The organism is Pararhizobium capsulatum DSM 1112 (genome assembly GCF_030814475.1).
Classification (GTDB): Bacteria; Pseudomonadota; Alphaproteobacteria; order Rhizobiales; family Rhizobiaceae; genus Pararhizobium; species Pararhizobium capsulatum.
Genome location: NZ_JAUSVF010000005.1, coordinates 57,672 through 99,690, shown reverse-complemented (window position 1 = coordinate 99,690; position 42,019 = coordinate 57,672). Strand labels below are relative to the sequence as shown.

Annotated in this window: 40 protein-coding genes and 4 pseudogenes (1 of these 44 running past the window's edge); 20 read left to right on the top strand and 24 right to left on the bottom strand. The window is 58.1% G+C overall.

Translation table 11 applies throughout. The features are described 5' to 3' along the window. Positions 1-401: hypothetical protein (locus tag QO002_RS29640; protein WP_307236935.1), on the top strand; the 401-nt coding region annotated here is incomplete at its 5' end. Positions 402-645: 244 nt separating this feature from the next. Here QO002_RS29640 and QO002_RS29635 read toward each other — a convergent pair. The 4 genes and pseudogenes from QO002_RS29635 to istA all read right to left on the bottom strand — a co-directional run bounded on the left by QO002_RS29635 (position 646) and on the right by istA (position 3,917). Then, positions 646-876 (bottom strand): hypothetical protein, encoded by a 231-nt coding sequence (locus QO002_RS29635; RefSeq protein ID WP_307236931.1) that lies wholly within the window; start codon positions 874-876, stop codon positions 646-648. Then, positions 873-1,544 (bottom strand): annotated as a pseudogene (locus QO002_RS29630) (IS91 family transposase); the annotation flags it as partial. The gene QO002_RS29635 and the pseudogene QO002_RS29630, both read right to left, overlap by 4 nt. Positions 1,545-1,612: 68 nt before the next feature. Further along, a complete protein-coding gene (gene istB / locus QO002_RS29625) occupies positions 1,613-2,407 on the bottom strand; it encodes an IS21-like element helper ATPase IstB (RefSeq protein ID WP_307226847.1) in 795 nt (264 codons plus the stop codon). Further along, positions 2,397-3,917 carry an IS21 family transposase gene (gene istA, locus QO002_RS29620; protein WP_307226926.1) on the bottom strand — a complete coding sequence of 507 codons (1,521 nt, stop codon included), beginning with the start codon at positions 3,915-3,917 and terminating at the stop codon, positions 2,397-2,399. The genes istB (QO002_RS29625) and istA overlap by 11 nt, the downstream gene beginning before the upstream one ends. Positions 3,918-3,969: 52 nt before the next feature. Between istA and QO002_RS29615 the strand changes: the two genes are divergently transcribed. The 4 genes from QO002_RS29615 to hutU all read left to right on the top strand — a co-directional run bounded on the left by QO002_RS29615 (position 3,970) and on the right by hutU (position 10,005). After that, complete coding sequence (locus tag QO002_RS29615) at positions 3,970-5,052, top strand: Ldh family oxidoreductase (RefSeq protein WP_307236928.1); 1,083 nt, start codon at positions 3,970-3,972, stop codon at positions 5,050-5,052. Positions 5,053-5,674: 622 nt separating this feature from the next. Continuing rightward, complete coding sequence (ertD, locus tag QO002_RS29610; protein WP_307236925.1) at positions 5,675-7,018, top strand: hydantoin-5-propionate amidohydrolase; 1,344 nt, start codon at positions 5,675-5,677, stop codon at positions 7,016-7,018. A 7-nt stretch (positions 7,019-7,025) separates the two neighbouring features. Then, on the top strand, positions 7,026-8,288 hold the full coding sequence (gene ertE / locus QO002_RS29605; protein ID WP_307236922.1) for an N-carbamyl-l-glutamate amidohydrolase ErtE: 1,263 nt from the start codon (positions 7,026-7,028) through the stop codon (positions 8,286-8,288). A gap of 16 nt (positions 8,289-8,304) precedes the next feature. Then, positions 8,305-10,005, top strand: coding sequence for a urocanate hydratase (gene hutU, locus QO002_RS29600; RefSeq protein WP_307236919.1), 1,701 nt, complete (start codon positions 8,305-8,307; stop codon positions 10,003-10,005). Between the two features lie 32 nt (positions 10,006-10,037). Here hutU and QO002_RS29595 read toward each other — a convergent pair whose 3' ends face one another. Then, on the bottom strand, positions 10,038-10,976 hold the full coding sequence (locus tag QO002_RS29595) for a LysR family transcriptional regulator (protein ID WP_307236916.1): 939 nt from the start codon (positions 10,974-10,976) through the stop codon (positions 10,038-10,040). A 158-nt stretch (positions 10,977-11,134) separates the two neighbouring features. On the opposite strand from QO002_RS29595, the gene hutH reads away from it, so the two are divergent. Together hutH and QO002_RS29585 are read left to right on the top strand one after the other, a co-directional pair. Then, entirely contained in the window at positions 11,135-12,655 is a 1,521-nt protein-coding gene (gene hutH, locus QO002_RS29590) for a histidine ammonia-lyase (RefSeq protein ID WP_307236912.1), read from the top strand. Between the two features lie 27 nt (positions 12,656-12,682). Then, positions 12,683-14,176: an amidohydrolase family protein gene (locus tag QO002_RS29585; protein ID WP_307236909.1), complete on the top strand. Its 1,494-nt coding sequence runs from the start codon at positions 12,683-12,685 to the stop codon at positions 14,174-14,176. Positions 14,177-14,482: 306 nt separating this feature from the next. On the opposite strand, the gene QO002_RS29580 is transcribed toward QO002_RS29585, so the two are convergent. From QO002_RS29580 to QO002_RS29570, 3 genes are all read right to left on the bottom strand, one after another. Then, on the bottom strand, positions 14,483-15,256 hold the full coding sequence (locus QO002_RS29580; RefSeq protein ID WP_307236904.1) for an amino acid ABC transporter ATP-binding protein: 774 nt from the start codon (positions 15,254-15,256) through the stop codon (positions 14,483-14,485). Positions 15,257-15,391: 135 nt separating this feature from the next. Beyond that, the gene (locus QO002_RS29575) at positions 15,392-16,060 is read right to left on the bottom strand and encodes an amino acid ABC transporter permease (RefSeq protein WP_307236900.1); all 669 of its coding nucleotides are present in this window, start codon (positions 16,058-16,060) and stop codon (positions 15,392-15,394) included. 94 nt (positions 16,061-16,154) lie between these two features. Beyond that, entirely contained in the window at positions 16,155-16,934 is a 780-nt protein-coding gene (locus tag QO002_RS29570) for a basic amino acid ABC transporter substrate-binding protein (RefSeq protein ID WP_307236897.1), read from the bottom strand. 381 nt (positions 16,935-17,315) lie between these two features. Here QO002_RS29570 and QO002_RS29565 point away from each other — a divergent pair, with 381 nt between their 5' ends. The 11 genes from QO002_RS29565 (at position 17,316) to moaA (ending at position 28,218) form a co-directional block, all read left to right on the top strand. Then, positions 17,316-18,011: a hypothetical protein gene (locus QO002_RS29565; RefSeq protein WP_307236894.1), complete on the top strand. Its 696-nt coding sequence runs from the start codon at positions 17,316-17,318 to the stop codon at positions 18,009-18,011. 500 nt (positions 18,012-18,511) lie between these two features. Next, complete coding sequence (locus tag QO002_RS29560; protein WP_307236891.1) at positions 18,512-19,360, top strand: transporter substrate-binding domain-containing protein; 849 nt, start codon at positions 18,512-18,514, stop codon at positions 19,358-19,360. A 54-nt stretch (positions 19,361-19,414) separates the two neighbouring features. Further along, complete coding sequence (locus QO002_RS29555) at positions 19,415-20,065, top strand: amino acid ABC transporter permease (RefSeq protein WP_307236887.1); 651 nt, start codon at positions 19,415-19,417, stop codon at positions 20,063-20,065. A 4-nt stretch (positions 20,066-20,069) separates the two neighbouring features. Then, a complete protein-coding gene (locus QO002_RS29550; RefSeq protein ID WP_307236884.1) occupies positions 20,070-20,852 on the top strand; it encodes an amino acid ABC transporter ATP-binding protein in 783 nt (260 codons plus the stop codon). Positions 20,853-20,870: 18 nt separating this feature from the next. Beyond that, the gene (locus tag QO002_RS29545) at positions 20,871-21,344 is read left to right on the top strand and encodes a RidA family protein (RefSeq protein ID WP_307236881.1); all 474 of its coding nucleotides are present in this window, start codon (positions 20,871-20,873) and stop codon (positions 21,342-21,344) included. Further along, positions 21,344-22,885 (top strand): amidohydrolase family protein, encoded by a 1,542-nt coding sequence (locus tag QO002_RS29540; RefSeq protein ID WP_307236878.1) that lies wholly within the window; start codon positions 21,344-21,346, stop codon positions 22,883-22,885. The genes QO002_RS29545 and QO002_RS29540 overlap by 1 nt, the downstream gene beginning before the upstream one ends. A gap of 31 nt (positions 22,886-22,916) precedes the next feature. Continuing rightward, positions 22,917-23,669, top strand: a complete 753-nt coding sequence (locus QO002_RS29535) for a maleate cis-trans isomerase family protein (RefSeq protein WP_503128906.1) — start codon at positions 22,917-22,919, stop codon at positions 23,667-23,669. A gap of 4 nt (positions 23,670-23,673) precedes the next feature. Beyond that, positions 23,674-25,194: an amidohydrolase family protein gene (locus tag QO002_RS29530; RefSeq protein WP_307236872.1), complete on the top strand. Its 1,521-nt coding sequence runs from the start codon at positions 23,674-23,676 to the stop codon at positions 25,192-25,194. A 42-nt stretch (positions 25,195-25,236) separates the two neighbouring features. Then, positions 25,237-25,974 (top strand): GntR family transcriptional regulator, encoded by a 738-nt coding sequence (locus tag QO002_RS29525; RefSeq protein ID WP_307236869.1) that lies wholly within the window; start codon positions 25,237-25,239, stop codon positions 25,972-25,974. A 23-nt stretch (positions 25,975-25,997) separates the two neighbouring features. After that, complete coding sequence (locus QO002_RS29520) at positions 25,998-26,405, top strand: DUF3830 family protein (RefSeq protein ID WP_307236867.1); 408 nt, start codon at positions 25,998-26,000, stop codon at positions 26,403-26,405. A gap of 766 nt (positions 26,406-27,171) precedes the next feature. Continuing rightward, positions 27,172-28,218 carry a GTP 3',8-cyclase MoaA gene (gene moaA, locus QO002_RS29515; RefSeq protein ID WP_307236864.1) on the top strand — a complete coding sequence of 349 codons (1,047 nt, stop codon included), beginning with the start codon at positions 27,172-27,174 and terminating at the stop codon, positions 28,216-28,218. Between the two features lie 175 nt (positions 28,219-28,393). On the opposite strand, the gene QO002_RS29510 is transcribed toward moaA, so the two are convergent. The 6 genes and pseudogenes from QO002_RS29510 to napE form a co-directional block, all read right to left on the bottom strand. Continuing rightward, positions 28,394-29,107 carry a NapC/NirT family cytochrome c gene (locus QO002_RS29510; RefSeq protein WP_370878628.1) on the bottom strand — a complete coding sequence of 238 codons (714 nt, stop codon included), beginning with the start codon at positions 29,105-29,107 and terminating at the stop codon, positions 28,394-28,396. Positions 29,108-29,111: 4 nt separating this feature from the next. Next, positions 29,112-29,615 (bottom strand): nitrate reductase cytochrome c-type subunit, encoded by a 504-nt coding sequence (locus QO002_RS29505; protein WP_307236862.1) that lies wholly within the window; start codon positions 29,613-29,615, stop codon positions 29,112-29,114. Continuing rightward, positions 29,582-32,089: a periplasmic nitrate reductase subunit alpha gene (napA, locus tag QO002_RS29500; RefSeq protein ID WP_307236859.1), complete on the bottom strand. Its 2,508-nt coding sequence runs from the start codon at positions 32,087-32,089 to the stop codon at positions 29,582-29,584. The genes QO002_RS29505 and napA overlap by 34 nt, the downstream gene beginning before the upstream one ends. Next, positions 32,067-32,352, bottom strand: a pseudogene (locus tag QO002_RS29495) (chaperone NapD); the annotation flags it as partial. The pseudogene QO002_RS29495 and the gene napA, both read right to left, overlap by 23 nt. Beyond that, on the bottom strand, positions 32,345-32,845 hold the full coding sequence (gene napF, locus QO002_RS29490; protein ID WP_307236853.1) for a ferredoxin-type protein NapF: 501 nt from the start codon (positions 32,843-32,845) through the stop codon (positions 32,345-32,347). The gene napF and the pseudogene QO002_RS29495, both read right to left, overlap by 8 nt. A gap of 3 nt (positions 32,846-32,848) precedes the next feature. Further along, positions 32,849-33,040, bottom strand: coding sequence for a periplasmic nitrate reductase, NapE protein (gene napE / locus QO002_RS29485; RefSeq protein WP_307236850.1), 192 nt, complete (start codon positions 33,038-33,040; stop codon positions 32,849-32,851). A 795-nt stretch (positions 33,041-33,835) separates the two neighbouring features. Here napE and QO002_RS29480 point away from each other — a divergent pair. Next, positions 33,836-34,114 (top strand): hypothetical protein, encoded by a 279-nt coding sequence (locus QO002_RS29480; protein ID WP_307236848.1) that lies wholly within the window; start codon positions 33,836-33,838, stop codon positions 34,112-34,114. A 129-nt stretch (positions 34,115-34,243) separates the two neighbouring features. Continuing rightward, a pseudogene (locus QO002_RS29475) lies at positions 34,244-34,862 on the top strand (recombinase family protein). Here the strand turns inward: QO002_RS29475 and QO002_RS29470 are convergent. The 10 genes and pseudogenes from QO002_RS29470 to QO002_RS29425 form a co-directional block, all read right to left on the bottom strand. Then, positions 34,839-35,297: an EVE domain-containing protein gene (locus tag QO002_RS29470; RefSeq protein ID WP_307236845.1), complete on the bottom strand. Its 459-nt coding sequence runs from the start codon at positions 35,295-35,297 to the stop codon at positions 34,839-34,841. The pseudogene QO002_RS29475 and the gene QO002_RS29470 sit on opposite strands and share 24 nt — an antisense overlap. Next, complete coding sequence (locus QO002_RS29465) at positions 35,297-35,668, bottom strand: VOC family protein (protein ID WP_307236841.1); 372 nt, start codon at positions 35,666-35,668, stop codon at positions 35,297-35,299. The genes QO002_RS29470 and QO002_RS29465 overlap by 1 nt, the downstream gene beginning before the upstream one ends. A gap of 77 nt (positions 35,669-35,745) precedes the next feature. After that, positions 35,746-36,441: a helix-turn-helix transcriptional regulator gene (locus QO002_RS29460; protein ID WP_307236838.1), complete on the bottom strand. Its 696-nt coding sequence runs from the start codon at positions 36,439-36,441 to the stop codon at positions 35,746-35,748. A 96-nt stretch (positions 36,442-36,537) separates the two neighbouring features. Beyond that, positions 36,538-37,287: an IS21-like element helper ATPase IstB gene (gene istB / locus QO002_RS29455; protein ID WP_307236835.1), complete on the bottom strand. Its 750-nt coding sequence runs from the start codon at positions 37,285-37,287 to the stop codon at positions 36,538-36,540. Then, positions 37,277-37,540 (bottom strand): annotated as a pseudogene (locus QO002_RS29450) (IS21 family transposase); the annotation flags it as partial. The pseudogene QO002_RS29450 and the gene istB (QO002_RS29455), both read right to left, overlap by 11 nt. Positions 37,541-38,041: 501 nt before the next feature. After that, positions 38,042-38,404 (bottom strand): hypothetical protein, encoded by a 363-nt coding sequence (locus QO002_RS29445; protein WP_307236832.1) that lies wholly within the window; start codon positions 38,402-38,404, stop codon positions 38,042-38,044. Positions 38,405-38,681: 277 nt separating this feature from the next. Continuing rightward, positions 38,682-38,837, bottom strand: coding sequence for a hypothetical protein (locus QO002_RS29440; RefSeq protein WP_307236947.1), 156 nt, complete (start codon positions 38,835-38,837; stop codon positions 38,682-38,684). A 457-nt stretch (positions 38,838-39,294) separates the two neighbouring features. Then, on the bottom strand, positions 39,295-39,462 hold the full coding sequence (ccoS, locus tag QO002_RS29435) for a cbb3-type cytochrome oxidase assembly protein CcoS (RefSeq protein WP_307236827.1): 168 nt from the start codon (positions 39,460-39,462) through the stop codon (positions 39,295-39,297). Next, on the bottom strand, positions 39,459-41,729 hold the full coding sequence (locus tag QO002_RS29430; protein ID WP_307236824.1) for a heavy metal translocating P-type ATPase: 2,271 nt from the start codon (positions 41,727-41,729) through the stop codon (positions 39,459-39,461). Before QO002_RS29430 ends, ccoS begins: the two co-directional genes overlap by 4 nt. Before the next feature lie 6 nt (positions 41,730-41,735). Beyond that, a protein-coding gene (locus QO002_RS29425) for a DUF2189 domain-containing protein (RefSeq protein WP_307236821.1) crosses the window boundary here: on the bottom strand, positions 41,736-42,019 show its 3' portion. Its footprint extends 523 nt past the window's final position; 284 of the gene's 807 nt are visible here — the last part of the coding sequence; its start codon lies beyond the right edge, outside the window; the stop codon is at positions 41,736-41,738.

Genomic DNA, 42,019 nt, shown 5'->3' with positions numbered 1-42,019 from the left:
GTTGCCCGGAGCTTGCGGACTACATCGGAAAAGTGCTGTTGTCGTGGACAATCAAAGCAGGCCGATACCAAACCGGTTGCGCGATTCTGGAACGGGGGGTCTACGGGCTCGTGACGCTCGCGCTTCTCGCTGGCGACGCCGTTTCGGAGATTCGACTGAAGGAAGAAATAAGCGCGCGGATGACGGCAGGAGGTTTGCCTGACAAAGAGCTTCGTGACCGCGCGGCCTTGGAGATTCGCGCGCACGCCGCCTCACCGTGCCAAAACGATCATTGGTCGTCGGTGATCGAACATGGCATGGCGCAAGCCGACCATGAGAAATTGCAGCCCCTCCTTGAAGAAATCGCGGACCTGATCTCGCCCGAGACAAAAGGCAGAGCCGCAAGCCGCCGACCTTTCTGAAGGTGTCTTCAAGCCAATCGCCCGGAGCTCACTATCACACCGAATGTCCGCTTGTGGGAACCCCCTGTTGTTTCTTTGACGTCTGCAGTGGTGTCGGAGCGGTCATGGAACGCCCCCCGCTCTATGGCGGCTATGTCATCCCCGGTTTCCAGGACCAGACCGTCTGCTCGCGTGAAGAGTTTCGGGCGCCGCGAGGCGTACGAAAGTCCCCGAGGAAGGAACCCGCGGACCCCAGTCGAGAAGGCTATGGAGATTTCAATCTGCGGCTCATGCGCGCGGTAGCAAGATCGCAGTCAGGGAGTGGAATGATGGATGGCGGGCAGATCGCTTCTTTGCGCACCCGTGCGGCTTTCCGGGCCTGGCCCAGCCTCGCCGCGACCCTGTCGGCGGCAATGATCGCCACGGACGCATGCGGGTCGGTTGCCGGAGGCGTGACGCCTGCGACTGAAGTCTTGACCATGCCATGCCGGGTCATGAAGCCGTCTCCCGGTTCGTCGCCGTCGCATCCGGCGGTCCGCGCGGCTGCTTCCAGCGTTCGAACATCTCTATGACGATCATTCTTCCGCCGCAGCAGGGGCATGGCGGGCGGAAGTCATCCTTTTCGCCTGGCACGCCGTCATCGACCGGTGCGGCGGCGTGGAGGAGTACGCGCGCGAGCGCGAGGCTGGTCTTGCGGGCTGAGCCGGAGAGCAGGCCGTAGTGCCGGATGCGGTGGAAGCCGCGCGGCAAGACATGGAGCAGAAAGCGGCGGATGAACTCATCGACCGCGAGCGTCATGACCTGCTGCCGGTCGCAGCCGTCACGACGATAGTCCTTGTAGCGGAAGGTAACGCCACATTCGTTGAAGGTGATCAGGCGGCTGTTGGAGATCGCGACCCGATGGGTGTAGCGCGACAGATAGGCAAGAACCGCCTCAGGACCCGCGAACGGCGCCTTCGCATAGACCACCCAGCGTTTCTTTCGGACCGGCGACAGATGCCGCAAGAATGCCCGCCGCTCGGCGAGGTGAGCAAGTGCGCCAAAAAAGCTGAGCCGCGCGGCGTCGTGCAGAGCGACCAGCCGGGTGAGGAATAGTCGTCGAAACAGTTTGCTGAGTACGCGTACTGGAAGCAGGAAGGCCGGGCGCGATGATATCCATCTGTTGGTTTTCACGCGGAACTGAGCCGGTTTTTCCACCGAGAAGTGAGCCACCTCTAAGTATGGTTTTCTGATCAGGGTTTGGTCAAGAGATTGGCTTTTTCTCCTTTCTTCTGGGCTGCGGCGGCCGAGCTGGCTTTGAAGCGGAAGCTGTCATTTCCAGTTTCCAGGATATGACAACGGTGGGTCAGACGATCGAGCAGAGCGGTCGTCATCTTGGCGTCGCCGAAGACGGTTGCCCACTCGCTGAAGCTGAGATTGGTTGTGATGATGACGCTGGTGCGCTCGTAGAGCTTGCTCAGAAGGTGGAAGAGTAGTGCGCCGCCTGAGGCGCTGAACGGCAGGTATCCCAACTCGTCTAGGATGAGCAGATCGAGGCGCACCAAGGTCTCCGCGATCTGGCCCGCCTTGCCCTTGGCCTTCTCCTGCTCGAGAGCATTGACCAGTTCGATGGTCGAGAAGAAGCGGACCTTTCGGCGATGATGCTCGATGGCTTGGATTCCAAGAGCGGTCGCGACATGCGTTTTTCCAGTGCCAGGGCCACCGATTAGGACAACGTTCTGCGCCCCATCCATAAACTCGCATCGGTGCAGTTGGCGCACGGTAGCCTCGTTGATTTCGCTGTCAGCGAAGTCGAAGCCGGAGATGTCTTTGTACGCAGGAAAGCGAGCGGCCTTCATGTGATAGGCGATGGAGCGGACCTCGCGCTCGGCCATCTCGGCCTTCAGCAACTGTGACAGGATGGGCACGGCCGCATCAAAGGCAGGAGCCCCTTGCTCGATCAGGTCTGTGACGGCTTGGGCCATGCCATACATCTTCAGGCTACGCAGCATGATGACGACGGCGGCACTGGCAGGATCATGACGCATGGCGACCTCCTGCGATCCGGGCGCGTAGGCCATCATAGCGTTCGACGTTGGCCTTGGGTTCACGCAGCAAGGTCAGCGCCTGTGGCGTATCGATGTCGGGACCATCGATTGTCTTGCCGTCGATCAGCCGATGCAGCAGGTTCAGCACATGCGTCTTGGTCGCCACCCCCGCATCCAAAGCCAGTTCCACAGCCCTGAGGACGACCTGTTCGTCGTGATGAAGGACAAGAGCGAGTATGTCCGCCATCTCACGATCACCGCCGGGGCGGCGAAGCATCTGGTCTTGCAGTTGTCGAAAGGCCAACGGCAATTCCAGGAAGGGCGCACCATTGCGCAGGGCACCGGGTTTGCGCTGGATGACGGCAAGGTAATGTCGCCAGTCATAAATCGTCCTCGGCGGTTTGTCGTGGCTGCGTTCAATGACCCGCTCATGCTCGCATAGGACATTGCCCTCGGCCGCAACGACCAGTCGCTCGGGATAAATCCGCAGGCTGACGGGCCGGTTCGCAAACGATGCTGGCACGCTGTAACGATTACGCTCAAAGGTGATCAGGCATGTCGGCGAGACGCGCTTGCTCTGCTCGACGAAGCCGTCAAACATGGCGGGGAGCGACATCAATGCTGCCCGCTCATCAGCCCAGACATCCGCGATCGTGCCGGACAAGGTGCCATGCGCAGTCTCCCTCCATAGGTCCTGGCAATGCTGTTCCAGCCAGGCATTCAACGCCGCCAAATCTGGAAAGTCCGGCATCTGTTGCCACAAGCGTGGTCGGGCATCCTGGACGTTCTTCTCGACCTGACCTTTCTCCCAACCTGCCGCTGGATTGCAGAACTCGGGCGCAAAGACATAATGGTTCGTCATCGCCAGGAAGCGGATGTTGACCTGCCGCTCCTTGCCCCGGCCTACGCGATCGACCGCCGTCTTCATGTTATCGTAGATGCCACGGCCAGGTACGCCGCCGAACACACGGAAGCCGTGCCAATGGGCATCGAACAGCATCTCGTGCGTTTGCAGCAGGTAGGCCCTGACCAGAAAAGCCCGACTGTGCGACAGCTTGATATGTGCGACCTGCAGCTTCGTGCGCTCGCCGCCTACCACGGCATAATCTTCACTCCAATCGAATTGGAATGCTTCGCCTGGGCGAAAGGATAGCGGAACGAATATGCCGCGGCCCGCTTTCTGCTGCTCAGCCCGCCAGTCACGGGCGAATGCGGCGACCCGACCATAGGAGCCGGTAAAGCCGAGAACCACCAAGTCCGCATGAAGCTGCTTCAGCGTTCGGCGCTGCTTGCGCGACCTCCCGGCCTCGGTCTTCAACCAGCCAGAGAGCTTATCGGCGAAAGGATCAAGCTTGCTCGGTCGCTCCGGTACCGCGAACGTCGGCTCGATCGTACCAGCGCTCAAATACTTCGCGATCGTGTTGCGTGACAGCCCCGTGCGCCGACTGATCTCCCGGATCGACTGCTTCTCGCGCAGCGCCATCCGGCGGATGATGTTTAAAAGTCCCATGTGGATCACTCCGTTGCCCCCGTCGCTCACCGCGTTGGGGGGAAAGGTTCACATGGCTCAATTCTCAATGGAAATTATGCGCCTAACCGGCTCAGTTCTGCGTGAAAACCAACAGATAACCAAAAACGAAAAAAACCGCTTTTGCCCGCCTGACGACATGCAATTGTTCATATCGAGCGCGTTCACCCACATAGGCATGCCGACGGGTGATGCCGACTTCATGGCGGACGTCATTATCGCTTCGGAACTCTCTGGTCACGAGTGTCATGGCGTTAGGCGGTTTCCGGAATACATTTCCCGAGCGAAAGAGGGTTTCTGTAATCCCTCGGCCAAGTTGAAAATAGAAAAGGACAGTGGAGTAATCATCGTCGCGGACGGACAAAGAGCGTACGGTAACATCGTCATGCGGGATGCCACCGACATTGCAATCGCACGCGCGAAACAGCATGGCGTAGCTATTATCGCGGTTAAAGGGTGCGATTCTGGCGGCCGTCTCGCTGACTATTGCGAGCGTGCTGCCGACGTGGGAGTGGTGACCATGTTCTTCGCTAACGAGTCCGGCGGTGGACAGCAGGTATCCCCGCCTGGAGGCATCGAGGCGCGGATGTCAACCAATCCGCTTGCTTTTGGTATTCCCCGGGCGGCGAAGCCCCATCTGGTTCTCGACATGTCGACCAGCACGGTGGCGTTTGGTCGGCTAAGTGAAACCATAGACCGTGGCGAGCAGCCCCCTGCGGAGTGGGTGAATAGCGTCGGCGTCTTGCGCCATTTCGGGGGTCATAAGGGTTTTGGCCTGGCCATCGTTGTAGAGGCGCTTGCCGGAGCACTGACGGGCGGCGGAACAGCCAACGAAAACCCTGAAACAGAAGACCAGGCCTTTCTGCTGATTTCGTTCGACGTAGAACACTTCCGGGGCTTGAACGAGTTCACGGCAGAACTTGAACGCTTCCTTTGTCACGTCAAAGACGTGACGCTCGAAGAAGGCGCTAAAAATATCCGTATACCTGGAGAGGGAAGTCTGGACGGCAATAATCGGATGGACCCGAGAGGCATTCTACTTCGTCCCATTGTTTTTCAACGCATCCGGCAGGCCATGAGGGGAATGCCGATCAGATTTCCAACTTCGTTGCAATAAAGCGTCTAAAATGTCCGCGCTCCTTGCGACGCTCGTCCTACGGGACCGCATTACAGTGCCAAAGTACACGACTGACTATACCGTATTCGCTGAGGTGCATCCCGCGCGTGAACCGACACGCCTGTAGAGCGCCTCGGCGCATCTAGGAGTTCTGCATCAAACCAATCTATCGCCATTCTTGTGTCACAACAGTCGCTTCATCCCAGCCGAGACGACCGGTTGGCGACCAGCCATGGTAGCGCGCTCCCCTGCCTACGAAATCAAAGCAGCAGAGGTGCCTGGCCAGATCCGACGATAAACAGGGACCCGCCGGGCACACCTGTCGGCGGATGAAAGTGTAGTGGAACCGCATCGCAGGCACTCCAGCGATGTTTGCCACAGCGGTGAACGGGACACGGCCCAGATCCTCGTTGGCGGATTAACGCAAAAAAGCTCGGTCTGCGGCTGACCTCGGGTTACCCTACGCATTCGCTTCTCAATTCGCTTCGGAACCTCTTCTCAAAGATGCTCCGTCTTTAGTGACTGGTTGCCAAATTCCCCAACATTAGGTGCAAAAACCCATGCCGACAGTTTGGTCGCACCGCGTCATCTTCAACTTCGAAGAAAATAATCGGAGTCATAGATGCTGGACTTGGTTGTCAAAGGAAATCTTGTAACCCCGGCCGGGGTGATCCGGGGCGGCTATCTGAGCGTAGCCGCTGGCAAAGTAGTTGGCACGAGCGCAAATGATCCAGGTACAGCTCACGAGCGACTGTTTTTTGAAGACGCATTTGTGTTCCCGGGTGCTATCGATGCCCAAGTTCATTCAAGAAGCCAAAAGAACCGGGAAGATTTCAAATTCTCGACCAAAGCTGCAGCTGCAGGCGGCGTGACGACGATTGTCGATATGCCATACGACGAGGGTCTCCTCGTTTGCGATAGGGAAAGCGTCGAGAGCAAAGCTTCTGACATTGCCTCGCAAGCACACGTAGATGTGGCGCTCTACGGAACGATCAGGCCTTCTGACGGCGTCAGCAAGATACCAGAACAGGTCGATGCTGGTGTCTGCGCTTTCAAGTTTTCGACGTTCGGAACTGATCCCGAGCGCTTCCCGCGTATCTCCCCTCTGCTTATGTCGCAGGCTTTCTCAGAAGTTGCCAAGTCTGGACTGGCGTCCGGCGTGCACAACGAAAACGAAGAAATCGTCAAGAAGCTGATTACTCAGATGAAGGCGTCGGGACGAACCGATTACCTCGCGCACGGAGAAACTCACACGCCGTTATCCGAATTGCTCGCGATCGCCGAAATCTACGAAATCGGTGCCTTCACCGGATGTCGGGCACATGTTGTGCACTGCTCGCTGGGCCGTGGGATAGAGATCTGTGAAACCTACAAGCGGCAAGGTTTTGACTGCTCTGTAGAGGTCTGCATTCACTATCTCATGTTCGACGAAGACAACACCGTTCGACAAAAGATTGGTCTCGCAAAAGGCAACCCTCCGATACGCGCGCAGCCGGAGAGAGAGAGCCTATGGAAATTCCTGACGGCAGGTGCCATCGATATAGTCTCGACCGACCACGTGGCATGGTCCCTGGATCGAAAGAACAATCCGGACATGCTGGCGAACGCGTCGGGCGGCCCATCGCTCGAGGTATTGGTTCCGGCCCTAATTAAGGGATGCGTGGACCGCGATGTGGATCTCGCCGTTGCCGCACGCGTGCTCGCGCTCAACCCCGCGCGCCACTTTCGTCTGACCAGCAAGGGGGCTCTTCAAACAGGGTGCGACGCGGATTTCAGCATTATCGATCCCACGCTAGCGCCGTGGCGAGTGGCGAGTTCGCAGACCGTGTCCGACTGGAGCCTCTACGACGAAATGTGGCTGCCACAAATCAAGCAAACCTATCTCCGAGGCAGGCCCATTTGGGACGGAAAGAACGTAGTCAATGAGCCGGGGGCCGGACGTTTCGTAAAGCCCTTCGCGTGGTGAGATCAAAATGAAGATGCATAAAGAAACTACCGGACCGATCGTCAACGCGGATAGAATTCAGGGCCGGATCGACAAGCTTTCCACATTTACGGATCCAGACAAGCCTTGGTCGCGAATTGCGTTCGGCGAAAACCATCGGAAGGCCCGCGCGTGGCTGACTGAAGAGATGCGTTCTCTGGGGATGGCGGTCGAGATTGACGCAGGGGGAAATCTCATTGGTCGTCTTCCCGGGGTCTCCGGCAATCTTCCGCCGCTTGCCTCGGGATCACACAGCGACACGGTTCCGGATGGCGGTCGCTTTGACGGTGCCGCCGGGGTCATAGTCGCGCTCGAGGCAATTAGCACCTTACGGGACGCAGGTCAGAGGCTTCGGCATCCGTTCGAGGTTATCGATTTCCTGGCGGAGGAGCCAAACAAGTACGAGCTGTCTTGCATCGGCAGCCGCGCTATGGCGGGTGAACTTACCGACGCGCAGCTGTCGCACAGGGCCGCAGACGGGACCACACTTGCCGAGGGCATAGCCTTGATGGGCGGGGACCCGCACAAGCTGGGTGCCCCTATCCGCATGAAGGGCGAAATCAAGGCCTTTCTCGAGATGCATATCGAGCAGGGTCGAGTTTTGGAGTCTGCCGGTGACGACGTCGGCGTGGTTACCGCGATTGTCGGCATAACGCGGATGGTTTTCGAAGTGACCGGACGAGCCGATCATTCCGGGACAACTCCCATGGGAACGCGCAAGGACGCTATGGTTGGAGCATCGGCCATGATCGTGGGTTTCGAGAGCAGAGCTCTTGGCGAGGAGACGGCTATGGTCGCGACCGTTGGCAAGCTTCAAGTCCTTCCAAACGCTTCGAATGTGGTCCCTGGGCAGGTGAGGTTCACCCTCGAGATCAGATCGAGCTCGGCCGAACAACTGCAGCGTTTCGCTGTATGGGCGCAGTGGCATGCGGGGTCGATCGCTTCGGAGCGCGGCCTCGATCTGGTCTGCAAGGTTGTCGGCAAAAGCGAGCCGATCGAAATGGACCCGGCGGTGCAGGTGGCGATTTGCGACGCCGCCGCTTCTCACAAATTTAAGTATCGATCCATGCCCAGCGGGGCTGGTCACGACGCCGCGCACGTAGCGTTGCTCGCTCCGTCCGGGATGATCTTCATTCCATGTCTCGACGGCCGAAGTCACTGCCCGGAAGAATTCGCTTCCACGGATCAGATGGCACGGGGAGCACAGACGCTTCTCGACGCCATTCTCATTCTCGACAGCAACCGACACTAAATACCAGGACATCAAAATGTTGAAAACCAATGCGGCTCCGATCCTCCGGACAGTGAAAGCCCAAAGGGGCAGCCACCTCCGTTGCAAGGGCTGGCGACAGGAATCCATTCTTCGAATGCTCGAGAACAATCTCGAGAACGCGGAGAGCGCCGAGAACCTGGTTGTCTACGGTGGCATCGGCAAAGCGGCCCGTAACTGGGAAAGCTTTCATGCAATCGTCGAAGCGCTGAAAAACCTGGAGAACGACGAGACGCTCGCGATCCAGGCGGGCATGCCCGTTGCGATTTTCAAAACGCATCGCCTGGCACCGCGGGTCGTGATGGGCAACACCAACGTGATCAAGGCTGACTGGCCGATGTTCTACGGGCTCCTGGCGAAGAACCTCACGACTTATTCGTCCTACACGGCTGGGCCGTGGCAGTACATCGGTAGCCAGGGTGTTGTCGAAGGTACTTTCGAGACCTTGGCACTTGTAGCCGACGAACATTTTGGGGGAGATCTGGCGGGTCGGATATTCTTTACGGCGGGTCTCGGCGGAATGGGTAGGTCGCAGCCCTTCGCGATGGGCATGCACGGCGGCGTTACCGTATGCGTTGAGGTCCGGGAAGAGATAATCGACCAGAGGATCGCGTCGGGTTATGCCGACATGCGTGTCGACTCGCTGAAAGAAGCCATTACGCTGGCAGAAGAAGCCAAGAAAGAGCGGCGCGCTCTGAGTATTATCGTATCGGGTAACATGTGCGACGTCCTCGAAGAGGCTGTGTCGCTCGAATGGAAGCCAGATATCGTCACGGAAATGTGCCCGTGTCACGATCCATACGCTTTGATTGCCTCGGGCCTGGCTCCGAGAGACGCCGTCGACCTTCGAACGCAGAACCCGGACGAGTACATGGCACGGTCCCGGGCTACGATGCTCAGAATGGTCAAATCTCTCAACATCCTAATGGACCGCGGCTCCGTCGTTTTCGAATATGGCACGTTCATCCGCAAGGAGTGCGTTGACGCTGGCATGCCCAAGGAAGAGGCCTATCGTTTCCCAGGCTGCATCGTGCGTTACGTGCGCCCGCTGTTCTTCCAGGGACGCGGTCCGTTTCGGTGGACCTGCATCTCCGGTGAAAAAAGCGACCAGGTCCGGCTCGACAAGCTTGCACTGGACTTGTTTCCCGATGACGAACTCGTCCAGAGATGGATCCCGAAGGCGTCAAAACTTCCCCTTGAAGGTCTACCCGCCCGCGTATGCTTCCTCGGCTTTGGTCAACGAAAGGCCTTTGGACTCGCGGTGAACGAGCTGGTCCGCACGGGTGAGATATCAGGCCCCGTGGCCTTCGCACGTGACAACCTCGATTGCGGGTCGATCGCCAACCCCGCCTTCGAAACCGAAGGAATGCTCGACGGCTCGGACGCGATATCGGACTGGCCCTACATCAACGCGCTGCTCAACGTCGCCGCGATGGCCGATCTGGTGGCAATCCAGGCCAATGGCACGATGGGCATTTCCGCACACACTGGCGTTACGATGATCGCCGACGGGACGGATGAAGCTGCGCTTAGATTGGAGGCATGCCTAACGACGGATTCGGGTATCGGCGTGGTCCGCCATGCTCAGGCAGGATACCCGATGGCGCGGAAGGTGGCCCGAGGCGAAGGCCCGCTGACCAACGAGGCGATCAAGATTCCGCTGTGGTGGACGGCTGAGGCGACGTTCGGTCCTAAATGATAGAAGCCAGCGGCGTGGGACACACCACGCCGCTAAGGCTGTTTTCTCGTATGACGGTATGCCTCGGCGATGTCTTCCCCCATGGCTGTTACGAGCGGAAGGCTCTTGGATTTTGTCCGAAACACAAGAGATATCGTCGTGCTGTCCTCGGCTTCTGGCATCGGTAACTTGATAATACGCCCATTATCCACCCAGGGCCTTGCAATGTGATCAGGTAAAATCCCAAGATACTGACCGCTGAGTATAAGCTGTAGCGTCGCTTCCACGTGATAGGCGACAGCCGTCGATTTCCAATGACGTCCCCGTATGGTCGGAACGCTGCGAAGGTACCCTCTGGTCACAAAATCGCATTTGGTGAGCAAAGCGTCGTCGATCCGCTTTCCGTCGAGCGCGCGCGCTATTTCGTTACTCGTCGAGCAGTATAGCGCGTTGGTTTCGACCCCGACGGCACGATAGGTCAGGCCCGGCAAGTCGCTGTTCGCTATGGTAACGCCAACGTTTGCAAGTCGGTTCAACACAGCATCTTCCACTGCTTCGGGGCCTGCCGTATTGATGTTGATCGTTGCACTTCCGGGGCGTCGTTTGAAGACCTCGAGCGCGACGGCGAGCGGATTGCCGTGTTCGAGCTGGGTATTGTCCATCACCCAAAGATTGATCGATCCGGAAAGCCTGCCTTTGGCGAGCGCCACTCGTGAACGAAAATGATCGAGCGAATCCAACAGCTCAATCGTCGCCTCGTAGACGATCTGCCCGTGAGGTGTCACATTGAAGCCAGACCTCCCGCGCTCGCAGAGCCGGATGAGTAGACGTTCCTCGAGATCGGCGACATGTTTACTGATTGTCGACCGACCGACGCCAAGTGTTTCTTCCGCGGCCGAAAAACCCTTACATTCCACAACCGACTTGAATATCCGCAGTAGACGAATGTCCACGTCGTGAAGCGGCGGTATGCGTTGAGTGCTCGATGACATCGGCTCGCTCCAACTTTCGATAGGTTCATCTTAGGCGGCAGAATGGAAAAAACGTTTCTCCATTATGAAACTATCCGTGGAGACACGACTACGCAAATTTCGGGCGAGACGCGCTACGATGCGTTAAAATTCGAGCGCAGAATAGAGATTGGGAGCAAATGACCGTCACGATATCACCGGGTAAAAACGTTTTAGCGGATTGGCGCGGCATTTACTGGGGCCAGTCGTTCGAACTCGACAAAGGGGCCTACCCGCAGATCTCCGCCGGCGCGGCGGCAGTCGAGGCGATCATCAAGTCCGGCGCGCCAGTCTACGGTATCAACACGGGCTTCGGGAAACTTGCGTCGGTTCGAATTTCCGACGACAACCTCGCACAGCTTCAGCGAAACCTTGTCCTGTCACACTCAGTCGGCGTTGGCGACTACCTCGCGCCGCAGATCGTACGCCTCATCGGCGCACTCAAGATCGCCAGCCTCTCACAGGGCGCGTCAGGCGCACAGCTTGCGACCTTGCTGATGATCGAAAAGATCATTGCTCTTGGCCTCACCCCTGCGGTTCCGGCACAGGGATCGGTCGGCGCTTCGGGCGACCTGGCTCCGCTGGCGCATTTCGTTGCCGCAATGATGGGTGAAGGCGAATTCCTGGTCGATGGCAAGGCATCGCCAGCTATGGATGTGCTGATCGCGAACAACGTCGAGCCCTTGGCACTTTCCCCAAAGGAAGGCTTGGCGCTTCTTAATGGCACTCAGGTCTCCACGGGCCTGGCGCTCGCCGGACTGTTCGAGATCGAGCGCGCGTTTCACTCTGCCCTCGTTACGGGCGCTTTGTCGCTTGACGGTGCAAAAGGGACCGACGTTCCGTTCGACGCGCGCATTCATGCACTCCGGCCCCACCCTGGACAGGTAGACGTCGCGAAAACCTACCGTTCGCTCATTGACGGCTCTGAAATTCGCGAGAGCCATCGCAACTGTAGCAAGGTACAGGATCCCTACTGCCTACGGTGCATGCCGCAGGTGATGGGGGCATGCCTAGACGCCATGCGACACGCAGCTGGCATTCTTGCGATCGAGGCGCAAAGCGTCTCGGACAATCCCCTTATATTCGATAACGGGGACGTTCTCTCGGGCGGCAATTTCCATGCAGAACCCGTCGCCTTCGCAGCCGACCACCTTGCGCTTGTGGCCGTGGAAATCGGCTCCATGTCGGAACGCAGAAGCAGTCTGTTGCTGGATACCTCCCTGTCCGGCCTTCCTCCATTCCTGACGGAAGACGCGGGTCTGAACTCCGGATTGATGATGGGACAGATCACAGCCGCCGCCCTGACATCCGAAAACAAGCAGAAAGCGACACCTGCGGTTATTGACACCATCCCCACGTCGGCCAACCAAGAAGATCACGTCTCCATGGCAACGCATGGCGCGCGACGCTTGCTCGCAATGGCTCAGAACACACAGACCATTGTGGCGATTGAACTCATGACTGCTGGACAGGCATGCGACTTCCATAAGCCGCTGGATTCGTCGAAGCCGCTTGAGCGGGCGCGAGCCAGTCTCCGCTCCGTGGTCGCCCACCTGGACGAGGACCGACGCCAGGGCCCTGATATCGCTGCCGCATTGAAGCTCGTCCGTGAGGGCGTCCTGATAGACGCTGTCGGACACGATTTCTTCCCTGAAATTTAACACGGCATTCAGTTTCGGGGAATCGACATGAGCCAAGCTTCGATTGTTCGCGCGTCGCACCTCTATAGCGCTCCAGGGCTGGACGGTCGTTGGCGTCCGCTTGAGAGCGGGGCGATCTATCAACGAGGCGGTATTGTCGAGGAAATTGGAACGTACGATGCAATCAGAGAGGCGCACCCCGATGCGCCCCTCTTCGGATCCGAACGTAGCGTCGTGTTGCCGGGCTTCGTGAACGGACACCACCATGTGGGTTTGACGCCCACGCAACTCGGATCGCCGGACCTTCCTTTGGAACTCTGGCTGATCCATCGCCTGCGCGCGCGATACGTCGATCCCTATTTAGACACGGTTTATTCAGCCTTCGAAATGCTGGCCTCTGGGGTCACCGCAGTTCAGCATATTCGTGCTGGCACGATTGGTTCAATCCAGCAATCGGAGGCTTCGGCGCGTGAGATCATTCGGGCGTATCAAGATATTGGCATGCGCGTGTCACTAAGCTTCTCGGTGCGCGACCAGAACCGCCTTGTCTACGGAGACGATGCCGCCTTTGTCGCCTCTCTACCCGAGGAGCTGAGGTCGAAGGCGAACTGGCATCTCTCCAGGTTCGAAGGCTCTGTCGATGAATACATCGCACTGTTCCAGAGGCTTCGCGTTGACTACGCCGATGACAGCCTGGTGGGGATCCAGCTCGCTCCTGCGAACCTGCATTGGTGCTCGGATAAAACCCTTAGAAAATTTGCAGATGTTTCCGAAAGGCATGACGCGCCGATCCACATCCATTTGCTGGAAACGCAGTACCAGAAGGCCTACGGGTTCAAGCGCGCAGGTCGATCAGCATTCGAACATATCGCGTCTTTGGGAATAGTCGGCCCGCGTGTCACGATCGGACATGGCGTGTGGGCGACTGAAAGCGACCTTGATATGGTTGCCGACACAGGCACGCACATCTGCCACAACTGCAGCTCCAATTTTCGATTGAGAAGCGGTGTAGCGCCTGTAAATCAGTTTCGTTCAAGGGGGATAAACGTCGCCCTGGGTATGGACGAAGCAGGTATCAACGACAATCGAGACATGCTGCAGGAAATGCGTCTCGTGCTGAACGCGCACAGACAACCCGGAATGGACCTCGCGGACGTTCCGTCGACGAACGAAGTACTTACTATGGCGACTTTAGGGGGCGCTCGAACAACTCCTTTTGGCGAGAAGATCGGCTCCTTGAGAGTTGGATGTCGTGCCGACCTGGTGATGTTTGACCTAGACAAGATTTCGTATCCCTACCTTGACGGAAACACGTCGGTACTTGATGCGGTGATGCACCGTGCGACGCCCCAGGATATTCACGGCGTTATGGTCGACGGCGAGATCGTTTACAGGGACGGTCAGTTTACAAGGGTCGATCATCGCGCTCTGCTCGAAAACCTGTCTGAGCACATGCGTCGCCCTCTGACGGAGGCCGAACAGTCCGGAAAGTGGCTGGGCAACGCGCTCCTGCCTTACGCCCGCGAATTCTACAGGTCGTAGGAATGCGTCGCTGCGCGGGTTGGGACGATGAAGGCTAATCAGCCGCAACCTCAAGGACGACCTTCTCTGGCATGTGCCCGCTGTGGAAGGCGAACTTTTTTGTCGTCAAAGGGGCACTGCGCAACAAGTTTGAAACGGGGCCAGTAGACCTCTCAGAAGGAGATTATCTGACGATACCGCGGGGTGTCCGCCACCCTTGTTCCGGCTGAAGAATGCTGGATTACGCTGGTTAAGCCTTTTGTCGAACAGACAGGTGACGAGATGACCGCCCGCGGCAGCCTCGAAGAGCCGCTTCGCCAAGAATGATCAGTGCAGGATCTGGCTCAGGAACAGCTTCGTGCGCTCATGTTGCGGATTGTCGAAGAAGGCGGCCGGTTCGTTCTGTTCGACGATCTGGCCCTGGTCCATGAAAATCACCCGGTTGGCGACCTGGCGGGCAAAGCCCATTTCATGGGTGACGCAGATCATCGTCATGCCTTCTTCGGCGAGGCCGACCATCGTGTCGAGCACTTCCTTGATCATTTCCGGGTCGAGCGCCGAGGTCGGCTCGTCGAACAGCATGACGCGCGGGTTCATGCACAGCGAGCGGGCGATCGCCACGCGCTGCTGTTGGCCGCCGGAGAGCTGCCCCGGATATTTGTTGGCCTGCTCGGGAATCTTGACGCGCTTCAGAAAGTGCATGGCGACTTCTTCTGCCTGCTTCTTCGGCATCTTGCGAACCCAGATCGGCGCCAGCGTACAGTTTTCCAGGATCGTCAGGTGCGGGAATAGATTGAAGTGCTGAAATACCATGCCGACCTCGCGGCGCACCTCGTCGATCTTCTTCAGATCGTTGGTGAGCTCGATGCCGTCGACGATGATGTTGCCCTTCTGATGTTCCTCCAGACGGTTGATGCAGCGAATCATCGTCGATTTGCCGGAGCCGGACGGGCCGGCAACCACGATGCGCTCACCCTGCATGACTCTGAGATTGATGTCCCGCAGAACATGAAAGTCGCCGTACCATTTATTGACGCCTACGATTTCGACGGCAACGTCGGTGGTGGAAACCTGTAATTTTTTCAATTGGGCGTCAGCCATTGCTGTTTCCTATTTTTCGACTTTTGAAGCAGCGTGCGGCTGGCTCTCTAAGAAGGTTGAAGATCTCGAAATGAGTATCGGGGAACTACCGAAAGTGAACCAGCAGCCTGCCACGGAGGGAATTCCGCCTGGATCTCATATGGTTTTGAATCTGCTTTCCAGAGCTCGGTTCAATATCGACGTCAGTATCGTGAGGCTCAGGTAGATCAGAGCCACCACCGTGTAGATCTCGAAGGGCTGATAACTTTCGGCGACGATCAGTTGACCCCGACGGAACAATTCTTCATAGCCGATGATCGACACGAGACTGGTATTCTTGAGCATGCCAATTGCTTCATTGCCCAGAGAGGGTATGGAACGGCGAAACGTTTGTGGCAGAACAACCAGGAGCCAAACCAACGAGGTCCGCAAACCTAATGCGCGTGCCGCGTCCCATTGACCAAGTCCGAGTGACAGAATGCCCGTCCTCAAGACTTCGGCCACATATGCAGAGCCATAAAGGCTGAGAGCGAGGATTGCGGCGTAGAACCTGTCAAAGCGGAAAGACAGGCCGAATTCCTGGATGAACGATGGAATACCGAAGTAAATCATAAACAATTGAACGATCAGCGGCGTCCCTCTGAAAAAATCCACGTAGAGTATTGTCAGGAACCTCACCGTTTTGATCTCGCTTAGCCGAGCTATGGCGACAATCGTTCCAAGGATCAGGCTCGCACAATACGCGAGAAATGCCAGAAGCACAGTTATTCCCGCAGCTGAAAGAAGGATCGGGAAGCTGTTGAACATGGTTTGGAAATGCGACATGAAGATCAATCTTTTCGATATCGTCCGCGACGACGGGTGTTCTCGTCCGGCAATTTCGTGAATTGAGCCGAACGAGAACATTGTTGAAGCGATCTTAGTTTTTTGGAGGCTCTACGCCAAACCACTGCTTGTAGATCCGGGTGTACTCGCCGTTAGCCATGACTTTCTTCAAGCCGTCATTGACAAGATCAGCGTTCTCCGAGTCTTTCGGAAACCCGATCGCATAGTCATCGGTCGAAAGTGGATCAGGTAGTATCTTTACCCCCTTCACCGCGCCCGTTGCCACTGCGTAGTTCGACGAAGCGCCATCCGCAATAACAGCGTCTACGTTTCCGTTGGAGAGTTCGATGAAAGTCGGCGGTGAGCCGTTGAACGTGCTGACTTGGGCACCAGGTACCTTTGCGGCTTTAGCTGCGCCTACAGAACCCACTTCCACGGCAATTCTCTTATCCGCGAGATCTTTCTCTCCAAGAATGGTGTTGTCCGCGGAACCGACGATAATCACCAGACCCGTTTTGAAGTAGGGGTCGGAAAAGTCGATGGACTTCGCACGCTCTTCCGTCGCAACCATTGCCGCGACCGCTGCGTCATAAGTTCCTGCCTTGAGTGCGGGGATAATCCCGTCGAACGGGACGTTCTCGAACTTAACCTTGAAACCCTCAGCCTTGGCTATCGCCTCGACCAGGTCGATATCAAAGCCCGTCAATACCCCGTTTTTGGTGAATTCAAATGGCGGATAGGTGGGATCGGTCGCGAACAGTAGTTCTTTGGCGTCCTCAGACCAGGCGACAGAGGCAGGCAATACCGTGGCCAGCACGATGATGGCCGCCGCGCCGAACAGCTGCTTTACATGCGAGCGAAAACTGGGTTCCATGAGCTTAATCCTTCGTTGGAGGTGTAGCAGGTTTAATCTCAGTTTTCGCCGCGTTCGATACAATGCGAAGGTGTCGAACTCTAGGTGTGACCTCATGAAACTGACATCGATATGGGTATCATGCTGTCGAACCCAGGATCAAATACATCTATGCTGTACGTAACGAGGAATGTACTGGATGGGCGATGTGAGTGGGACTGTTTCCATCCCCCGCACCATCGGGTGAATGGTATGCTGTTTTAGGAGCTGGCCTCCTGTCATATTGTCGGCGATCGGCTCCTCTGGCCCCGCACCATATGGTGCTACTTCTGCAGAGGTCCCACCTCATCATTATTGCCCGCGACGAACCGAAACTCCCTCCTCAGAAAAAGATGTCTAAATATGAAGCTCGGATATTCCCTACCTGAAAGGCTTTGCGATGCAGTCACTCGACCGCCGTTTCGTGTCCAAATCGCCTTCGATGCGAATTGGATGGAAGCGTGGCGCTTCGCTCCGGATGAGCTACCCTCGTCGGATGCCATACAAAAGACGCTGGCCGGACGGGAGGCCGACGTAGCTGTAGAATTCTGCTTCAAGCTCTCGGACGGCAGAAACTTCTTCTTCGGTCAGCGACGGCGCGGTCTGGAGCATGATCGTGGAACACTCGAATTCGTCAGTCGGGCTTTGGCCTGCGCCGGGGCCGACGATTGGAGAGACCTTCCAGAGTTTCTCTCGCGCCTCGAAGACGCAATGCCCCTTGAGGATCATATCGGGAAAAGTGCTTTATGCCGAACCCTCGACAACATCGAAATCGGCATTACCGACTGGTGGAAACGAGGTGACGTGGTCGAGGTCTGGAACAGTTCGACAAACGAGATTCCGACCTACGATCAATTGAGCGCGCAGTTGGACGGGTATCCGTCACTGCAAACAAACGACATTAAGTTCGTGTGTCTCGAATTCAATTTTCAATCGCCTTTGCATCACTGGTTCGGCATTGAAATCTCGGAATCCAACTATGGTATCCATTCCCTCCAAGCGGCACACGCGCATTCCTGGCTAGTTGACGGCCTGTCGACTTTTAAAGTTGTCGGCTGACAGGTTCGCGGCTCGCCTACGCACTTGTCGATGAGCCGATCGTGAAAGACGCCTCGACAACCGGTACATACTAAGTTCGCGAAGGGGGCTGCGTTCTAGCCACCCTACCCTTTGTCGAGAATCTGAAGCGCGCGGCTAAGTGTGGATGACCGGTATCGCGGTGGAGTGGCAAGACGAGCTCGCCAGTACGGTCGGCGCCCCATCATTAAAACTCAAAACCACGTAATGAATCTCGGCGACAATATATCTATAACATATTATTTCCTGTCAGTAACAATTATGATTATATACATATAAAATATTTATGCAATTCTATTGTTGCTGATTTTGTTTGCGATAGTATGAACTTTTATACATTGTGTGCACAAAAATGCTTCATACTGCCTATTTTTTATCACTTTAATGCTTATTTTTTATCAGTTTACTTGCATTGTATAATGTATTACATGATTGTTGCGCCTCCGGGATGCTCGTCCCGGCAATAATTAAAGGGGAACGTCATGCAGAAATTCACGCGCAGAATGCTTTTTACCGCTACCGCTGTCGGCATCACCATAATGGCAGGTTTGGGATCTGCAGCCGTGGCGGCCGAGCGTACGCTTGCTTCAATCAAATCGGACGGGGCAATCAAGATTGGCGTCGAAGGCGTCTTTGCACCTTTCAGCTACCGGGAGAACGGCGTCATCGTCGGCTACGACGTCGATCTGGCGGAGCTGATGTTCAAGGATCTCGGCGTTAAGCCGGATTTCGTCGATACCCAGTGGTCGGGCATTGTTCCGGCGCTGCTAGCTGGCAAGTTCGACATCATCATGAGCTCGCTGTCCTACACCAAGGAGCGGATGGCAAAGGTCAACTTCTCCATTCCCTACGCCGACTCTTCGCTTGCCATGCTGGTGCGCGCCGAGGACGATGGGAAAATCAAGTCGTTCGACGACATGTCCGGGAAGCCGATCGCCATTAAGGCAGGGACACCGGAAGAGGCTTCGATGCCGAAATTCAACGCGCAGGTAGAAAAGGCCAAGGGCAAAGGATTCGGCGAGGTCAAGGTGTTCGATTCCGAACCGATGTCGATCCTCGCCCTCAATCAGGGCACGGTCGACGGGGTGATCAGCAACATGACCAATCTCGGCCTCGTTATCAAAAATGCTCCTGGAAAATATGCGCTGGTGCAGAAGGTCGCCGGCAGCAGCCTTGCAGGCATTGGTATTCGCAAGGACGACGAAGAGTTGCGCAAGTATATCGATGAACAGCTGCTGGCGGCCTCCAAAAGCGGCAAGCTCGCCGAGCTGCAAAAGAAGTGGTTTGGCGTCGCCTTCGATATGCCCGCCGAAATTCCAGTTCTGGAATGATCTACGGTCCGGCGGCAACAGTGCCGCCGGATGCTCTCTCGGCAGGTTATTCATATGATTGACTGGAATATTGTCTGGATGGCCATGCCGCTTCTGGCTAAGGCCTCGGTCGTGACCATCGAGATCGCAATCTTGGCTGGCATCGCGGAGATCGCGCTGGGGATTGCGCTTGGACTAATGTCGCTGTCGGAGTCGCGGCTGATCCGCCTGCCGGTCAACGCCTATGTTGACGTGATCCGCGGTACGCCATTGCTGGTGCAGATCTTCTTCGTCTATTTTGTCCTGCCCGGCTTCGGCCTGGAACTTAATGAATTCTGGGCCGGGGTTGCCGCCCTGTCGCTCAACGGTGCCGCCTTTATTTCCGAGACCGTCCGCGGTGCAGTTGGCTCCATCGAAAAGGGCCAATCGGAGGCGGCCCGCTCGATCGGCATGCGCGAGCGCCAAACGCTGATCTGGATCCTGCTGCCGCAAACGCTTCGCCAGATAGTACCGCCGGCGACGAACGAGGTGGTGAATCTCACCAAGAACACATCGCTGCTTTCAGCCATATCGGTGTTCGAGCTTACTCGTTCCGGCCAATCCCTCGTGTCCATGTATTTCGCCCCGCTGGAGATCTACGGCCTGCTGGCGATTTACTATTACGTGATCGTTAAGGTGTTGACCGTCATGTCTCGCTATCTCGAAAAAACCCTGCCGAAGTGGTGACTAGATGACCTCGACAGTTCCCATGCTTAGGACAGAAAACCTGCGGAAATCTTTCGGCAAGCACGACGTGCTGAAAGGCGTGGATCTTTTAGTGCCGCGGCAGTCCACCGTGGTTTTACTCGGCGCTTCCGGCTCCGGCAAAACGACGCTTCTGCGCTGCCTCAACCATCTGGAAACCCCGACCTCCGGCGTCGTTTATCTCGAAGAGGTAACTCTGGGCGGCAGCTTTATTGGCGACGGCGGCAAATGGGCTTCCGATACTGAGGCAGCGATTGCAGCGCAGCGAACGCATATCGGTTTCGTGTTCCAGCGGTTCAACCTTTTCCCGCATCTGACCGCGCTGGACAATGTTGCCATCGGGCCGCAGCGGGTGCGCGGGATGACAAAGGTGGCTGCCCGCGAAACGGCTGCGGCAGCGCTGGAGCGTGTCCATCTTTCCGAGCACATGCACAAGCGACCGTCACAACTCTCCGGCGGCCAGCAGCAACGGGTGGCGATCGCCCGGTCGCTGGCCATGGAGCCGAAAGTAATCCTGTTCGACGAACCGACCTCGGCGCTGGATCCGGAGCTGGTTCACGAGGTGCTGGACGTGATGCTCGATCTGGCCCGTTCCGGCATGACCATGGTGGTGGTCACCCATGAGCTGAGGTTTGCTGCGGACGTTGGATCGCAAGTCATCTTCATGGCCGATGGCCGCGTTTGCGAGGCGGGAACGCCAGACGAACTATTCCGTAATCCGCAACAACCGGAAACAAAGCAGTTCCTCCGTTTCTTTTCCCACACCTGATGGATGCGAGTGATCAGCATGTCCAAGACGATTACCGAGAGACTGGCAGCGATGGGCATCGTGCTGGATGGCTATCGCGAACCGATCAGCCGCTACAAGCCGGTCATACGGACGGGCAATTTGCTATATTTTTCCGGCCAGCTCTCGGCGATGGAATATGATGGGGCGATCTGCGGGATCACCGGACAGTTGGGCAGCCAGATTGGCGTCGAGCAGGGATATGATGCCGCACGGTCCTGCGCGACCGGCCTGCTGAATCGCGCTTATACCGCGCTCGGCGATCTCAACCGCATCCGCCAACTCGTCCGACTGACCGGCTATATCAATTCAGGGCCCGGATTTACCGAACAGCATTTGGTGCTCAACGGATGTTCGGACGTGCTGATAGCGGCACTGGGTGAAGCTGGAACCCATACGCGCCTCGCCATCGGCATCGGCGGGCTGTCCTTCAACGCCTCCGTTGAGGTCGACTGCATCATGGAGGTGGCGTGATGCAGGACAGGATCACGCTGACGTCGGCGACGCTGGTCGGCGACACGGCCGGCCGGACGATGGATATCTTCATCGCCGCCGACAGGATCGCCGACCTGCAGCAGGCGGGCGCGCGGCCGCCGGAGGGCATCGTCATCGATGCCAGCCGGCTGTTGATATCGCCGGGCTTCATCGACGGCCACCATCATTCTCACGAGAATTTCTTGAAAGGTCGCTTCGAAGGCCAACCACTGGAACTGGTGATGAATTTCGTCCGGCCGCTGACGCCGGTGCCGATGACGGCAAGGCAGGTCTATGTTCGCACGATGATCAGTGCCATTCAGGCGATCCGCACCGGTGCCACCACACTTGTCGATGATATGAATGTCAGCCCGATGCTCGATCGCAGCCATGTCGAGGCGGCGTTACAGGCCTATGAGGATTGTGGCATCCGCGCCCTGCTCGGCTTCACGCTGTTCGACAGGCCGTTCTTCCGGGCGATGCCCTTCGTGGAAGAGGAATTTCCTGCCGACCTGCTGGCACAATTGGATGCCGTCCACCCGACGCCTGCAGCCGAGGTGCTGACGCTCGCGCGCGAAATGGCCCGTTCCCGCCATCCGGCCGAACACAGGGTCGGCTATATCGTTGCTCCTTCGGCGCCGCAGCGCTGTAGCGACGATTTCCTGATGGCGACGCGGGCGCTTGCCGACGAATTCGAGCTGCCGGTGATGATCCATGTCCAGGAAACGCGCCTGCAGGCGGTCACCGGCCAGTTGATGTATGGATCCAGCATGTTCGCACATCTGGCGCGGCTCGGTTTCCTCAAGGCAAAGACCGCGCTGATCCACGCTGTCTGGCTGACGCCGGACGACATCGCACTGATCGCCGCGTCCGGAGCGTCAGTGCAGCACAATCCGACCGTCAACATGAAACTCGGCTCCGGCCTGATGCCGATGCGTGAAATGCTCGACGCCGGAATCAATGTCAGCCTCGGCACCGATGGGTGCGGGCTGGTCGAGACTGCGGACATGCTGCGCGCCGTCTCCAATACCGCCTATCTCCAGAAGCTGCGCGGCAATGATCACGAACGCTGGATCGGCGCGCCGGAGGCTTTTCATGCGGCCACCAAAGGCGGGGCCATTGCGCTTGGGCTGGAAAATCAGATCGGGGAGATCAAGATAGGAATGAAGGCCGACCTGTGCGGATACAGTCTCGACCAGATCGCTTTCGTGCCGCTAAACGATCCGCTGCGCCAACTGGTCTATGGGGAAACCGGCGCAGGCCTGCGGCTATCGATCGTCGACGGAAAGGTCATCCTGTGCGACGGCCAGCTAACCCTTATCGACGAGGCGGCGATCCTGCGAGAGGCGCAGGCGATCCATGGCGAGCTGGGGCCAACTCTTGAGGCCGTCGAGGCAAGCGTCGGCCCGCTTCTGGCCCCATACCGCCGCATCCACGCCCGCTGCCTCTGCTATCCAACCGCTTCGGAGACCTTTCCGGTGCGTTTCGACTGCACGCCATCAGACAAAAATATGCCAGGGAAGACACCTTATGCTCAATGACTCCATTCATCATATCCCGTCCGAAAAGCCACTGGAGGCGAGAATCCGACTGGGTATGCTGACTCCGTCCTCGAATACCGTGCTGGAACCGTTGACCGTAGCGATGACGGCCGGCGCCCCTCGGGTGAGCAGCCACTTCCAGCGTTTCAGGGTAACGCGGATTTCGATGGATCCGGGCGATCTTGGGCAGTTCGAGACGGAAAACATTGTCCAAGCTGCCGAGTTGCTGGCCGACGCGAAGGTCAACGTGATCGGCTGGAGCGGGACTTCCGGCAGTTGGCTCGGGCAGGCCTATGACGAGGCGCTGTGTTCCGAGATTTTGGAGCGCACGGGAATCCGAGCGACAACATCTGTACTGGCAATGAACGAAATCCTGTCCCGGACCCGCCGCCGCAAGGTCGGCCTGGTGACCCCCTATACCGCCGACGTCCAGCAGAAGATCATCGAGAACTATGCCGGAATGGGGATCGATTGCTCGAACGAGCGCCATCTAAACGATCCCGGCAACTACAGCTTTGCCCAGTGGAGCGAAGAGCAGATCGCCGACCTCATTTACCAGGTTGCAGCCAAGAAACCGGATGCGATCATGGTGATGTGCACGAATTTCCGGGCCGCCCCGATCGTTGATAGGCTGGAGCGGGAAACCGGTATCCCGATCTACGACAGCATCGCCGCCGTTGTCTGGAAATCCCTATCAATGGCCAATGTCGAGCCGGGTCTCATCCACGGCTGGGGCAGTCTCTTCCAAGACTTTTCCTCGGCCGACAGCAAAATTGGAAACTGATCCCATGGCCATCGTCCTCCTAAAACCCGAATATCTGCTCACCTCCCATGACGCTCAGCTCGAGAAAGAGCACGGCGTGGTGGTCGAAGGAAACCGCATCGCGAAGACCGGACCCTTCGCAGAGCTGGCATCCGCCTTTCCCGAAGCAGAGATCATCGATCTGCCCGACGCGATCTTGATGCCGGGATTGGTCAACGCCCACCAGCACGGACGCGGCATCAGCCAGATCCAGCTCGGATATCCCGATCAGCGGCTGGAGCTTTGGATGGCGCAGCGCCGCGGACGCGGCTCGCCAGACCTTCAGGCGATCGGGCTGCTCGCCTCGCTGGAGATGCTGCGCAATGGCGTGACCTGCGCAGTCCACGCCGATCTCGCCTATGGAACTGGCGATTATGAATCGGAGCTGCGCAGCAGCATCGCCGGCTACGCAGCAGGCGGCCTACGCGCTTGCATTGCCATCGGCGTCTGCGATCAGGGCAATATCGTCTTTCCCCAGGAGATGGAGGCGGCGTTTCTCAAAAGTCTTCCTGCTGATCTCGCCGCGCGCCTGGAGGAGCGTAACAGTCCGCCTTACGAGAAAGACTTCGCCACGACCTCAGCCTTGCTGGACAGGCTGCTTGCCGACTTCGGCGATGATGACAAGCTGTCGTTCTGCTACGGCCCCTCGGGTCCGCAATGGGTCACGGATCCGCTCTTTGCGTCCGTCGCCGCCGATGCGGCCCGCCGCGGCATCGGACTGCACATTCACGCACTGGAAACGACCGGGCAATACGCTGCCTGCCTCCATCTTTATCCCGAGGGTACCATGCGGCATCTTGCTTCGCTTGGTGCGATCGGTCCGAAAACCGTCATCGCCCATGGTGTATTCCTGACAGACGACGACATTGCGGTTCTGGCCGAAGGTCATGCCATGGTAGCCACCAATCCTGGCTCCAATCTGCGGCTCTGCGATGCGACCGCACCGGTGCCGAAGCTGATCGCTAGCGGCGTGCGCGTCGGCGTCGGCAGCGACAATTCCAGTGTCATGGACGATGAGGATTTGTTTTCCGAGGCCAGGGTCGCATCCATGCTGACCGGTCGGCGCAACTGGAGTTCACCGCCGAAGCCGACCGCGCGTCAGGTGATTGAGATGCTGACCACCTCCGGCGCGGCGATCGCCGGCTTTGACGGCCGCATCGGCCGACTGGAAAAGGGTTGGCTTGCTGATATGACGGCATTTTCGCTGGGAAGGACCCGTGGCGCCTATCTCGATGAGGACATGCCGATCGTCGACGCGCTGGTGGCGCGAGCACGGGGGGCCGACGCCTGCCTGACCATGGTGGGCGGCCAGGTTCTCTACCGCGACGGGGTGCTCGTCGGTGCCGACATTGATGCGGCAGGTCGACAAGCTGGTACGGCGGCAAAGACTGCAAGGCTTCCCACAAGTCCCGAGGATGTGACCTTCACCGACCAATTGAGACCTCATCTTACGGATTTTTACAGCCGGCTTACCGCTGCTACCGAATTTCCGGATATCCTGTCTTGAGTGCTATCGCTCTGCCCGTGACCCGATTGGAACTGGTGATACATGCCGAATGACACCCAGACGAAGGCGACGGCTCCCTGGAAGCCCCTGTCAACTAAGCGCGCGACCCTGCACGAGGATCTCGTCGCGCGTCTAACCGAAATGATCCAGGAGGGTGAATTACCGCCTGGAAGTCGGATGCCTGAAATCCAGCTATGCGAACATTTCGGGGTGTCCCGAACACCGCTGCGTGAGGCGCTGAAGGTTCTAGCCGCCGACGGCTGGCTGGTCTGGCGGGCTAACCACGGCGCTCGGGTCTCCGAAGTTAATGTCAAGGAGGTGGCGGAAGTATTCGAGCTGCTGGGCGGCATTGAGCGCCTGATCGGCCGGCTTCTGGTCGAACGTATCGTGGCGAGCGAGCACCAGGAACTTGACGCCATGCATCTCGAACTGGCGCACCGACATGCGACGGAAGATCGCGTCAGCTATTTCAAGATCAACCAGAACATCCACCGGCGCATGGCCGAGTTTACCGGCAATCGATCGCTGCAAGATACTTACGAGGCCCTTTCGAAAAAAGTCTACCGCGCCCGCACCATGGCCAATTACGGACATGAGCGCTGGGACCAGTCGTTAAAGGAACATATCGATTTCATGGAAGCTTTGCGCCGGGGCGATCCTGCCGACTTCGCTGAGCGGTTGGAGCAGCATAACAGCGCCACCTGCGATGCGGTGATCTCTGCGCTCAACACCATCCAGACATCCTCAACAACCGTGAAACGATCACGCCCGCACGACTAAGCGATGATCAAAGGATCCTATACATGATTGAAATTCTGGCCGGAGGCTTTGCTTTCAAGGCAAAGCTTGAGAACGAAGCTGCGCCGAAAACCTGTGCGCGCTTTCTCCATATGCTGCCCTATAGTGAGCGCATCATTCATGTGCGCTGGAGCGGCGAAGGCTGCTGGATCCCGCTCGGGGATACCGATTTGGAACTCGGTTTCGAAAACGCTACGAGCTACCCGGCGCCCGGCCAATTCATTCTCTATCCAGGCGGTTTCAGTGAGACGGAAATCCTGCTCGCATACGGCGGCGTAAATTTCGCCAGCAAGATGGGCCAGCTGGCCGGTAATCACTTTCTGACCATCATTGAGGGTCTCGAGTCTCTGCCGGCTCTCGGAAAGAAAGTGTTATGGGAGGGCGCTCAGGAGATCCGCTTCAAACAGACTTAGTCGACGGCAGCAGGCTACACAATTGCGGCTGCGGGGATAGCCGACATGCAGGTAGGCAAATCAAGCCGTCGACACCAAGCGCTTGAACCGACGACCACCTTGCTTGGTCTCTTCAGAAAATCAATGGTCTATCTGGTCGGGTCTTTGCGTACTGCGTTTTTTATTATGGTGGAAGGGGCGTAAGGCGATTTATGGAACATAGTTGGCCCGCAGGAGTAACCGCCCTTCTCGGACATGGGTGAGCTTCTCGACCGCATTTGCGGCGGGCGGAAAAGCTCAGTGATGAAGTCAGCGGTATAGGTCATGCCGTTTGACGCTCAATCGCGCCGGGGCCATCGTAACCAAGGCATGATCGCGCGCAATCGGAACATCAAAAAGGGCCCCTGCAGCTGATCTTCGCAAGGACCCTAATGCCGGAGCGTTCGACTTCTACCGGCGGCTGAATATATCCATATGGGCTTGCCTCGCGTCAATGGTTGGCTCTGGCAGGAGTGCCCCCGCTGAGTCAGCGGTAAGCGGTCGCGAGCGATGCTCCACTGAGCGATTGCATATTAGAGGGGAATGGCAGTTTCCAACGCGATCGGTTCAAGACCATGGCTCGCGTCGGCCGGTCCGTGATTGGACCGGTCCTGCCGACACCGGTATCCGACCGGACTGATCCGTTCTGGCCATGCCGCAAGCTCGAACGTACCAGAAATATAGAAGCACTCACAATCGGTTTCGTGCATATTGAGCCTCTGTGGTCCGTGCATCGGGTGAGACTTACATGAACGCCGCCTTCCCTCCATACCAGCAAGTCATCGACAACGTCGCCTCGCAGGCCGCACCGATGATCGATCCCTTCGGGAGGGCTGTGAGCTACCTGAGGGTTTCCGTCACGGACAGATGCGATTTCCGCTGCACCTACTGCATGGCTGAGAACATGCAGTTCTTGCCGAGGAAGGACCTTCTGACCCTGGAGGAGCTCGAGCGTGTGTGCTCCGTCTTCATCGATAAGGGTGTGCGCAAGATCAGGCTCACGGGCGGCGAACCCCTCGTCCGCAAGAATGTCATGGTTCTGGTACGGCAACTCGGCAAGAGGATCGGTTCCGGGCTGGACGAACTCACAATAACAACAAACGGCTCGCAACTCGCCCGCCATGCCGATGAGCTATATGACTGCGGCGTGCGTCGGATCAACGTTTCGCTCGACACGCTCGATCCGGACAAGTTCACCAAGATCACCCGCTGGGGCGATCTTGGGAAGGTGATGGAGGGGATCGATTGCGCCTTGAGAGCGGGCATCCACGTCAAGCTGAACGCGGTCGCTCTGAAGGACTTCAACGACGTCGAAATCCCCGACCTGCTGCGCTTTGCTCATAGCCGCGGAATGGATCTTACTCTGATCGAAACGATGCCCATGGGGGAAATCGATGAGGACCGCACGAACCGGTATCTGCCTTTGTCCAGGCTTCGCGCGGATGTCGAAAAAGATTTCACGCTGACCGATATCGGACATCGCACAGGAGGCCCTGCCCGCTACGTCCGTGTCGAGGAGACGGGCGGCCGCCTTGGCTTCATAACCCCGATGACGCACAATTTCTGTGAGAGCTGCAACCGCGTTCGCCTGACATGCACCGGAACCCTCTACATGTGCCTCGGACAGAACGACGCGGCGGATCTCAGAGCCGCCCTGCGCGCCAGCCCTGACGATGGAATTCTTTCAGCGGCGATCGACGAAGCGATTTTCCGAAAACCCAAGGGCCATGACTTCGTCATCGACCGGACGGGCAGGCCAGCCGTGGCCCGGCACATGAGTGTGACAGGCGGATAGTGAACCCATCACCACGTCATTTCCCGCCGTGGCTGAAGCCCTGCATGAACTTTAGGGGCTTGAAGGGGGCCAGGCGGCTGGCGATGTCGCCTATCCGAGCCAGCCGAACTGGCCCGCTAGCGGAACTATGAGCGACGTCGGCACAATGTCCGACTGGAAATGGCCTAACTAAATGTCAGAAAGCCGCGGCATGAGCTTCGGCCAAAGCGCGTCGAAGATCCTCGACCGGAGTGCTACCATCCGGAGTCCCGTCGGCCATCTTTTTTCCCTCGAGTTCTTTCGGCATTTTCCAGCCAGGATCGATGCCTTCCATGTTCGGCAGCTCGTGGGCTATGCCCTTGTGGCAATCGATGCAGGTGGCTTTTCCCGAAAGGAGATATCGCGTGTGGATTTCAGCCGCCCTCTGGGTCTGCTTCTGCAAATCCATCGCGACCGAAGAGTGGCAGTTGCGGCATTCCAGACTGTCGTTGGCCTTCATGCGCGCCCATTCGTGCTGAGCCAGCTCAAGACGGTGCTCGAGAAATTTCGACCGCGTATTGATCGTCCCGAACAGCTTGCCCCACACTTCCTTGGACGCCTGCATCTTGCGGGCGATCTTGTCCGTCCACTGGTGCGGCACATGACAATCGGGACAACTTGCGCGCACCCCCGAACGGTTCGAGAAATGGATGGTGCGCGTCAGCTCCTCGTAGACGTTCGCTTTCATCTCGTGGCATCCGGTGCAGAACTTCTCCGTATTGGTCACTTCGAGGGCCGTGTTGAAAGCGCCCCAGAACATGACGCCGCCGATGAAGCCGCCGAGCGTCAGGAACCCAAGCCCAAGTGTCACGGCAGGCGTGATCATGATACCCCATGCCCACAGCACGACTTTCCGGATCCAGGCGATCATGGTCTCACTCGCTTCCCGCTGGCTTGAACCCAAGTTCGCTCATGTCTTTGAAGGTGCTGGGTACCAGCGGCTGGACGTCCGCCTGGGGGACGTGGCACGCCGTACAGAAGTACCGCCGCGGGGAAACGTCCGCGATCATCTGTCCCTCGCGCGTCATGTAATGCGTCACGCTGATCATCGGCGCGCCCGAGTCCTGTGTGAATTCGCGCTTGTGACAGGTGAGGCAACGGTTGGCGTTGACCGACAGTTCGTAGCCCTCGATCGAATGGGGGATAATCGGAGGCTGGTCCGGATAGGCGCGCATCTTCCGTTTGTCGTCGATCACCCATTTCGGAAGGACCGCGGCTGCTCCCGATTCCATGGCATGGGTCTGGCCCTGAAGCTGCGGGACGTTCTGCGTCGCCACCTGGGCTATCGCCGCGGTCGCGATGAAGACGAGAAGTCCGCCAGCGAGTGCAGTCCATTCGGGGCGCATCAGACGACGACCGGTAGAATCTTGACCGCGCATTTTTTGAAATCCGTCTGTTTGGAGATGGGATCGGTGGCGTCGAGTGTTACCTTGTTGATCAGTTGGCTTGCGTCGAACCATGGAATGAAGATGACGCCCGTGGGCATTCGGTTGCGGCCACGGGTATCGATCCGGGTGCGGATTTCGCCCCGGCGCGAAATGATGCGGACTTCCGCTCCTTGATTTAGTCCCCGTTTTCGGGCGTCGTCGGCGTTCATGAAACAGCGTGCACCGGGAAACGCCCTGTAAAGTTCGGGCACCCGCATGGTCATCGAGCCGGAATGCCAGTGTTCGAGAACACGCCCCGTCACGAGCCAGAAATCGAACTCCTCATCGGGCGATTCTGCCGGTGGCTCGTAGGGCACGGCCAGAATAACCGCCTTGCCATCCTTTTGCCCGTAGAACTTCACGCCCTCTCCCGGCTTCACGTAGGGATCGTACCCCTCCCGATACCGCCACTTCGTTTCCTGCCCATCCACGACCGGCCAGCGCAGCCCACGCACTTCGTGGTAGGCGTCATAGGGCGCAAGATCGTGGCCGTGGCCCCGCCCGAACGATGCGTACTCCTCGAACAGGCCTTTCTGGACGTAGAAGCCGAAGTCCTTCGACTCGTTGTTGTCGTACTCGCCGTTGATCTCGCTGAGCGGGTACCGATCGACCTCGCCGTTGCGGAACAGCACGTCGAAGAGGTTCTTGCCTCGATAGGTGGGGTTAGCCTCGAGCATCTCCGCCGGCCAGACGTCTTCCGTGGTGAAGCGCTTCGAGAACTCCATCATCTGCCAGAGATCAGAACGTGCATCACCAGACGCTTGGACGAGCTGATGCCAGACGTGGGTCCTGCGTTCTGCGTTGCCGTAAGCGCCTTCTTTTTCCACCCACATGGCGGCTGGCAGAATGAGATCAGCACTCATCGCGGTGATTGTCGGATAGGCGTCGGAGACGACGATGAAGTTCTCAGGATTACGATAGCCCTGATAGGTCTCGTTGCTGGTGTTGGGTGCTGCCTGGACGTTGTTGTTACACTGTACCCAATAGAAATTGAGCTTGCCGTCCTTCAGCATCCGGTCCTGCTGAACGGCATGGTATCCCGGCTTCTCGGGAATGATGCCGTGGGGAATGCGCCAGATTTCCTCCGCATGCTTGCGATGCTCGGGATTGGTTACAACCATGTCTGCCGGCAGACGGTGGGCGAACGTTCCGACCTCCCGCGCCGTGCCGCAGGCCGAGGGCTGGCCCGTCAGCGAGAAAGGACTGTTGCCGGGTTCGGATATCTTCCCCGTCAGCAAGTGAATGTTGTAGACCATCTGGTTTGCCCAGACGCCGCGGACATGCTGGTTGAACCCCATTGTCCAGAGCGACATTACCTTGGTCTTCGGGTCGGCGTAGAGCTCTGCCAGTTGTTCCAGAAACTCCGGCTCGACCCCCGTCAACTCGGCCGTCTTCTCCAGTGTGTATTCAGCGACAAACTCCTTGAAAGCCGCGAAATCCATCGGCTCTGTCTTACCCGGATCGGCCGAATTGGCGGCGTTCACTTCTTTCGGATCGTCAGGCCGCAGTCCGTATCCAATGTCGGTCACGCCACGGGCAAACTTGGTGTGCTTCTCTACGAACGCCGTATTGACGCGATCGGTCTGGATGATGTGGTTGGCGATGTAGTTGAGGATTGCAAGATCGGTTCCCGGCTTGAAGATGATCGGAACGTCGGCCAGGTCCATACTACGGTGAGTAAAGGTTGACAGGACCGCGACGCGAACATGGTCGTGGCCAAGTCGGCGATCGGCAACCCGCGTCCAAAGGATCGGGTGCATCTCGGCCATGTTCGATCCCCAGAGCACGAAGGCATCCGCGTTCTCGAAATCGTCGTAGCAGCCCATCGGCTCGTCCATGCCGAAGGTCCGCATGAAAGCGACGGCAGCCGACGCCATGCAGTGGCGGGCGTTTGGATCGAGATTGTTCGATCGGAATCCGGCCCGCATCAGCTTGGTTGCTGCATAGCCCTCGAAGATCGTCCACTGGCCGGAGCCGAACATGCCGACGGCTGTTGGCCCTTTCTCCTTCAGCACTTTCTTGCACTGCTGCGCCATCGCGTCGAAGGCTTCGTCCCAGCCGACGGGTTCGAATTCGCCATCCTTGGCGTAGACGCCGTTGCGTTTGCGAAGCAGCGGTGTCTTCAACCGGTCCTCGCCGTACATGATCTTGGAAAGGAAGTAGCCCTTGATGCAGTTGAGGCCGCGGTTGACCTCCGCCTGCATGTCGCCGTGCGTGGCGACCACCTGCCCTTCCTTCACGCCGACCATCACCCCGCACCCGGTTCCACAGAAGCGACAGGGAGCCTTAGACCATTTGATCTCCAGCGCCCCTACCCCGCCGGGAACTGGCTGGGCTGCGGCGGGAAGTGAAATGCCAGCCGTAGCCGCGGCGATGCCAGCGGCATGTGCTTTCAAAACCTGGCGTCGCGTCAGTGCTTCGGTCATCTGTCTGCGCTCTCCGTTTCGACATGTTCGAAAACCATGTTTGCCGCGATGACACCGTTAAGAAGGGATATCCTCGACAGGCAATCGCCCATCATTCCGGTACTGGTCCCCTCGATGACCAGGACGATCTTTCCGCGCTCGCAGCCGTGGACTTCGACGTTTTCCATCCGTTCAAGTTCCGCCAGGACTTTGTCGGTGGCCGCGGGCATGGTGGCGACGACCGCGCTCGATATGTGGAAGTTGGTGGACTGCAGTTCAGGCATCGGCAGCCTCCAATTGTCGAGATTTCACCGTTATCGCGCTGACAGGACAAACTCCCACGCAGGCACCGCAACCGATGCAGGCATGTTCGTCGAGGTCAGGCAGGAAGGGTCCGCCGAGGCGCGGCTTGAACCGGATCGCGTTCTCGGAACAGCTCTCGCCGCACGACTGGCAGGCGACGTCGCGTTTCGCGAGACAGACATCGGTTATCGATGCGAAATGATCGAAGCGGAGAGCGCCCTCAGGCAGGAAGACGGGTTCCGGGCAGGCCAGCCTGCATTCGCCGCAGAAGGTGCATTCGGCCGTGGCGAAATCGAGCAAGGGTCGCGCATCCGCTAGTTTAATCACTCCGGTAGGACAGCGCTCGACGCAGAGACCGCACCCGGTGCAGGACCGGAATGTGGCTGGGGTGGTTCCGGGAGGGCGGATGGAGGGCGAATATTCAGACGTCTTGCCAAGGAGGAACGAACGCCTTGTGGGAGCATCCTCGCGCATGCGCTAGTGCCCCAACGGGCCGGGAGGGCCGAAGACGATCTGCCACATCCAGACGGCAAACCCGTAGGCCCCCACGACGCCCACAGCGATGATTGGCCAGATACCAAACGCGAGTGCGAGGAAAGTTAGTTGCTCGGCGCGCTTTCGCTTATCCGCAGACGTGGTCTCCAGTTCCGCGTTAATCGGTTCGGACATGAGTTCCTCCCACTCTGAAGTGCATTCTAACGAGGCTATCGATTAAATAAAGTGCAAAAACATGACATTTTTCACTTGGGTTGGGCTCGTTGTTTCGGGGCAGAACCAACGCCCCACGCCGTGGAAACCGCTGTCCAATCGGTGAGCCGTGCAGGTTGGAAACGGCTGGGTACGATTGCATCGGCAGCCTAGCTGGGTGATGCCACGCTCTTGTATGAGGTCGTTCGGGGCGTTCGCTCAGTCCAAGGTTTGGACTTCCGACGACCCGTCAATGTCCGGTTCGAAAGGCGCAGTCGCAATCATGCCGAAGGGACATGCGTGCCGTGTATACCGCCCACGGCTTCATGTATATTTGATAAGCGGCGATAAGTTTGCTTGCTTTTTTGCGCTTGCAAGCGCCACCCACCGTCGGTGCACCACAATGGCCGGGATCTTCCTTCTATGATGCTTCGTGAGAGGATTCCGGCTTAAGCGTCGCCAACCGCGCGGACTTCAGCCGTTCGGACTTTCGACGGTCGGCCTCACGCCGTTCGTCAATGATTTCATGGGCTATGGTCTTAGATTGCTCGAACTCACCTCGCGGTGACGCGCCTCTGGGCCTGCGCTTGGTCTCGGTCGTCATTTTCGTTTCCTTGGCAGCAGGGTTCGGCCAAGAATCCATCATCCTATGACATCGCGCAATAAACTTTTACATAGCGTTGCTTTTGTTATCGCGGTACGACCGGACCGACCTTCGCTAGACCTCTGCGCGGAACATTCCTGCACCCATCCGGTTCTGCGGTGTAGGAGGCCATCATGATTATTGCAGCACCCACATGTTCGCCCGTCGAGTCCGAATATGATTTCCAATGCCAGCAGGCCTTGCAACTGGCTGTCCTCGCTCTCGTCGACCAGGCGACGCAAGCAGGTTGGGCGACCCAGTCCACATTGAAAGCTCTTGGAGAGATCGTCACAAACCAAACGTTGGCGTACGACCACGACCCTGATCCCGCGGAAGATGACAGCGATCTTAACGGCAGACGGCATCACTCCGCCGATAGCTCGGGGCGGCACATACCGAAGCCGGATGCGTGAGCCATCCGATGCATTTGATCCAGATCCTTCTGCCGTTTCGTCCTAACTGTGGTTTAGATAACGAGTTTGTCAGCGGACGCGCCATCCTCACTGAAAATTTCGGCGATTGTCACGCAGACGGACGTTTAAATGACGGCTTTGATCGTATATCCGCTCGTTTCGAAAGCTGACGGGAGCCAGGTGCACGACCTTCAGCGCTATGCGCTGGCGCGGGCTGGGTCGAGAGCGACAAAATCTATGAGGATGCTTCATCGGGGAAGAAGGACGAACGCCCCGGTCTGGCGGCCTGTATAAAAGCGTTGCGCAAGGGCGACACGTCTGGAAACTCGACCGCCTCGGCCGTGACCCTCGTCATCTGGTCAATCTGGTCGATGAGCTGACAAAGCGGAACATTGGCCTGAAGGTGCTAGCGGGCGAAGGCGCGTCGATCGATACCTCGACAGCAAACGGGCGATTGGTGTTTGGCGTCTTCGCCGCGCTGGCGGAATTCGAGCTGGCATTGATTATCGAGCGGACAAAAGCAGGCCTGGCAGCTGCCCGTGCCCGTGGCCGAAATGGTGGCGCTCCGTTCAAGATGCCCCCTGCAAAGCTTCGCCTGGCCCAGGCCGCGATGGGCAAACCGGAAACCAAAGTGTCCGATCTCTGCGCCGAACTCAGCATCATAAGGCAGACATTATACCGCTACGTCACACCTGACGGGCAGATCAGACGGGATGGAGAAAAATTACTCTCCCGTGAAACCCGCTGACGGCTTGTAGTTCAGGCTCATGGCGCTTGTAATTATATTGGCGTCCCTTTCTACGATCTCAAACAACCCGAATCTGAACTTATAACCCCAGCTTCCACCGCCTTGGGTAAAGGACAACCGATCGAGCAACGGCCTGATCAGCACTTCGCGAGATTCAATCCAATCGACGTTTCGCCGCCACGGATTGAACGTAGCAGTCATTTCGACCTGATAAGGCTGTCCTTCATGCACAGTACCTACTGCAGTAAATGCCTGCAGGCGATCCTTGCCTGCGAAACTGGCTGTGGGCGAATAATAGATCACACGGTCTCCCGGTAAAAGGCGGCGCAGAGGCGCGACCTTTCCGTGGCAGACTTGCATGAACCCGAGGGTGCGACCGAGCGCAACATGCTCAGCCGACGCAACGGCGATCCAGTAACGGGTGCTAGCAGTCATTATTCTTCCACCACCGCATAAACGCGCAGACGGTGACCATCGGGATCCAGTGCAACGAAGCTGCGCCCGAAGTCGAGGTCCGTTGGCTGCAGGGCAATTGTTGCACCCTTGGATTGCCAGTCGGCATGGATGCGGTCGACTTCGGTCACATCATCGATCTTGAACCCAAGTTCGCTGCCGCCGGCAGCTGCAGTTGGTGCCGGCACAACACCAGCTTTCCCCCACAACCCTATCGCCAGACCCGAAGGTAAAATGAAAAGCGCGAAAGTCGGGCTCGCTTCCACTGGCGCGCGGCCCAGCAGATTAGAATAAAACTGAACGCTATTGGGGACATCAGCGACATAGAGGAGAAGGCTATTGGAATTGGTCATCTTTAAGCTCCGGTCCGGAATTGGACTAAAGCGGTTTTAGCAAACCATACTGTCAGTTTATGGCAGTATTACCATGATCAATCGAATCTTTTGGTAATGCCCTCGGCTTCGCGCCATTTTCTGAAAAGGGCCTGTCGACGCTCAGGATAGCGCGTCTCGCTCATTTGAGCCGAAACAATCCGATCTGTGCGAAAATGCCGGAAACCCTGGCGCATTTCGCACCAGCCCAGCAGCATCCGTACGGCGTCAAAGAAGGAAAGAGCAAATGGCCAGATAATCCGTTCGGATGCTGTGCCGGTCGCATCGCGATAGATGAGCGTCAGCTTTCGTTCAGCCCGAATGGCCTTGCGCAACAAGCCCACATCGACGGTATCGGTAGGAATTGCTGTGCTGGGGCCTATTACCAAAGTAGATGCCTCAAGGTCATCTCGGAGATCGGATGGTAAAACCGACGCTATGCGGGTCAACGCGCTACGGGCTGCATTGCCCAGGCCGCTATCCGTCCGTTCAGCGACCCATCGTGATCCAAGCACAATCGCTTCGATTTCCTCTGGCGTAAACATCAACGGGGGAAGCATGAAACCGGGCTTCAGGACATATCCAATTCCTGGCTCCCCATCCACCATCGCCCCCATCGATTGAAGGCTGGCAATGTCGCGATAAAGTGTGCGGATGCTGACACCGGTTTGCTCAGCCAAGACCATCCCGCTGACGGGGCGACGGTGCTGGCGCAAGACCTGCAGAAGATCGAAAAGGCGTTCAGAACGTGACATGTTCCGATTATATCAGTTAGCCTTGCTGTCAGATAGTGACAGCAGTGACGCTCTATGTAGCGTGCGCTGCGGCAATCAAGGAGATATCCGTCTATCCTATCGTCGCGCGACAGGAGTGAAGCGGAAGCTGTCGTTCCCGGTTTCCAGGATGTGGCAACGATGGGTCAGACGATCGAGCAGAGCGGTCGTCATCTTGGCGTCGCCGAAGACGGTTGCCCACTCGCTGAAGCTGAGATTGGTTGTGATGATGACGCTGGTGCGCTCGTAGAGCTTGCTCAGAAGGTGGAAGAGTAGTGCGCCGCCTGAGGCGCTGAACGGCAGGTATCCCAACCCGTCCAGGATGAGCAGATCGAGGCGGACCAAGGTCTCCGCGATCTGGCCCGCCTTGCCTTTGGCCTTCTCCTGCTCGAGCGCATTGAACAGTTCGATGGTCGAGAAGAAGCGGACCTTTCGGCGGTGATGCTCGATGGCTTGGATTCCAAGAGCGGTCGCGACATGCGTTTTTCCAGTGCCAGGGCCACCGATTAGGACAACGTTCTGCGCCCCATCCATAAACTCGCATCGGTGCAGTTGGCGCACGGTAGCCTCGGTGATTTCGCTGTCAGCGAAGTCGAAGCCGGAGATGTCTTTGTACGCAGGAAAGCGAGCGGCCTTCATGTGATAGGCGATGGAGCGGACCTCGCGCTCGGCCATCTCGGCCTTCAGCAACTGTGACAGGATGGGCACGGCCGCATCAAAGGCAGGAGCCCCTTGCTCGATCAGGTCTGTGACGGCTTGGGCCATGCCATACATCTTCAGGCTACGCAGCATGATGACGACGGCGGCACTGGCAGGATCATGACGCATGGCGACCTCCTGCGATCCGGGCGCGTAGGCCACCATCATAGCGTTCGACGTTGGCCTTGGGTTCACGCAGCAAGGTCAGCGCCTGTGGCCTATCGATGTCGGGACCATCGATTGTCTTGCCGTCGATCAGCCGATGCAGCAGGTTCAGCACATGCGTCTTGGTCGCCACCCCCGCATCCAAAGCCAGTTCCACAGCCCTGAGGACGACCTGTTCGTCGTGATGAAGGACAAGAGCGAGTATGTCCGCCATCTCAAGATGCCGGTTGAACCAACGAGCATGGCACTAACGGCTCCAATGCATTTCGAGCATCGGTGCAGCCATGAGGGCTGCAAGACGTGGGGAGCATTAGGAGGGAGCGCGGCCGGGGCGTAGTATCAAAAACAGAAAACGCTCCCGGTTGTCACCTATGGGAGCCTTTTCCGCAATGACGCTTTCCTATCCCTCCCAAGGAAGGCGAGAACCGACGGCGGGCAGCCTTCAAGGCAAAGCTGACCCGATCGTTGAAAGCGTTCGAATGCTGAGCCGATATCACTTTCGACCTCAAACGAGCCAAGCTCGACATTGGCCGGGTGGGAGGAGTTCGGCCGCGACGGCTTTTTGCGGTGACCCGTCGATCTGGGAACGCGCTGTGATCAAATGGTTCGGCCGCCACGGCGTTCGTCGGTGCGCTCTATGACTGGTTACGCCGCCATTTCATACAATTCCTCGTGCTCCCTTTCCTGACGTCGAGTTCGCCCCCAACGTCTGTTGCGGTCAAGCTGTGAAAAACACAACCACCAGGAGGACCACCACTCCTATCGTCAGGCTTAACTGCAACAGGGGGCCGTTTTTTCGGATCGGCCGCCTTACTTCTCCAGAAGCATTTTCGGCCTTTTCTGGAATATCGGAAGAAGGTTGAAGTGCCGGTTCTGAAAAGCTGCCACAGTCTTCTACGGAATGCGTGTCTGTATCGGCCGGTTTCCCAGCTACGGTAATGCGCTTGATGGTTTCCTCGTCGGATTTGATGCTAAACATTAGCGGTGCATCGCCTCTGATAAGATCAACTGCCTTTTCAGCGGCATGCGTCTCGTTGTCAGCTTCGATAAGGCTGGTGTGGGTCACAAGATAAAAAGGCATCAGGTCCCGCGCTTAGTTCTTGGGTTTAACTGATCGGATAGGCCAGACCGCCAGTCAAGGGACCTCCTACGTATCGGTTGGCATTTACGCAGAAAAGCATTTTCGCCATCGGTCGCTCCCATGTGGCAAATCTTATATGGGAAGGGAAGCATCTTCATACCGAGTCCTGAACCGCCACGTCTTATGAGGGTAAGGTGACACCATGCACGCGGGGTCAAGACTTGGATCGGGATGATAGGTCGGAAGCGCACAGGAAGCGGAGGCGTCGACATGCTTCTCATCGAGGCGACGGGCCGATGTGGGCGTAAAATCGCACCCCCGCCATGCTGGCGCGCAACACCGGCCCCTGTTCGGACGGGCGGATCGTTACCAAGATCCGGCTACCGTCTTTCGGTGCCTTATCCATGGAGAGCCAATAGCCTGTCTCTTCCATCGTTTTTTCCTCCTGCTTCTGCCGGGTGCAACTGTCGTCCCGCCGTCAAAAGTGGGCTCAAACTTTGCACAATCATCCTCTATCGAAGCTGATACGTTGCGAGAGCAGCAATCGGAAACAGCGAAGCGGTTCCTCTACCGGTTGGGATCACGAACGGCAGGAACCGTCACTCCCCTAAGTACCCCAAAGATCGCTCCGACCAGCCCGCCGACGACTACACCCGCGGACCCTCCCGCCAAAGCTCCGATCAGGCTGCAAGTTACCCATTCGACAACTCTGGACGCATCAGCGATGATCAATGTCGCAACGACACCTATTATGGCTCCCACGATACCGAAGGCAAGTCCGACCCCCGTCACGGACTCCGAGGGATCGAGAGTACGGCTTTGTGAGGACGGACTGGCGTCATGTTCTGGTATCGGAGACTGGCTCTCAACGTCGTCCATTCGGACCTCCTTCAGTGCGGGTCGCCGCCCAGCGGCTTATCGTCGTGTTCGTAGAGTATGCGCTCCGCCGCACCGTCCATGTCCTCGTACTGGCCGTTGCGAAGCGACCATAGAAAAGCGCCTAGTCCCGCCATCCCCATTAGTACGGCTATGGGTATCAAAAACGACAATGTGCTCATTGGGCCGCTCCCGCCAGGCTGGCTGTCGGCCTTCGCCGCCAAGATAGCACATCCGCATCCATATCGAGCCTTACCGCGTTGGCGACGACCAGGACAGACGACGTTGACATTGCCACCGCTGCGATGAGGGGGCTCGCATAGCCTGATAGCGCAAGGGGTATGCTGACCACGTTGTAGACGATGGCGAGAGCGACGTTCTGGCGGATCAGCGCGGCGGCACGCCCGGCCGTCGTCAGCGCGATTCTTATTCCATCCATGTCGCTGTTGAGCAGAATGAAATCGGCGGCGCTACAGCCAATGTCGCTGCCGGATGCCGGGGCCATTGAGACATGCGCGGTTTTCAGCGCGACAGCGTCGTTTATCCCGTCACCAATCATCATCACCTTGCGTCCGCGATCCCGCAGCGCTTCGATGATCCCGGCCTTGTCCTTGGGAAGCGCAGTTGCCTTCACGTCGTCGATCCCGAGCTCACGCGCCACGGCATTGGCTGCCTCCGGGACATCGCCTGTCAGCATCTGGACGGCAACACCGCGATCCTTGAGGAACCGCACTGCCTTTGCCGACCCGGCCCGGACCCGTTCTCCAAAGAGGAAGGAAGCCAGCACCTCGCCGCCTTTGGTGAGTACGACCGTGGAGGGTGCGGTTGGAGCAGGCGTGTCTCCGCCCGTTGCCCACGCGGCCCGGCCAAGCAGGTAGCGCTCACCGCGGAAGGATGCTTCGAGACCATGTCCGGGCACCTCCCGGATATCCTCGAGTGACAGGATCTCCCCGTTGCCACGCGACGCGTTGTCGACGATCGCCTTTGACATCGGATGGTTCGAGAACCTCGCCAACGACACCGCGAGCGACAACTCCAACGGTCCTTTCGACGTTACCGTCGCCAGCACTGGATCGTACTGCGTCAGCGTCCCGGTCTTGTCGAACACGACGGTGTCGATTTCCGCCAGACGTTCCAACGCCGACCCGTCCCGTGCTACGACGCCGTGCCTGAACAGCCTGCGGGCCGCGACGACCTGCACCATGGGAACAGCCAGTCCAAGCGCGCAGGGGCAGGCGATGATCAATACCGAGATCGCAATCGTCAGGGACAGGTGGACGTCCCGTGTGAACGCGAACCATGCGAGAAACGCAAGCACCGACAGTCCGTGGACGACAGGGGCGTAAAGGCGTGCGGCCCTGTCGATCAGCATCCGATATTCGGAGCGGCCGTCCTCGACGGCTTCCAGCATCCGGTGCAACTCGGCGAGCGTGGAATCCTCCGGGGCGACCGTGGCCTCGACCATCAGCGGACGGCCGATGTTCAAATCCCCGGCGCGGACCTGTGCGCCGGGTGCGACACGCTCCCAGCGGCTTTCTCCGGTGAGCATGGACCGGTCCAGTTCAGAGATGCCGGAAAGGATGGTCCCATCGGCCGGAACTCTGTCGCCGGCTGCAATCAGAGTGCGTGTGCCGGGGCGGATCTCGTTCAGCGGAACATAGTCAATCCGGCCATCTTCCCGTACGATATTTGCGCCCTTTGGCATCATATCGGCAAGGGACGCCGCCGCCGATCGCGCCCGCTTGCGCATCATCTCATCGAGCGTGCGGCCGACAAGCAGGACGAACAGGAGCGATGTGCTGGCCTCGAAGTAGGCCTGCCGCCCCTCGATGAACGTGTCGTATAGGCTCAGACCGAACGAGAGCAGGACGCCGATGCTGATCGGGACATCCATGTTGACCCGGCCGTGTGCGAGCGCCCTCCAAGCCGAGCGGTAGAATGTTGCGCCCGAGTAAATCACGGCAGGCAGCGCGAGCGCGGCGGACATCATGTGAAGCGCTTGTCGCGTCGACGGGTCTGCGCCCGACCAGACGGAGACGGACAGAATCATGATGTTCATCGAGCAAAAGCCCGCGACCGCCAGGGCACGCAACAGTCCGGACATCTCCTCTCCGGGTTGGTCGACAGCGTCCGTCGGCAAGACGGCCGTATATCCGATCGCTCCGATCGACGCGGCGAAGTCCGGCGGATTGCCGTTGTCCGCCTGCCAGTTGATGGTCACCCGCTTGGTCGTCAGGTTGGCGCGCACGGAGCGAACGTCAGGCAATCTGCCGAGGGTCGTCTCCAACTGGATCATGCACGCGCCGCACCGCATGTCGGGAACCGACAACGCGACCTGACGGAGACCATTGCCGAGGTCGCGGCTGCCGAGCATGACCTCGTCGATCCCCGGGCTCCGCTGTCTGGGGTCGTGGCCGTGCGTCAGGTCCGTGGGCGCGCAGCAGGTCATCAGCCGCTACCTCACCGCCGTGTAGGCATGCCAGGTGGCGTGCCCGAGCAGTGGAAAGACGACGATCAGGCCGACAAATCCCGTCAACACGCTGGCGACGAACAGGACCATGACGATCGCTCCCCAGACGAGCGTCGGCCGCAGATTGTTCCAGACCATCGCGGTACTGACGCCCATCGCCGTGAACGCGTCCACCCGTTGGTCGAGGAGCATCGGTATCGAGAAGACACCGATGGCGAAGGCGAATCCTGCGAACAGTGCTCCCACTGCAAAGCCCACGACGAGCATGC

Bases quoted from the DNA above. Each gene is read 5' to 3' on its own strand.
- QO002_RS29635 (WP_307236931.1), bottom strand. From the start codon at position 876: ATGACCCGGCATGGCATGGTCAAGACTTCAGTCGCAGGCGTCACGCCT.
- istB (WP_307226847.1), bottom strand. From the start codon at position 2,407: ATGCGTCATGATCCTGCCAGTGCCGCCGTCGTCATCATGCTGCGTAGC.
- istA (WP_307226926.1), bottom strand. From the start codon at position 3,917: ATGGGACTTTTAAACATCATCCGCCGGATGGCGCTGCGCGAGAAGCAG.
- QO002_RS29615 (WP_307236928.1), top strand. From the start codon at position 3,970: ATGGCTCAATTCTCAATGGAAATTATGCGCCTAACCGGCTCAGTTCTG.
- ertD (WP_307236925.1), top strand. From the start codon at position 5,675: ATGCTGGACTTGGTTGTCAAAGGAAATCTTGTAACCCCGGCCGGGGTG.
- ertE (WP_307236922.1), top strand. From the start codon at position 7,026: ATGAAGATGCATAAAGAAACTACCGGACCGATCGTCAACGCGGATAGA.
- hutU (WP_307236919.1), top strand. From the start codon at position 8,305: ATGTTGAAAACCAATGCGGCTCCGATCCTCCGGACAGTGAAAGCCCAA.
- QO002_RS29595 (WP_307236916.1), bottom strand. From the start codon at position 10,976: ATGTCATCGAGCACTCAACGCATACCGCCGCTTCACGACGTGGACATT.
- hutH (WP_307236912.1), top strand. From the start codon at position 11,135: ATGACCGTCACGATATCACCGGGTAAAAACGTTTTAGCGGATTGGCGC.
- QO002_RS29585 (WP_307236909.1), top strand. From the start codon at position 12,683: ATGAGCCAAGCTTCGATTGTTCGCGCGTCGCACCTCTATAGCGCTCCA.
- QO002_RS29580 (WP_307236904.1), bottom strand. From the start codon at position 15,256: ATGGCTGACGCCCAATTGAAAAAATTACAGGTTTCCACCACCGACGTT.
- QO002_RS29575 (WP_307236900.1), bottom strand. From the start codon at position 16,060: ATGTCGCATTTCCAAACCATGTTCAACAGCTTCCCGATCCTTCTTTCA.
- QO002_RS29570 (WP_307236897.1), bottom strand. From the start codon at position 16,934: ATGGAACCCAGTTTTCGCTCGCATGTAAAGCAGCTGTTCGGCGCGGCG.
- QO002_RS29565 (WP_307236894.1), top strand. From the start codon at position 17,316: ATGAAGCTCGGATATTCCCTACCTGAAAGGCTTTGCGATGCAGTCACT.
- QO002_RS29560 (WP_307236891.1), top strand. From the start codon at position 18,512: ATGCAGAAATTCACGCGCAGAATGCTTTTTACCGCTACCGCTGTCGGC.
- QO002_RS29555 (WP_307236887.1), top strand. From the start codon at position 19,415: ATGATTGACTGGAATATTGTCTGGATGGCCATGCCGCTTCTGGCTAAG.
- QO002_RS29550 (WP_307236884.1), top strand. From the start codon at position 20,070: ATGACCTCGACAGTTCCCATGCTTAGGACAGAAAACCTGCGGAAATCT.
- QO002_RS29545 (WP_307236881.1), top strand. From the start codon at position 20,871: ATGTCCAAGACGATTACCGAGAGACTGGCAGCGATGGGCATCGTGCTG.
- QO002_RS29540 (WP_307236878.1), top strand. From the start codon at position 21,344: ATGCAGGACAGGATCACGCTGACGTCGGCGACGCTGGTCGGCGACACG.
- QO002_RS29530 (WP_307236872.1), top strand. From the start codon at position 23,674: ATGGCCATCGTCCTCCTAAAACCCGAATATCTGCTCACCTCCCATGAC.
- QO002_RS29525 (WP_307236869.1), top strand. From the start codon at position 25,237: ATGCCGAATGACACCCAGACGAAGGCGACGGCTCCCTGGAAGCCCCTG.
- QO002_RS29520 (WP_307236867.1), top strand. From the start codon at position 25,998: ATGATTGAAATTCTGGCCGGAGGCTTTGCTTTCAAGGCAAAGCTTGAG.
- moaA (WP_307236864.1), top strand. From the start codon at position 27,172: ATGAACGCCGCCTTCCCTCCATACCAGCAAGTCATCGACAACGTCGCC.
- QO002_RS29510 (WP_370878628.1), bottom strand. From the start codon at position 29,107: ATGATCGCCTGGATCCGGAAAGTCGTGCTGTGGGCATGGGGTATCATG.
- QO002_RS29505 (WP_307236862.1), bottom strand. From the start codon at position 29,615: ATGCGCGGTCAAGATTCTACCGGTCGTCGTCTGATGCGCCCCGAATGG.
- napA (WP_307236859.1), bottom strand. From the start codon at position 32,089: ATGACCGAAGCACTGACGCGACGCCAGGTTTTGAAAGCACATGCCGCT.
- napF (WP_307236853.1), bottom strand. From the start codon at position 32,845: ATGCGCGAGGATGCTCCCACAAGGCGTTCGTTCCTCCTTGGCAAGACG.
- napE (WP_307236850.1), bottom strand. From the start codon at position 33,040: ATGTCCGAACCGATTAACGCGGAACTGGAGACCACGTCTGCGGATAAG.
- QO002_RS29480 (WP_307236848.1), top strand. From the start codon at position 33,836: ATGATTATTGCAGCACCCACATGTTCGCCCGTCGAGTCCGAATATGAT.
- QO002_RS29470 (WP_307236845.1), bottom strand. From the start codon at position 35,297: ATGACTGCTAGCACCCGTTACTGGATCGCCGTTGCGTCGGCTGAGCAT.
- QO002_RS29465 (WP_307236841.1), bottom strand. From the start codon at position 35,668: ATGACCAATTCCAATAGCCTTCTCCTCTATGTCGCTGATGTCCCCAAT.
- QO002_RS29460 (WP_307236838.1), bottom strand. From the start codon at position 36,441: ATGTCACGTTCTGAACGCCTTTTCGATCTTCTGCAGGTCTTGCGCCAG.
- istB (WP_307236835.1), bottom strand. From the start codon at position 37,287: ATGCGTCATGATCCTGCCAGTGCCGCCGTCGTCATCATGCTGCGTAGC.
- QO002_RS29445 (WP_307236832.1), bottom strand. From the start codon at position 38,404: ATGCCTTTTTATCTTGTGACCCACACCAGCCTTATCGAAGCTGACAAC.
- QO002_RS29440 (WP_307236947.1), bottom strand. From the start codon at position 38,837: ATGGAAGAGACAGGCTATTGGCTCTCCATGGATAAGGCACCGAAAGAC.
- ccoS (WP_307236827.1), bottom strand. From the start codon at position 39,462: ATGAGCACATTGTCGTTTTTGATACCCATAGCCGTACTAATGGGGATG.
- QO002_RS29430 (WP_307236824.1), bottom strand. From the start codon at position 41,729: ATGACCTGCTGCGCGCCCACGGACCTGACGCACGGCCACGACCCCAGA.